This window comes from Brevibacillus sp. FSL K6-0770, assembly GCF_038000275.1.
In the GTDB taxonomy this organism is placed as follows: Bacteria; Bacillota; Bacilli; order Brevibacillales; family Brevibacillaceae; genus Brevibacillus; species Brevibacillus parabrevis.
Genome location: NZ_JBBOBQ010000001.1, coordinates 5,445,506 through 5,503,176 on the forward strand (window position 1 = coordinate 5,445,506; position 57,671 = coordinate 5,503,176).

A 57,671-nucleotide genomic window follows, 5' to 3' on the forward strand; every position below is an offset into this window, starting at 1 on the left:
TCCAGCATGCTCTACCCTTTAATGATTGCTTCGCGCTACGTCAGTATTGCCGATTTTTTCGAAAATCTGGAGTCTGTGGTGATGGCAGTCTGGGTGCTGGGCGCTTTTGTCAAAATATCGGTATTTTTCTACGTCATCGTCCTCGGCAGTGCACAGCTGATGGAAGTAACTGACTATCGACCGCTCGTATGGCCAATCGGCTTTTTGATCGTGCTGTTCAGTTTTTGGGGTATCCCCAACATGATTGTTTTTAACTATCTCGACGAAACTTCGCTTCCTTACTACGGCTTTTTCATGCAAATTCTGTTGCCGCTGCTTCTCTTGCTGATTGCCAAACTGCGAAACAAGCCGCAACGAATGAAGTCAGCCGCATAACAACAGAGCGCGACTTTGAGCAAAAGCCAGCCTCAGGTTATGCGGCTCGGTTTGTATAGTTTTATTATTCAGTCAATTAATAACAGGTTTATCCACAGGTTGTGGATAATTTTTTGCTCATTTATGTGTGTAACTGGAGGCATTTTTGGTATTTGACGATATACTCATCCAATTTTTGCGACATATCGATCACAGTCGGATGCAGAAAGCTTCCTTTTTCCAAAACAAGTTCGGATAACTCTTTACGCATGCTCTCGATACGATGCAACAGATCAGTTGGTTGATCCATGCTAATTCCTCCAGAAACAGTTAGATCATAAGTCCTAGGATTATTATATCATTCGATAGACAGGAAATATAAGGGAAATTATATATTCTTATATAGGCAGCCGCTCATCCGCTGTCAGTCTGACAAGCTCAAGCAAATGAGTCAGATCGCGAATCTCGTACGTAGGCTCGATGTCCAACCGATTTTCCTTGCCTTGCGGATTGAACCAGCATGTATCGATCCCGTAGTTGTGTCCGCCTCGAATATCGGAAGTAAGCGAATCTCCTACGATCAAAGCTTTCGACTTGTCTGTCACTTGCAGTTTGGAAAATGCATAGTCAAAAATTCGCGCATCCGGTTTCTGAAACCCGGCCTCTTGGGAAATAATCAACTGTTCGAAAGCATGGCGAAGAGGCGATGCTGCGATTCTCGCTTTCTGCACTTCGGCAAAGCCGTTTGAAATGATAGCCAGGCGGCATCCCGCCAAACTGCTGCATACTTCCTGCGCTCCTTGAATCAGCGGCGTTTCCTGTGCCAGATTGGCCAAAAACTCTTCGTTGAAAGCAACAGCATCATAGGACAGCTCATGCGCTGAAAACAGACGGCTGAACCGCTCCACTCCAAGCTCGTCCAGTGACACGATTCCTTGTTCCAGCTCCAGCCACAGTCTTTTGTTGATTTCACTGTACGTTGCTTGGTAGGCAAGCCAGCCTTCGGGCATTCCAAAACGGTGGAAAGCTTTATCCATCGCATTTTTTTCCGAAATGCCAAAATCGATCAACGTATCGTCCACATCAAAGAAAATCACTTCGTATTTCACAGTTCTCTCCACCCGTCTCTTCCGGCTCGGCACCAGTCGTTTCTTTTTTCATCAATCAATCTATCATCTTATTATAACAGATTTGACATAAGGAACTGCCTATCATCTGGAAGAGTACGGAAGAAAAGTAAAAGAGTCTCCTCTTGCACAGCCCATCAGGTAAAGCGTTGCGTCTTGTACCATCTTCTCTTTCTTTTTGTCACTTTATCAGCCAGCAGTCCCCAAAATGCTTGCACCGAGATGACGATGAACAGCTGCGCATACGTAAATTTGATGAAAAAATAAACGGCGGCGCGTGTGATCTGCCAGAGGTGATCATCTATGCTTGAAAAAGGCAAAATATCGGCTTTCCAGATGGGCGTCATGATGTACCCCACGATTATCGCCACAGCCATCCTGTCCTTGCCGGCAACGATGGCTACCTACGCCCATAACGATCTGTGGCTGTCTCCCATTTGGGCATCGTTCGCCGGTTTTCTGACGGTTTACGTCTCCCATCGGCTTCATCAGTATTACCCGCAGCAAACGCTGATCGAGTACAGCTGCCAAATCGTCGGGTTGATTCCCGGAAAACTGATCGGCTTGCTCTACTGCTTCCTCTACTTGATGTGGACGGGGCAAATCGTCAGAAACTACGCCGAGTTTGTCGTCGGCGCTTTTCTGTTCAACACTCCGATCGTCGTCGTCATCGCAAGCATGATTTTGGTCTGTGTCTTTGCTGTTCGCGGCGGCATTGAAGTAATTGGCCGGGCAGCCCTGTTGTTCATGCCGCTGTTCGTACTTCCCTTATGCCTCATGGTCCTTTTGCTGCTGCCTGATCTGGATTGGCAAAACTTTTTTCCGGTACTGGAAAACGGCATTGTCCCTTCGCTGAAAGGAGCTGTTGTTCCGCACATCTGGCTTGGCGAGTTTTGGCTGACGGCTTTTCTCTTTCCGTTGTTAGCCGACAGCAGCAAAGGCCGAAAGTGGGGAATGCTTTCCGTGCTGGCTGTAACCATCACGATGATTGCCACCAATTTGTTTTCCCTGTTCTTGTTTGGCAGCGATGTTTCCAGCATGCTCTACCCTTTAATGATTGCTTCGCGCTACGTCAGTATTGCCGATTTTTTCGAAAATCTGGAGTCTGTGGTGATGGCAGTCTGGGTGCTGGGCGCTTTTGTCAAAATATCGGTATTTTTCTACGTCATCGTCCTCGGCAGTGCACAGCTGATGGAAGTAACTGACTATCGACCGCTCGTATGGCCAATCGGCTTTTTGATCGTGCTGTTCAGTTTTTGGGGTATCCCCAACATGATTGTTTTTAACTATCTCGACGAAACTTCGCTTCCTTACTACGGCTTTTTCATGCAAATTCTGTTGCCGCTGCTTCTCTTGCTGATTGCCAAACTGCGAAACAAGCCGCAACGAATGAAGTCAGCCGCATAACAACAGAGCGCGACTTTGAGCAAAAGCCAGCCTCAGGTTATGCGGCTCGGTTTGTATAGTTTTATTATTCAGTCAATTAATAACAGGTTTATCCACAGGTTGTGGATAATTTTTTGCTCATTTATGTGTGTAACTGGAGGCATTTTTGGTATTTGACGATATACTCATCCAATTTTTGCGACATATCGATCACAGTCGGATGCAGAAAGCTTCCTTTTTCCAAAACAAGTTCGGATAACTCTTTACGCATGCTCTCGATACGATGCAACAGATCAGTTGGTTGATCCATGCTAATTCCTCCAGAAACAGTTAGATCATAAGTCCTAGGATTATTATATCATTCGATAGACAGGAAATATAAGGGAAATTATATATTCTTATATAGGCAGCCGCTCATCCGCTGTCAGTCTGACAAGCTCAAGCAAATGAGTCAGATCGCGAATCTCGTACGTAGGCTCGATGTCCAACCGATTTTCCTTGCCTTGCGGATTGAACCAGCATGTATCGATCCCGTAGTTGTGTCCGCCTCGAATATCGGAAGTAAGCGAATCTCCTACGATCAAAGCTTTCGACTTGTCTGTCACTTGCAGTTTGGAAAATGCATAGTCAAAAATTCGCGCATCCGGTTTCTGAAACCCGGCCTCTTGGGAAATAATCAACTGTTCGAAAGCATGGCGAAGAGGCGATGCTGCGATTCTCGCTTTCTGCACTTCGGCAAAGCCGTTTGAAATGATAGCCAGGCGGCATCCCGCCAAACTGCTGCATACTTCCTGCGCTCCTTGAATCAGCGGCGTTTCCTGTGCCAGATTGGCCAAAAACTCTTCGTTGAAAGCAACAGCATCATAGGACAGCTCATGCGCTGAAAACAGACGGCTGAACCGCTCCACTCCAAGCTCGTCCAGTGACACGATTCCTTGTTCCAGCTCCAGCCACAGTCTTTTGTTGATTTCACTGTACGTTGCTTGGTAGGCAAGCCAGCCTTCGGGCATTCCAAAACGGTGGAAAGCTTTATCCATCGCATTTTTTTCCGAAATGCCAAAATCGATCAACGTATCGTCCACATCAAAGAAAATCACTTCGTATTTCACAGTTCTCTCCACCCGTCTCTTCCGGCTCGGCACCAGTCGTTTCTTTTTTCATCAATCAATCTATCATCTTATTATAACAGATTTGACATAAGGAACTGCCTATCATCTGGAAGAGTACGGAAGAAAAGTAAAAGAGTCTCCTCTTGCACAGCCCATCAGGTAAAGCGTTGCGTCTTGTACCATCTTCTCTTTCTTTTTGTCACTTTATCAGCCAGCAGTCCCCAAAATGCTTGCACCGAGATGACGATGAACAGCTGCGCATACGTAAAATACGAGAGGCAAGACAAGACGAAGTTTCTCGTCGTGCTTTGACCGATATCGGTAGCCAGAGCCAGATTGATTTGCAGCACATACATGGAGTACATCAGCGCCCAAGCCACGACCAAGTAGACGTAGATATCCTCGGAAAACTGGAAGGGAGACACGACCTCGGGATGAAACCAGGAGATCACCTTGTATACGAGGTTCGTCACAAAAATGATGTCGGAAACAACAATCGCCACCATAAACCAAAAGTAGCTCGCTGCATAATACAGCACCTTCAGCTTGATGCGCCAGCTCGTGCTGTCAAATAAATGCGAGATGTTCCCGATAACTGTGTGGTAGTTCCCCATCGCCCAGCGTTGACGCTGCTTCATGTAGACGTCAAGCTTTTCCGGCTCCTGCTGGTACGCCTCCGCCTGCGGTGCGAGAGCAATCAGCTGGCCCCGCTTTAATATTTCAAAAGAAATCGCCGTATCCTCCGTAAGGGACTGCTCGTCCCATCCGCCCAACTCCGCGATCAGCGAGCTTTTGACGATAAAGTTCGTTCCCGGAATAGACCCCAACTGAAACAGCTCCCATAGCCCCGTATGATAAACACGATGCATGGTCACCAGTTCCAGATTGATGAATTGGGTGAGTAGAGTTTGGTCGCGATTCCGAGCCTTGTTCCGTCCAAAAACCGCCCCGTACCGCTCCGGCTGCTCCAGCGCTTTTTGGATCAGAAAAGCCAGCGCGTTTTTCTCTGGTGCGGCGTCGGCATCATACACGCAAATCCATTCCCCGGTAGCGAGTTTGAAAGCGTCATTCAACGCTCCCGATTTCCCTCCCTTCCCGGTTCGTTCCAGAACAGTCAGGTTGCGCTGCGAGAACTCTGGTTTGCCATGTACCGCCCGCACGATTTGCGCCGTTTGGTCTGTGCAATTGTCGGCAATGACGATCACTTGCAGCTTGTCCGCCGGATAGTTCAGCCGTAAAATGTGCTCGACTGTCGCGGCGATGACCAGCTCCTCATTGTGGGCCGGAACGAGTATCGTCACGGCTGGAAAAGCGTCCATCTCCGTCGGAATCACCAATTCCTCTTTGCTCTGTCTGGACACAAAGCGTATGGCTCCAGCCATAATCAACGCAGATTCAAACACCGCGACCCAAATACTGATAATTGCGAGCAACAAGAGCCACTCAGCCACTGATTTTCCTCCGATCGTATTTTTTGCTCACTCTGTCACGAAAAACCAACGTGGCGATCGTCAGAAAAACAATCGTAACGGCGAAGATCATACTGATCGCAATGCACAAGGGGATAAACCAGCTGGTGTATGACATAAGAAGCCCCCTCCCTTTTCCAGGCCATATCGGCTTACACGTACTCTCCGATCAGATCAAGTTCCGCATTTCGTTCAAGCGCCGCTATGACGCTGTCGATTTGCTCATATTGATTGAATTGTTCCTTTTGAAAAACAAGCGCTCCCGAGCGAATGACCAGCTTCAACTGTCGTCCTTTTTTGTCCGGAAAATCCTTGTCCATCATGGCGTGTTTAATTCGTTCCGTCAGTTGCCGCAAATAATCCTTGTCCGTCATCGGCAGCAGCACGACAAACCGTCCTTCATCGAGCGAAAACTTGTAATCTTCGAAGCGGAGTTGCTTTTGAATCGTCTGGGACAATTCCAGCAAAAGCCGCGAATACCCCTCTGAGCCAAGAGATTCTTGTACGAACGGCAAAAACTCGATTTTGAACATCGCCAGGCAAAAGCTGTATTTCCCCTCATAACGTTTTGCCAGATTTGACTGTCTGAGCATCGTTTCCGCAAAGGCCATTTTGTTGCCCAGTGCCGTATCGAGATCAATGACCGGGTTGATTTCTTTCAGTTCTTCCAACCGTTCCACGAGTCGCTTGCTGCGCAGCAAGTACGTTTTGATAAACCCTGCAATCAGCACGTTCGCGGGCATGACCAGCAACCAGGCGTACACAATAACACTCGTATTGGCATACGTAGCCAGCCAAACAACATAGCTGACCAAGTAAACAAACACCAAAACGACCGATACCCCCATCGGCAGCACATAACCGAGCAGGAGCGCCAGCAAAATAGCCATGCTCAAAACAAACTCAACCATCGCAAACGACTGATCTATGTAGACATGGACATAAACCAGCGCTTCCTGAAGCACCGTAAGCAGGAGCAAGATGCCGTACCCTATCTCCATCTTGCGTGTCGGAGAATTGTTGTTCATAATTCAGCTCCTCTCATTGCTTATTCGGTTTTCTCATCAGTCCTTATACGTTCGCAGCGCCTCCTCGGCCAAAAGCGGCACCAAATTATCGAAGGCATGCGTATCTTCCTGAAAAACATAGCCGCCCAAAAAGCGGGAGTCATTACTGCGCAGCTGCACCATTCTGGCTTGCAGTTGATTTGCCCATTGCGGATCATCCAGCTTCAGAGCCAGCAAGATTGCCAATCCGTAAACGGCAGGAGATTCATAGGACACAGCTGCTGTGCGACTAGCCCGGTCGTAGCGCCCCGGCAATTGGTGCTGCTGCGCGAACTCCTTTTTCAAAAAAACAACCAGCTCCCGAGGCGTACGCCCGGCCTCTGCCAGATTTATCGCTACAATCAGTTGATCAATGAGATTCACCGAGTCAGCATAGCTGTACATTTGATTCTCGATGTGGAATATTTTAGGGTAAAATATTCCGTCGTTCGGCATGTTCATTAACAGATCACGGTAGCGCTGGTACACATTCGCATCTATTTTGTTGTGATCCGCCATCCTTTTCAGGGCGGACATGTCGACGTAAACGAGGCTGAGTGTCTGCGGAGACTCCTTTTTTGCGAAGTCATAAAAGTCGACGAGACATCCATGTTGTATGGACGAAGCGAATAACGATTGTGTTACCGCTTCTGCCGCTTTTGCGTATTCCTCATTTTCCCAACTGTCAGCCGCCTTCCAGAGCGCATCGACAATTCGCAGATCATCCCCGAGAGCATTTGTCGTCACATGCGGCTGCCCGTCCGGCGACAGCTTCCAGTAAATTCGGTTTTGTGGAGTCAGAAAAAAGGTCCGTAACAACCGAAAACTGTCGGCAAACAATTGCCGGTCACCTTTCACCCACGCATATTGCATCCATATGCCGAGGGACTCAGACAGCGCTTCTCTGCCTGCCGCTATGTCTTCATTCGTGGAACGGGCTTCCTGCAAATAAGTAGCCAACGTGCCATTCGGATTCGTCATGTATTGCCGGATAAACGTCTCTGTCGGGGAAACAGGCGAAAGCCGCTCTGCAAACACGGCCAAATAAGTAAGGGAAGACACCGTCAGAATGGACAAGCCGGTAACTAACAGCTTTTTCTTGTTCGTAAGCAAAGCATTGTGCAAGCTGGCATCATTCCTGTCCAATAGAAAGGATTATTTCGTTTAATTTACTTTTATTTACTAATTATGTTATTTGTTATTCAGTATAGTATATTGGTTTTTGGCCGTCTATTTATATTGTAAAAAGTAATATAGAAGATGTTTCCATTTGAAATAATCATGGCCATTTGATTGGTCAAAAGCAGTCACATCCCTGCTCATGAACAACCTCGAAACGTTTTTTACGGAAAAAAAGCCTGTCAGCTTTCCGACAGACTTGCCTATTGAGCGTGAGCAGCCATTACTCTCGCTTCTGTTGCGCCTTCACGCGCTGTTTCTCCCAGTCGATCAGCCGCTTGCTTTTTTTCGAATAAGAGGATGCCCCGACGACTTTGTCCCATTCCTTGCTTCCACACATCGGACACCGATATCGTTGTCGCCTCACTTCGATCTCGATAACCTGACCATCAATCATGTCTTTGAACATCTGGTCTTTATGATCGGTTTTATGCAGCTTTTCATGTCCGCACCCATTGCATTTGATAACAGGGATAATAAAGAAATTCCATACAGGTTTCATCACACTCACCTCCCAGAACTTTGGACATGTCCTGTGGCAGGTACGGCTTTTTTATTGTATCAGGGGCAACTGAACAAATTCTAAACAGGCATCTGCCTTTTGCCTAAAATGTAACGCCATACAAAAAAACCGTTCTATAAAACGAACGGTCTTCTGCTTTGTGTGTGAGTCTATAATTTGATCCATCTGTTGCCCGTCTTCCATCGGCCTTGGCATTCAACCGCTCACTAACATACAGTTCGTCCGAAACGGTGAGCATTAACGCGCTTTTGCCGCTAGAAGAACCAAACTCACTCTTCGTGCAACCCATGCCGGAAAATGCTTGCCGAGCCCATTTCTTGCTTTGCTGAATGCTGCCATCATCAAAAATAACCGTAACGCTTCCGTCGTTCATCGCACTCGTTTTGGCAAAATCCAGCTTGTTCATTTCAGTCCTGCCACCAGCCTTAACCTCACCTGCCACCACTTGTCTTGCATTCCACTCCATTTCTTTCACGCTATTCTCGCCTTATCCCTGCAACTCTTCGGATTATAGCGAGCCTACACCGCACAGGCGACTTTCATCGCATACGGCGTGTCATCAACAAATAAAGAAGGTGAAAATGTACAACGGGCATGTTCAGTATATTTATTTGCACTGAACAAACACTGAACAAATCGCCTATACAGTCCCTCCTAACGAAAAATCCCCATATCGAGTGTCTTTCAGCGGCTCGGCCACTAACTGCTGCACTCGCTTTTTACATAACAAAAAGCCCTGCATCTCCGATAGAGAGACAGAGCTAGATTTGGTGCTGCCACCGTTTTTGATTTTTACAACCTTCTTTAAACCATCCTGTTTTACTTCCACTTTCGTTCCTGATTTACATAACAGACGAAACAAACTTGAGCATGTGATTGAAAAATCCAGCCTACAAAATGCTCTTCTTAAACGAAATGAGCTTCTTTCGCCGAATGATAAAAGGAGTAAAATGCTTTCTGACCATTTGCAGCATCGCCGCATTGTCTTTTTCCACAACAAACATCGCGTATCGTATCTCCTGATTCTCCAATACTTTTTTCAAGCCTTCGACGAGAACCACGCCAGCTCGGCCCAGTCTGGTAAATTCCTCTCGAACAAACAGACTTTTAAAGAGAGCCATGTTGCTGGCTGCCCGCTTGACCATCAGCCAACCGATTATCTCTCCTTTGTATTGGAGAGCGACACTAAGTTGATGGTCAATGTCGTAGCCTTCCTGCCAAGGGGAGAATTTCTCCGGATACCACCGATTACACCCTTCTTGAATGGAAACCAGCTTTTCTTCAGTCAGTTCCGCCCAACTGAATGTACGAAAATGCAGGGGAGCACGTATCGTATTCATCCATTTGGCAGATTTCAATTCCTCCATGTCTGCGATATACACGGTAGATAAAACTTGCCCGCTATCCCAGCCATCCTCCGGCTGCAAAAACTCCCTGGCAGCATTCTCTGATTCCTGTACAACGATGTCGTAAGTGAGATAATGGTAGCTTTGCTCTTTAAGCTTGCCCTCCAGAAATTGCAGCAAAATTGTCTCAAGCCCGTACCCACTGTAACTTTTCTCTACCTCTAGAGCGATAATCGAAGCCTGAGACTGTTCACGCGATATTCGAACCACCATATACGCAATGGGGGTGGATGACTCCCGGACACCTATGCCAATGTGTTCACCTTGCGTTTGGCTTACCAGGTATACATGCTCCGGCCGCATCAATCTCCCGTACAGCTCCAAATCGTTTCTTATGTCGTCCAGGGTAAATTTCATCCACGCCCTCCATTTCAAGCTTCCTCATTAAATCATAAGAAAGAGCCAGACTACTTCCAGTCTGGCCATTGGATTTTAAGGTATCAAAAAGCAATTAACGTCTACAGTGACATTTCCTACTTCTACATCTTGAGCATCTTTCAGTGTTGCTTTGAGATGACCAACTGAACCATTAGTCATCGATGCCTGAGGGTCGATGAAAGCACCTTCGCTGAAGTCAAACATCCCATCTACTTTGGTGAATGTGACACTGCCAACTTCTGTTCCGGATTGTTTTACTTTGAAGCTATCGGTTACAGGGTCATATTCATATTGTACAGCATTGGAGTTGTTCGTAACGGTGATGAGATTGCTAACATTTTTTCCAGTTCCTGAGCTGCTTGGATTATTGTTCGAGTCTCTCAATACAACCAAATCCGTGTTGTCAGACTTCACCGTATTAACTTCAACATGAAAAGAACCATTAACAATGTTTAAGCTCGAGCTATTCTTGACTATCCTTTCAGATCAAGGATTTCGTCAAGCCTACACCGTGCAAGCAACTTTCATCGCACACGGCGTACTATCAACGGTAAGGGTATGTACTATTTTACAATGGGCAATTTAAATTGTTGCATAAAACCCGGTTATTTTCAATAAAATTGTGACAATTTAACTATTGAAAAAAATGGATTATCCTCGAAGGGAATCTCGATAAGGAATACCGCTAATTTCCTGTAAAAAAGATGCCTCTACATAAGGAAAGGTGTCACTTTGTTTAACGTTTCCTTGGGCTGAAGGAACTTTTTCTTTTGTTATGGCACATTTCTGTACTCGTTAAAGAATAAAGTCGTGCTTGCTTTTGCTCCGTCAGACTTGTTACCGAGTTGGTCAACAGCGTGTACAGTGATATGCACCGTATTCCCATCTGCAGCATTTAGCTTGTCTATAGCTTGTCTAAAATCTTTGCTTTACCTCTCAGCAAATTGTTGCCTTTATAAGTTTTGAGGCAAATGTTCGCGTGACCCAATGTTGTTGAGGATGCTTCGAACCTTTATTAAGGTACACTTCAAAGTTGTCTACATCACTTTCACTTGACTGCTCATTTCAAGCATGCGTCATCGTGTCGGAATCCGGATTATCCACTAGAGGAAAACTTGTTGGTTGATTTGGTGGGGTTAAGTCCCATGTAACCGCTGTGCTGCCATCTCCACTTGAAGTAGAAGCGTTATTGGGGCGGCATCATAAGCAATGTACACTGTGCCCATCAACAGGCGTAACTCCGCCATTCATTAGGTTGGGCAGGCCGATGTCTTGTTCTTCTGGAGGGATTGCTTTTTGATACTTATCTGGCGAAGAATTTGTGCCTAGAGGGGTATCTACATTGACAAATGCTTTGTAATGATTGATTCCTCGACTAACCGCGCAACGCTGTCGGCAATCGTCAGCATTGCCACTGTTGTTAGCTTTTGAACGGCGGCGGTTAAAGCTGCACTCTAAGATCATTCGGTGGTACTGTGTCGCTATTCTTGTCTTATACCCGCATGGATTTTCAAATCGAGCCTACACGGTGTAGGCGTTTTTCATTGTTCGCGGCGTTCCCTCAATCAATTAGGACCCTGAAAAAAACAAATAGGACTGCAGCTATAACTCTATCCGCAATCCCTTTGGTTGGTTTTCAATTGTCATCGGTTTTGTGAAAACATTACAATGCCCGTTGTAAGTTTTCCATCCTTCTTATCCGCTGACTGGGTTCCTTCGCTCCGGTCAGTTTTCTCCTCCTCGCCTGTGTTACCACTACGAGTTCAAACGGCAGACCATCGACGCTACTACAAACCCGCCGCCATCTTCCCGGCCTCTTAGGTGCCAACCCACCTCTTCCGGCAAGACTTCAAACGTTCCACCTTGTCTATCCCTTGTTTTGCTGACCTTAGGTCTCCACTATACAATCCGAGAAAAACAGGTTTAACAGCCCAAATTGTTCCTGTCTCGTCTGCACGATCACACGTACAGCGACTGTTGCCAAACCCCTAGCGCTTGTTTTACCTAGCAACAGCTATCTCGTATTGGGTCACCATGGATTCGTCACCTGACCATAGCCAACTTTTAAGGAGCCCCGCCTTGCGCAGTTATCGCAAGTACGACTTCACCTGACTTCATAGGTATTAACGGGTTAGGTTAATCACCTTTGCAGGAGGATTAGGCACATGAGAGTTTTGGCTGTTTCTCATGGATTGGAATTGCACCAATCAATTGAATAAGGCAGTTAGAGTTGTTCTCGCCGTCAAACGAGAGCCAATCCACTTCTTTCACTCTCATTTGAGAGCTTATGAAGTAACGTTTCGTAATTTTTTTAAGGGGTTACTGCAAGTGTTTCTGCACTTTTTACTGCTTGACCAGTTAGCGTGCCTGTCAGTGCTACTGGAGTGACTTCAAAGCGAATTTTTTTGTTTAGCTCGCCAGGAGTCAATGTGTAAGCAATTGCTGTAGCACCTGGAATTACAACATCATCTGCGTACCATTTGAAGGTAGATACACCTTCAGGGTCAGCGTTGACATCATTGTATGTGTAGCCGCCTGTCAAAGTTTGACCAACTTGTGGGGTGCCTGTAATCTTTACATCAGTCACTGTAGGTGCATTATTTGGATTGACGATAACAGAGCTTGATGTACTATTCACAGGTGTTCCATTGCGAATTCCAGTCAATGCTACTGGTGTTACCTCAAATTGTATTGTTTTACCTAACTCACTTGAAGTTAAAACAATACTTTTCCCATCTGCACTGGGAATTGCTGCACCATCCGCATACCATTTGAAAATAGAAGTTCCCTCAGGATCATTGTTCGCATCAGAATATTCGTAATTTCCAAAGAGTGTCTTACCAACCTCTGTAATGCCTGAAACAAAGACGTTAGTCGCGACTGGTGGAACGTTTATTGGAGGCATCGTACCTCCGCCACCTGTACCAGTAACGCTATTCCTACCTAACCACTTTCAAAAATGTGGTTTTCGGCTAGGCCTACACCGTGCGGGCGACTTTCATCGCACACGGCGTTCCATCGATTACAAGAGAAACATGATGAAAAGGCAGACAGAGCAGAATGTAGAAACAACTCTTTGCTCTGTCTACACTGACTTAGGTGTTCTTACCACTTATAACCGACTGAGTTCCTTCGCTCCGGCTAGTTTTATCCTCCTCGCTTGTGTTACCACTACGAGTTCAACCGGCAAGCCATCAACACTACTACGAACCCGCCGCCATCCCATATGGCTCACTGATGCTACCTCATCTCCCCATATGAAACTTCAAGCGTTCCATCTCATCTATCCCTATTTTTAATGACCTTAGGCCCCCACTACATATTAGAAAGTTCAATCGGTTTAACAGCCCGAATTATTCCGATTGCCACTGCATTATTACAGATGCAGGGAACAGAGCCGAACTGCTAGCTTATTGACAGCCATGTTCTCCTTCTAATCTCTCGCCATGGGTTCGTCTCCTAGCCATAGTCATCTTTTATGGAACCCCGCCTCTTTCGAGTACGACTTCACCTGACTTCATCCCTTCAGCTATGGTAGAGCCTCACTGGATGCAGGAGGATTAGGTACATGATTACTGAGCTGTTAGCATGAATAGGAGTTTCACCTATCAAATTGATGAGATAGTTAGAAAAACCCCCTATATACACTTTTGTATTAGGGGGTTTTTTCCACTTCTTTCACTCTAGTATAAAGAGCTTATAAAGTAACGCTTCGATTACTTCGCAACAGTTACAGTTACATCGCCTTTTTGGCCGTTGGTGGCCAAATCTTTAACGTCCACTCCAGTAGATGGAGCTACAGTTTTAATGCTGAGGTCTTTTGAGAGATCCAGAACCACAGGAGTTCCAGGAACCGCTGCAGTTGCAGTAAAGCTAAATGTATCCGTTGCTGCGTTGGTACCAGTAATAGTGAACGTTACACCATTACCAACTGACATTCCTGGAGTGTAAGCTACAGGAGCACCGTAATTAGTTCCACCATCAGTAGATACTTCTACAGTAAGTGGAGCTCCAGCCCCATCTACAGTAGCAACTCTAACAACAAAGTTTGTATCCGTACCTCCGTTAAAGGTTCCACTAGTAGCACCAGTTCCTGAGCCAGATGGAGATACATTGCCGATGTTCGCTCCGGTAGCACCAGAAGTTTTGTTAATAGTAACATTAAGTTTTTTAGCAAAGCCGCTTACATTGTTGGCTTGCAATTCACCAGTTGCCAAAACCTTAGCTGTTGTACCTTCGTAGATAACAAACTCATCTCCAACTTGAGCATTGGTTACAGTTGCCAACGCTTCGTTGAAAGTAAGCTCAATTGTCTTGTTATCAAGAACACGAGCAGACTCCAACACAGGAGCAGCATTATCAATTACGTTCAATGTTTGTACGAATGGAGTGATTGTTACACCACTAGTATCTTGAACGCCAGCGATGCGGAGAACAGCAGCTGTATCACTAGTAGGGATAGAACCAGCTGGAAGTGTGATGTAGGCTTCTGTTTTGTCAGCCTTCAATGTAATTGTAGCATTGTTCAATGCCACACCATTCAAGGTGTAGTTGTTGCCGTCTGTGGCAGAACCAGCAACTGCGCCACCTTTAACTGCACGACCATATTGAATGGTAATTACACCCGTTGCAGCATTATAGCTAGCTGGAGTACCAGTCAATACGAAGTCACCAGCCGGTTGCGCACCAAAGTCAATCACTTTAGTGTAAGCAGCACTATCGTTACCAGTTTCAGCAGCATCTTTCACAAGACCTGCTTTGAATGTGAATGTGTACTGATTAAAGAATTTTGCAGGGGTAGCAGCAGCTTTCATGTTAAACACAAGTTTTTTGCCACCAGCAGTTACAGTTGCAGGGTCCAGGTAAGCAACAAAGGTGCTAGTTACATCTACGCCATCTTTGTCAATTACGGACAAATTAGCAGCGGCCAACGTATAGGTACCAGCCTTCAATGCCTCATTAAATTCTACAGTCAAAGAAGCGAGGTTTCCAGAAGCATCATTCAGGAAGCTAACTGCAGAAACTGAAGGTGCTGTAACATCTTTGTTCAGAGTAACAGGTTTAGTTGTAGTTGCAAGCTTGTTACCCAATGCATCCGCAACAGCATCAGTTACCAAGACAGTCAGGTTACGGCTAGTTTTAGATGCAGAGTAAAGTGTTTCAGTTGGAGCGATTGGAAGAACAAATTTTGTACCAGTAGTGTCACCTGGCAATGCACCAATTGCAGTTGTTTGAACGTCAGCAAGCAATTCATCTTTGAGCTTGATGTTAGTAATATTAACAGTGGTAGCATCCATCTTCTTGCTGAAAGTCAACAAGATCGCTTTATCGCCCAATGCTTCTACAGTAGAAACTGCAGGCAATGTAGCATCTACAGAAACTGTGAACGATTTAGTGTATGGATTTGGATTGGTGTTGTTATCAGCTGTATCCAACAAGCCGATAATTTCCAATGTGTGCGACTTAGTTGCGTCAAGAGTCAGCCCGCTAAATGTAGCTGTCTTGTTTCCATTGGTGTATTGAATGGAAGGGTTAGGAACTACAACTCCATCAATTTTGAAAGTTGCACCAACTTTTACAGGCTCAGAGAAGTTAACTGTTACTGTAGAAGCTGTAGAACCATTTGTTTTAGATACAACTTCAGTTACTGTTGGAGGTGTCTTGTCTTCTACTACTACAGTAGTTGTATAAAGTTCTGTTTTCTTAGTAGAATCGGACGCATCAGCAATTTGTTTCACAGTGACAGCAACAGAAGTTTTAGAAGTCAATGGTGTAATGTTCAATGTTGCAGTTTTACCGTCTTCAGAAAGATCAATGCTTGTAAGGTTAGCACCAGTCAACTGGTAGTTAGCTGGGTTTTTTGCACCAAATCCAGTTGCACTATCAGATACTGGTTTGCCAAATTTAACTTCGATTTGGCTTGCGTTAATAGCACTCACAGACTCAACTTTCAGATCTCCAGTTGGAGTCGTAGGATCTACATGTTTACCTGGCTCTTCAGTACCAGAAACAGTACCGTCGTTTTGTACTACACCGTAGGAATCAAGGAAATCGCTTTGTTTCAAAGGATCAGCCAGAGCTACTTTAGTGCCCAGGTCGATCATTTCTTTGATGGTAGCGCCTTGACCTTTGATGTTTACGAAAACGAGGTTTTGGAAACCTGCAGTTTTCAGCTCGTTTTTGTAAGCAGTGCGAGCATCTTTGGTCATGTTCAGCAAAGTGCTAGTAGAGTAGAACTTCTTAACATTTCCACCGATGTACAGACCTTGTTTTGGTGCGGCAAATGCGGAAGCAGCCATGCTAGCTACTACAGCGGTCGCGAGAACAGAAAGAACAACTTTTTTATTCACGTACTACCCCTCCGTATTTTTGATAGGAAGTTCTCTGTATATAGGGTATGTAGAGCATAGAGGGGGCTAATCCCCTCTATGCCCAGCAAAAATCCCTACATGATTGTTAGAGGTAATCTTATTCAGCTTCTTTGAAAGTTACTTTAGCCTTGTCAGATTTACCATCTTTGTTGAATACTACGATTTCGCTGGAAGTTACTTTCTCGTCAGTAGTGTACTCAAGTACTTTTACTTGATTGTCTTTTACTTCGAGAACGTATTCGCTAGCTGCAACTTTGTTGCCATTGATGTAGAATTCAACTTTGTCAACATCAGCGGATTTAACATCTTTGTTCAGGTCAGCAACTACTTGGTAACCGTTAACGCCACCACCGATGGAAACGAATTTGCCAGTTACTGTGGAAGGAAGAGCATCCCACTCAGGCGTACCTGTATCAATACCACCAATTCCTTGAGCCAAGAACTTCTTGATAGCATCTTCGTTGATGTCGTTCTTATCTGCCCAATCTTCGCTACCTACGATCAGGACATAGTCATAACGATCGCCATCGATGTCTTTGCTGTCCATCAGAACGATGTAGTCGCCTTCTTCTACACCATCTTCACCTGCCATGTCATCGTAAGTGTCGATGAATGCAGTGGAAGCTTTCGTGTACAGTTTTTGTACGCGATCTTTTCCATCTTCATCTTTGAATTCGTAAGTGATGGTGTTGCCATCTACTTTGTCAACGCGAGCAACTGTCATTTTCTCGATGTTTGCTTCGGACCATTGAGATTGTTTCAGCAATTTTACTGTTTTGTCGTCTTTGTTGCTGAGAGCTTTGTTGTTTACTACTTCAACAACATCCTCAACAATCACTTCATCATCGGAGTTCAGTTGGAACGCGATGAAATCGCCACGAACGATGCCTGCATCTTGCATATCTTCACGATCATCGTTGAGTTTGAACTCTTTGGAAACAACGTTGCCGCTGTCTTTGTCTTTAGTCAGCACTTTGACAGTATCTTGCTTGTTGGAAGTGTTGTAGTCTTGAACTACACCATAGATAGTGTCGCCTTCAAAACCTTCACCTTCTACTACGAAGATCGCTTCTACTTCATCTTTGTCTTCATCGATGGAGTAGTAAACTTTCAGGTCGCTTTCATCCGCAACGTCTTTGAACTTCGCGATACCAGCATTTTTCAGTTCAGCGCGTTTTCCGGAATCATCCAGTTTGCCAGTCATTTTGAAGATGGCAGTTTTGTCAGTTACTTCGTAGTCGCCGACAACGTCATCCTTCTCATCTGCAAGCTTATCCCAAGCAGTGCCGGAAGAAGCAATCAGTTTAGAGCCAGTGATTTTAACTTTGTCAACTTCACCCTTGGAATCGAAAGTTACTTCCAACAATACGATAGAATCGTCTTTGCTTGGTTGAAGGATTCCTTCGAGTTCGTCTGCATCTTTGTCATTCTTGTTATAGCTTTTGCCAAACTCATCATAGATGTCTTTTTTCTCCAAAGAAATAGCTTTGGATTTGCCTTTTTGAGTCATCACAGTGAAGTCATAAGTGTCTTTGGAAGAGTTGTAAACTACACCTTTTGTGATGATTGCTTTTTGTTTGCGATCGTCGATTGGATCTTTTGTTTCAACGTGACGAACGCGACCGGAAGCATCCAGGACCAATTTCACTGTTTCGCTATCCAGGTTGGTGATCAGATCCCAGTTGGAATCGTCGAGTTTCTTAACGTCTTTGTTACCGTTGTCGGAGTAAGTAGCTCCTTTGTAGATACGGTAAGTTTTGTCACCAACAGTCAGACGTACGTCTGTGCTGCTACGTGTAACAACTTTGTCAACTTTACCTTCTACTACTTGGCGGTTAGCGAATACCAACAGTTTGTCATCATCGCCATCCGCATAGTAAACGGAGTATACGTCTCCTTCTTTCAGGTCGCTCAATTTAGCTGGTTTGCCATCGAGGAATACCAAGAAGTCTTTACCTTCTTCTTTGTCATCCAGCTCGTTGTATTTACCAGTATCGAGGTTGGTGATTTTCTTTTTCTCAACATCGATTTTACCGATAACTTCAGAACCGTATTTCACTTTGGAATTCTGGTCCATTTGAGTGTCATCGATTACGTGCATGTAAGAAATTTCGTTGTTGTCATCCAATACAACTTTCACACCGAAAGAATCGTTAGCAGCGATGATGTCTTTCAGAGCATCAACTGGATCGTTGTAACGAGTGAAGTTGTAAGTGATTTTTGTGTTTTTGTTTACGCGGTAAGTTTTGCCACTAGCATCCAGTTCGATTTTCAGATCGGACAGGGAAGAAGTGCTCAGGTCTTTACCGTCGGAAATGGATTTGCCTTTCAGGATGAAGTCGCTCAGACGATCCAATACTACTTCTTCGTCTTCGGAACCTTCCATCCAAACGATTACGTTTTCACGGTCTTCTTTGATCCACACTTGTACGCGTTGACCATCGAAATCGTTAGGGTTGATGCCATCAGCTACTTTGTAAGTAGTGTTGCCCAGACCAGCATCTTTACCGTTCAAAGTAACTTCGTTAGCTTTCAATTTGCCCAGACCGATAGCTGGTACGTTAGTCACGAGTGGCAGATCTTCGGAATCACGATCTTTCTTGTGAGCCCACTCCATGTCAACAACGTTAACTTTCAGGTATTTCGTCAGGAGAGTTTTGTCAGTTACTTCGTAACGAATGTCCGTTCCGAATTCAACTTGCTCCATCAGGTCTACGCGAAGAGCGTTGTCGAGCATTTTGAAGATGTCGCCGCGAGTTGCTGCATTGTTAGGAGTAGTGATGCTCTTAGCAATGTTCAGCTCGGAAGCTTTGGAGATCATGTTGTTAGGCCATCCGCTGGAGTTAACAGCTGGACCATATCCCAGAGCGCGAACGATCATAGTTACTGCTTCAGCGTAAGTAACTTGGTTTTGTGGTTTGAAAGTTTTGTCCGGGAAACCTTTTACGATTTCTTCACCGGATGCTACGTTTACGAAACCAGCGAACCAGTCAGTAGAACGAACGTCTGTGTAAGTAGTGTTGAACTGTGCCAGTTTCGCACCTTGCTCCAGTCCGCGAGCGCGAACGATCAGAGTAGCGAACTCTGCACGAGTGATAGTTTTGTCTACACCGTATTCGCCGTTGCCATAACCTGCTACCAGGCCAAGAGCTTCCAAGCGCTTAACGGTTTTTTCCATAGCTGCATCCATTTTTGGAGCTGCTGTAGTAGTTGCATCTTCTGCTGCGAAAGCCATTGGAGCAACGGAAAGTGCGAGTGCACTAGCCAATACACTGTTAACGACCTTTTTCATAACCTTGTGTTCTCCTCCTCTAGTATAAACAAATTGTTCTTGGGGAATATTTGTTGTCAATCTATCTTTCTTTTTAAAGCCCGAATCCTGCAAGCGCGTGTCACCTCCTTTCGCAGGTCAGCTTCGCTTTTTTGCGTTAAAAATCTCTAGTATATTCAGTATTGTGTAAAATGCAACAATCATTAGTGTAACATAACTGCTAGTATTCGTGAATCTTTTTTACACAATTCCCCGTATTTCGTGTGACATCCTATTAAACGCCTGAGCTAATCAAAAGTTGCGGCGCCTTCGAAAAAAATTTAAAGATTTTTTCGTGGGTTCTTATTCACCTGTCAATTATGTACGAAGTGACATCCGCCACAATTCGTATTATAGGGTACGCAGGGCGGACTGTCACGACTGAACCTTTTTCCAATTCCATTCAAAACCTTACAAATCTTTCTTCCCTAACTCAACTTAGTTTCCAAGCGCTGTTTCAAAGTTCACAACCGCCAGATTGTAGTTGAGAATTGCCTTTTGGTACTGGTTCTCACGATCGGACAATTCTTCTTCTGCCTGAATCACTTCGAGCGTGGTTGCAAGTCCATTTTCAAAGCGCAGATTCGTCAAACGATAGCTTTCAGCAGCGGAATCCTTCGCTTTTTTCTGGAATTCAATAGCCTGCTTGGCTGCGTTCAGGTTCAGATAGGCTTGAGCAACTTCCTTGGAAATCGTGCGTTTTTGCTCTTCGATCGCCAATTTTGCCTTTTCCACGTTATTGCGAGCTTGTCGGCCTGGCAATGTGGAAAGCGCGGAATATTCCTCGATCAGCTTCACATTCAGCTCGGCAAGCTTCAGCTCTTCCTGAACTCTTGTCATTTCAATTCGTTTGGAGAGTGCTTGTTTTTGTGCTTCTTCCATTGTCAATGTAATCGGAGCTGTCTGTTTATTTGCAGCTACAATCTTCCACTTTTTCTGCAAATCGACACCAAGGAAATCATTCAAATCCATACGTGCTACTTCCACGCTGTTTGCGGCACTTGTCAAAGCTGCCTGTGCCCCAGACAAGCCCATTTCTGCCTGCAAAACATCTGTTTTTGCTTTGGTTCCGACATCAAAAGCAGCCTTGGCAACTTTCAGTTGAGTTTCGGCGCGGGACAGACTTTGTTTTTTCAAGTCGTAGTCATCCTGAGCAAAAATCATGTTGTAATAAGCTTGTTGCGCACCCAGCTTAATTTTGCTTTCTGTAGCTGTTACCGCAAGGGCATTCAGCTTCTTGTTCATTTCACCTTGGGCATTTCCGACGTGTTTCGCTTTAGCAAGCTCAAGCGATTCGATCATCTCGGCTGGCATATCTGCAGATGTTTTATAAGAAAGCGACTCGTTAATATCTGCATTTTTGGCATCCAGGCGAGCGTTGTTCAAAGTAACATTTGTTTGCAGCGCTTGCTGTACTGCTTTTTCCAAAGTCAACTCTTCTTCGGCCGTTGCAGGTGCAGTTGTGGTTCCTGTTTCCGCCGCTACTTTGTCAGTGGAAGCCTGAGCAGCCACAGGTGCTTGTGTCGCCGCCTCTGTTGCTGTATTCGCAGACGCTGTCAAAGCCCCTGCTCCCAGTGTCGTTGTGAGTACAGCTGCCAAACTGATGCTCATCCATTTTTTGCTTGAGTATGGAAAATTCACGTAATTCCACTCCTTTATTTTGTATTGATCATAAAATTTTTCATCACTTGAAATATTACAGTTTGTCCCAAGATCACTATATCACAGAGTAATGTTTCGTACACGAAAAATTAGTGTCGTACCAGCATTTTCATAAGGGATTATACGCACTCTACCATGTATAGATCATCCCTTTCTGATTTAGTCCTTCATTTCCACATAGATTACTACGATTATGTGTCAAAAACATTTCAGGATTCGCCAACATTATTTTGACATGATATCCTTTTCTTGAGGTGATTGTACGATGTTAACGGAATACAAAACTGTCGCTGGTTATGGAGAGGACTATATCGTCATCGAGCGCTCCCGCTTCATCGGCTATGCGCAAAGGGTTACAACGGAAGAAGAAGCCGTTGCCTTTATCGCCATGATCAAAAAGAAACACTGGGATGCGACGCATAACTGCTCGGCTTTTGTCATCGGCGAAAACGATCAAATTCAACGTTCGAGCGATGACGGCGAACCGAGCGGTACCGCGGGCAAACCGATCCTGGAATGCATCAAGAAAAATGGCGTAAAGGACACGGCTGTGGTCGTCACTCGTTACTTCGGCGGAATCAAGCTGGGAGCTGGCGGATTGGTTCGGGCTTATACAGCAGGAACCGTCACTGCTTTGAAGGCCGCCAAAATTGTCATCCATACTTTGCATCAAACGATCTCTGTGAGCGTGGACTATACGTGGTGGGGAAAAGTCGAAAACGAACTGCGCGTTGGCGAGTACCGGGTGAGTGGCACTGACTTTACAGACAAAGTTACCGCGCATGTCCTCATACCTGAAGGTGAGCAAGATGCGTTTGTGGCTCGCTTTACGGATTTGACGAATGGACAGGCTCAAATTTCTTTGGGTGAAAAAGAGTATGTCGAGGTTCCTGTAGAAGCTGTGGGAGATGAGCAAGAAGAAGCCTGATTTTATTGAGGGAGATAACAAAGAAAAGCTGAAGGGGCAGACGCCGTCTTCAGCTTTTCTTCTATTATATATGCGTAAGTTTGGAACTACTGCTTAGGCAGTTTTTTGAGTTGGACCATCACACGAACAGTGATAACGGCCATCTCGGCACGAGTCAGGTTATTTGTAGGTTTGAAACTGTAAGTTGGCTTTTTCACATTGGCTTCATTCGGCTCGCCGTTCATCAACTTGGCTTTGTTCACAACGAGAACAGAAGGTGCTGCGTAGTAACCAATATCTTTTGCATCTGTAAACAATTTGTTCAGAGCAACTTTGGAAGCATCAAGCGTTCCTACTTTCAAGTTCAAAGCACGTGCAATCATGATAGCAGCCTCTTCGCGAGTCAGTGAGTCGTCTGGTCGGAAGTAGCCTGGCTGCTTTCCACGAATAATACCTGCTCTCGCAGCAGTCTCGATGTACTTGTACTGATAATCCCATGTATCACGATTTGGACGTACATCCGAGAATGTCGGCTCAGATGGATCACGTTCATTGCTATCGCGATAAGGACCAGCATTGATTGGCAAAGCCAGAGCTTTTACAAGCATCGTTGCAAACTCACCACGAGTCATGTCCCGGTTTGCTCCGAAGCTGCTGCCGCTGTATGCAGGCATGATTCCTTTTGCATACAGTGTTTCGATGGCATCTCGGGCAAAGTCATGGCTCACTACGTCATCATAGGACTCTCTAGTTTTCATGACCATGTAGAAACCAAATCCGGCAAATGGCACTTGTACTGTTTTGGAGCCAGTATTCACAACTCCACCGATGTTTTTCCATTCATTCCCGTTATGGTAGTAAATCGTGAGGATGTTGTTTGCTGCATTTACGATAGAAGAATCGTACTTAATCGTAAGCGTTCCTCTGCGGCTTGGAACCAAATTGTCTTGCCAACGGCTCTTGAAATCTTCCGCATCGCCTTCATCATAATAAGGATCTCGACCGAATGGCGCTTCCGTATCCCCTGCGTCTACATAGTAGAGTGGGCTTGCGTAGTTGAAGTTGGATTCAAGTACGAGCCTATCTTCCATGTTGTCATCAGCAATGTTTACTTGGCCGGTAGTACGGTCGGCAATACCGAAGTACAGCGGGATATCAACGAAGATATCTCCATTCGGGTTCTTGACCTCTTGACCTGCTCGTCCATCATCTGGCGACAAGAGAACAGTACCTGCCGGGAACTTCAATTCAAACTGCTTTTCAAACACGCTGAATGCTACTTTCTTGCCTAACACATCGCGATACTCAGCACCGTTTACAGACGAGTTTGCGTTGTAAATCTTGATCTCGTCATTGTACGTACTGTCTCCCACCACTACGGAAAACTTCACCGTATTCAGACCCTTTTTCAGCGGGACAGTGGATGTAAATACATAGTATGTCTCTGGAATGGTTTTTCCTTGTTCATCATCGTAGTAGAAGTCAGGGTTTGTTGTATTCGTTACTTTCGCTTCTGTTTTGCCAAACAATACTTTGTTTGCATTCTCAGCGAAGACTTTTACAACAGCGCTGTTGCTGTTTACAATGATGTACTGGTCTGTTTCTTTTGCCTTGACTGGGGAAAGAACTTCCCAGCTGGAATATTTTTGCTCGATATTGATGTCGTAACGGATCACAGTACCGTTGTCATCTTCTGCGACGATCGTGTAAACTGTCGTTCCGCCTTTTTTCAGGGTCAGCGGGAAGAGTGCCAGTTTCTTTTCCTGTTCTTTTGCATCCGTCACCGCATCCTGAACTTCCTCAACCAAATCCCCGTACTTCTTCGAGCTCATCTTCCCTTCGAACTTGGAGCGAGACAAAGAGTCGATATTGTGGTCATCGAACAGATCTCTCAAATCATTGTTCAGGGCTGCTTCCAAGCGAGTATTCACATACTCCTGGTTCGTTGCATCCTGATCCCAGTCTCCGCTCTTGTAACGGAAGTCGTTGATGCGTTTACCGTTTTTCTCGATGTAAACATGCGTAGCGTCGTTAACGGTAAAGCTCAAGTTGCTCAAGAAGTTTGCTCCCGTACGGTAAGACGGATCAGCAGCTTTCTTCGTCAATTCTTCTGTATCACCGTTGGAGATAATCTCCAGCTTCACATCCTCAATAGATGGTGTCTTGGATGTGTTATAAGAAACATTGTAAGTAAACACGGTTTTAGGGTCGTCCGTCAAAGTAATTTTCAAGACGTTGTTCCCTTTTTTGTAAGGCAATTGATCTTTAAGGATCGAAAACGTTCCCTTATTCGTATTCACGTCAGAAATAGTAACGGGAGTGCCATTCAGAGTGGCTTCAATATTCGCGGATTTCAACACATAATTGTATACTTTCCCATCCAAGTTCCGGATATCATTTTCACTTTTCACTTGATATCCATCTTCAAAGCTTCGAACTTGTCCAGATGCGTCAACATAAGTCAGTTGTGCATACGGTGTAATTCGAATATCAAGTGTATAGGCCGTTGACGTCGGTGTACCTCCCGTATAGTCAATGGTCAACTTCCCAATACCTTGTGGAAGCTTTTTCAAGGTAAGTGTAAATTGATTAGAACCTGTTGTAATCACATAGTCTTCGCTCGCTGTTAATGTTTGATTGTTATACTTGATTGTAATGTTGCCAGTAATATTTTGCGTCTCTACCTTCAATTCCAAAGGCGAGGACACAATGGTGTTTGCTGCTGTTTGGGACAGGACTTGACCATTCGCCAGGTTTGTTACTCGTTCAAAGCTTGGTTTTGTGCTGTCCAGATATTTAAACTCATACTCGTAGTTTGCAATCCCGATATAGCCCGACGGGGATGTAACCGAACCGCTGGAGTCTTTGGACAAATACTGATAGCTCAGTGCAACTTTATAAGTTTTCCCGTCCTGGAATGCTCCTGCTGGTACATTAAGGTTAATCGCATATTCTGTAAATCCGCTTTGTGGATTGCCGATAGGAGTGAACGTTACTCCTTCAGCTGTTTTGTATTCTGTTTTATTTGTTCCTTCGTAAATCGTCACCTTAAATTCCTGGAACAACTGCTGTCCTGCAATGTCCACGTACTTCAACAATGCCGAACCATTCAAGTTCATCGCAGTAGATGTAGAAGCTCCTTTAAGCACCGCCTGCTGATTTGGCTGCAATGCCACTCCACCCAAGCTTACCTTGTAAAATTGATCGGAGCTTCCTGCTGAAGTAGTCGTGACGAGCAATTTCCGCACAAACGTTCCTACTTCTTTGTTTTGGTTAAACACGCGAATTTCCAATGTGTTTTCACCAATCTGCGATGGGATGCTCAGTCCAAATGAACCTGTTCGGTTGACCTGAGTCTTTACTACGTCTCCTGTGCGAACGTTTTTCACTTCAACAGTATCAGCATTGAGCGCTTTCCCGTCCATGTTCAGGTTCAGACGATTTAAAGATGGTACCGTGATATAAGTTGGGTTGCTTGTAACATTCGGATCGTTCAGCACCGTATCGTTAACTCTCAAGTCACTCACGAGCGGTGTATTGTTGTATTGCACGAAAAATTGATAGTGCTCTTTCGTGACATTACCTACTTTTTCGTAAAAAGAAATCTGATTCAGCCCTGGCTTCAGGCCGATATTGCTGAATGTAAATGTACTGCCGCTAACAGATGGTGCTGTATTGCTCAAATCTTGAATGGTCTGTCCATTGTTGGTTAAAATTTTCAAGCGTAGGCTGCTGCCAGTCACACCGCTTCCAAACGTACCTACGATATTAATCGTAGAATCACCGTAAACAACCGGATTGTAGGCGGTTGTTCCGCCAGAGAAGTTCGTGATCGTGATCGGACTGTTCAGCGAGTTGTACTCGTAATAAATAACATCTCGCTCGCCTGTATTGGAAGCAAACAGTTGAACTGCGTTTAGACCAGGGGACAAATCAAAATCTGGCAGTGTTCCTGCGCCCCCATATACAGTTCGAACTGTAGTGCCGTTTACTTGTACTTCAACAGCCTGTGTTTTATCAACGGTCGCTGCAACCCCGTATGTGTATTTCAGACCAGATACGGTTCGGTTCGTTACTTTTAATGGATCACTAGCATACTTACCTTGACCAGAACTGTTATCAATCTTCAGGGGCCCTGTTCCAGATGCAGCTGGATTGGGGGCATACTGGATGTAAAACTCAGCTGTATCATTCGTTGGATCTGTCGTTACTTTAGGTCTAACTGTAACCCTTGTAACTGCTCCACTGCTGTTTAGATTAAAATCTGGCAAGGTGATGATGTCGTTAGCAAACACTGTATTATTGATGAGCGGAACCCCATCTACCGTGATGTCAACACCTTGCCCATTTTTGGAGGTATCCTTATAGGCCAGTTGGATTCCATATACCAGTTTTGAAATCGTCTTGAAAGGCGCAGCATATGTTTGCCCATTACCACTGCCTGATGCGCTATATGCTGCCGGCACAACAACACCCGTCGTCGTATTCCAATTAGAACCCAGTGCCGCAGACGCAGGCAATGCCGGCAACACTCCCGTAACAACAAGCATCATCGTCAAGCACATTACCAGCCAGCGACGAAATTGTTGAATTGGCTTATTCATTTTTTCACCTCTCCATTTTATTCATAATCTAATATTTGTCCCATTCTCTGTTGAAGTTGAGATGGGCTCGGACCTTCCCCTTTCCTTTATCGGCTAATTTCCTCCCTCAGTTAAGTGCTTCCCCCTAAAAATTGGCGAAAAAAGACCACTGCATAAACCATGCAGTGGTTCCGTTTAACTCATATCCTAATTCGTCCGTCTCTCCTGCTCCGTCTGCTTGATCTTCAACCGTCTGTACGCATTGATCAGCGGACGGTGGCGGCGGCTGACGAGGCCGACGATTTCCGTTCCCAGGTGGATGGCAATCAGGAGTACGACCATGACGATGATGGTCGTCCACTTCGTCGTCTTGGTGAGTAGGATCGCCATCGTACCGAAGAAGATGCTGATCGAGTAGATGGTGAGCACGGTTGAGCGGTGGGACAGGCCCATGTTCAACAAACAGTGATGCAAGTGTCCTTTGTCCGGACTGGAAATCGGCTTTTTGTTGACGATTCGGCGCACGATAGCGAAGAACGTGTCCCAAAGCGGAACGCCGAGCACGACGATCGGGATGATGAAGGAAACGAAGAGCGCTTCCTTAAAGCCCATAATCGACAGCGCGGCCAGGTTAAAACCGAGGAATAGCGAGCCGGTGTCGCCCATGAACAGGCGGGCCGGGTGAAAGTTGAAGTAAAGAAATCCAAGAATAGCTCCGAGAAGCACGAAACAGTAGGCAGAAACTTTGTAATCGCCCATCAGAAGAGCCATGACGCCCATCGTCGCTGCTGCAATTGCCGATACGCCGGCAGACAGACCGTCCAGGCCGTCAATCAGATTGACCGCATTTGTCACACCGACGATCCAGAACATGGTGATCGGAACAGCCAGCCAGAAAAGCCAGCCACTGCTAAAGTCGATACTGCCCGAGTAGGGCAGGTTGACGACTCCGATCTTGAGACCGAACGGAATGACGACGATTGCGGTTGCCACCAGTTGACCGAGCAGCTTCCATTTTGGCGAGAGCTGGTACTTGTCGTCCAGCATGCCTACGGTCATGACGATCGTGCTTCCAATGAATATTCCAAGCATTTCCGACATGCTGGAGTAGGGCACGAACAAGAAAAAGGCGACGAGATAACCCAGGTAAATAGCAAGTCCACCCATGCGCGGCATGATTCGCGTATGTACCTTGCGCTGGTTGGGAGCATCTACTGCCCCGACCTTTTCAGCCAATTTCTTTACATACGGTGTTGCAATAAACGATATGATCAGCGAAGTCAGAAATCCGAGGATTAATGTAGACATCGACTGTTCTCCTCTCTACGGATGCATCTAGGAACGGCTACTCCATTTTTCTTTTAATACGGTCAAAACAAACCGGGGAATAGCCAGCTGACGCTTCCAGCGAGAAGGCTGCGAAGCTAGTCGGTAAAACCATTCCAAATGCAATTTTTGCCAAATTTCTGGCGCTCGTTTTACTTTTCCGGAGATGACATCAAAGCTGCCGCCTACCCCCATCATCATCGAGGCATTCAGCCGATCGCGATATTTTACCATCCACTCGTCCTGCCGTGGCGCGCCGAGCGCAACGAACAGCAACTCCGGCTTGGCTTCTGCGATCTCCTGTACAATCTTTTCCTCGTCCTCTGCCCGGAAAAATCCGTCCCGATACCCAACGAGGCGTGCGTTCGGGTAGCGAGCAGCCAGCTTTTCCGCAGCCAGACTGATGACATCCGGCTTGGCTCCCAGCAGGTAGACGCCCCACTGGTGCTTGTTCGCTTCCGTCATCAATGCTTCCAGCAGCTCCACGCCCGTAACGCGCTCACGAATGGGTTGATTCGTCCATTTCGCAGCGTAGACGATCCCGATTCCATCCGGAACGACATAGGCTTGTTCCACAATCGACTGAAACGCGCGATTTTCCCGCGCCAACATGACGATCTCGGGATTGGCGGTTACGACATGGGTCTTTTGGCCGTTTTCAATACGCTCTGCGATATATGTGACTGTCTCGTGGAAACCACGAGTTGAAAATGGCACACCTAATATGGTTGCGACCTGTTTGGCCAATGTTTTCACCTTCATTATATAAGTTGCCCACTAGCCATTTTACCCGAAAAGAAAAGCACATTCAAGATGATCATGAATGTGCTTTATTTCCTGCAGTCAGCGCAAACATCAATTCGCCTTCTGCGACTACTTTCCCATTAACGATCGCTTTCCCGTATCCTTTGCCTACCGTACCGCGCACGCGTGTAAGCTCAACGTCGAGTGTCAGCGTGTCGCCAGGCTTCACCTGATCTTTGAAACGAAACCCGTCAATCCCGGCAAAAAGTCCGATTTTGCCTTGATGTTCTTCCATGCTGAGCATCGCTACAGCCCCAACTTGCGCCAGTGCTTCCACAATCAGGACGCCAGGCATGACTGGATAACCAGGGAAATGTCCTTGGAAAAACGGCTCGTTGACAGTGACGTTTTTGATTCCGACTGCCCGTTTTCCTTGCTCCAGCTCTTCAATCTTGTCCACCAGCAAAAAAGGATAGCGATGAGGAATGATTTCCTGAATTTGCATGATATCAAGCGGTGCTTTGATTTCCATATGTAATCGCTCCATTTCCATACTTATCTAGACTTGTCCGTGCATGAAGACCAGTTGGCAAACTGAGAATAAACATAACTCCCGCCTCCGACATATCGGCACAGCGGGGTTAAAATAACAAGGGCACTTCCTCCCCAAACGGGAAGTGCTCTTTTATCCATCCCTTACGTGCGGTTTAACAGACGAAACTTCCCCAAGTAGATCGCGCTCGTAATGAACGAGAACGCGATTACCGTCCACAAAATCGCTTCGCTGTATGGGAATCGGTACATAGCAAGCGGGATGACCACATACAAAAGAACCGTTGTCAACTTGCCAAACGCGTTTGCCGGCACCGTTTTTTTGCCCCGGAAGTGATAAACAGCTCCTGTAATAATCATAGCCAAATCACGCAAAAAGAAAAACAGGGCGGCCCAAACGCTGATCCGCTCTGTCAAAAACAATGAGGCGATCACCGCCAACATCATTAACTTGTCTGCCAGAGGATCCAACATCATACCGATTGTGGTTACAAGCTTATGTTTCCGCGCGATGTACCCATCTGCAATGTCCGTGACTCCCGCCAAAATCAGGATAGCCAGAGCGATTTCAACGTGGTACGGAATCCCGGAAAAAAAGACATACAGGTACAAAGGGATGAGCACGATGCGAAAGATCGTAAGCAAATTAGGAAGATTCACGGACATCCCTCCGTAGTAAGAATCGTCGCTTCCTTTTTCAACCACTCGATCTATTATACTCTGTGGACAAACTGTGCAACAAGTCCCTCTAAAAAACAGGCAGCCCCAACCATCAGGTTCGGGCTTGTCCACCTTGCTTTTTCTCTTGGATGCTTACGTGTTTGCAAACAGCAAGTCCCACATGTGTTTGTACGTGCCAAGATCAAATACTTCCGCTGTCGGCTTGTGTCCCACAACTCCGTACCCGATTGCCAAACCGATGACGAGAGAGAAAAACAACAGGATCGGGACCAGCACAATTTTGGCAATCGTCACTCGCCAGTTTCTGCCGCTCCGTTCCCGCTCTCTCGGCTTCGTCCTAACCTCTTCGGTATCACGCGGGAACCTTCTGCCCTTCCCTTGTTCCATGCTCCTCTCCTCCGTCATCACTGATTATCTGCTGCGCAACGAGTTGGCAATGCCCATCATTTGGTCGCTGATGCCAATCGCCCGTGAGTTCAACTGATAGGCACGCTGAATGTTCACCAGTTGCGACATCTCTTCTGTCATCGTTACATTGGAGCCTTCGAGCGCTCCTTGACGCAACGTGGCAATTCCTTCATCAATCGCGTTAGCATACTTGGTCGCAGGATTTTCTCCGGAAGCAAGCTCTGCGTCGAACAAGTTTTGCCCCACCTGTTTCAGTTGATCGGGATTATCCACTTTCCAGATTCCGATGTTGCCATAGGCGACTCCGTTTGCTGTCAGCGCGCCCTCTGGCGTAATCTCGATATTTTGCACTGGCTCAGGCAGCACGATGTTCACTCCGTTGTTGTCGGTGAGAATGTGTCCCGACGGCGTGTGCAACACGTAGCCGCCTTCGTCATCGTCAAACTGCACCTTGAAGGAGCCATCTCGTGTCAGCCGGCTTTCTTCCTGGATAACCGCACCGTTCGCATCTTTGATTTTATGCGTGACCAAAAAATAACCTTGCCCTTCAATGGCTACGTCTGTCGGCACATCTGTCATCTTGACGTTGCCTTGTCCGAGATCCAGCTTCGACAAGCCGAGACGTGCACCACTGCCAACACGCAAGCCTACTGGCGTATTGCGGTTTTGATTATCCGCTGCCGGCTGCTCGGTCATCGAATCGGAGAGAAGCTCGGAAAACGATGCCACCCTGCGCTTGTATCCGTTTGTATCGATATTCGCCAGATTGTTGGCCGTATTGTCCAACGCCTGTTGAATACCGCGCATGGCCGATGTGGAAATATTAAGCGACTGCATCCTTCCTACCCCCTATTATCCGTTCACTCGTCCGATTTCATTAGCAGCCTTGTCCAGCGTACCGTCAATCGTCGTAATGACTCGCTGGTTTGCCTCGTATGCACGCAGTACGCTCATCATGCTTGTCATAGTTTGAGCCGGGTCAACATTGGACCGCTCTCTCCATCCTTGCTGCGTACCGTATCTGCCTGCAACAGTCGGCGTATCGTACTCTCCGGCAGCCAATGCAGCCTGGTCTTCCGCTTCCGCGATGTCGATCGCTTTTACCTCTGCGTCTCCTTCATAGCGGAAAATGTTCGTTCCCTCACGAACCAGCTTCTGAGGGTCTGTCACGACGCTCAGGCCGAGCCTCTGGTGGTTGGCCAACACCTGGTAGTCCTTGCTGACCGAATCCCGGTACAACAGCTCGCCAGCCTGATTGATCTTCAAGTCCTGCCCGACATTGACCCCTGTAAGCGGATCATTGTTCAGCCGAATCGCCTGATTTTGATTGTCGAGAACGTAATATCCGTCTGGCGTCACCAGGTACCCTTCCGCATTGACGCTCCAGTTTCCGTTCCGCGTGTAGCGAATATCTTCTTCTTGGGCTGGCTGGGTCAAATCTTCAATCCGTGCCACGCTGTAAAACAGACGGCGCTCATTTCCGTCCTGATCAGGCTGGAGGTTGTCCAAAAGCGCCACATCGTACGGATTGCGCGTCTCTTCAATATCTCCTTGCGTAAAGGCAGGGATCGCTTCCGACATGTACACCCCTGAGTTCAGCCGTCCGATGATCGCAGGCTGGCCAGGCATGGTCGGAACGCCCGGGAAATCAGGTCCTTCGGAATCGCGCATGCGCGAAAGGAGCTGCTCCGGGAAAGCGCGCATGACACCAACATCCTGTTTGTATCCAGGCGTGTTGATGTTAGCCAGGTTGTTCGCCAGCGAATCTTGCCTGTTTTGCAAGGCAAGCATGCCAGATGCAGACGTATACAAGCCTCTGATCACGTAATCTTACCCCCTGAATAATCGCTTATTCGAGTGAGCCGGCACCTTGTCCAGATAGTCCAGCATCATTCCGGTTCCTTTGGCTACACACATCATCGGCTCGTCCGCTACCAGCACAGGAACCTTCAGCTCCTCTGCCAAAATCTCGTCGATGCCATGCAAAAGTGCGCCGCCGCCAGTCAGGAAAACACCCTTATCAATTATATCGGCAGAAAGCTCGGGAGGTGTTCGTTCCAAAACAGATTTCGAGGCTTGTACAATCGCACTCACCGACTCGGCCAGGGCTTCTTGGACTTCGCCGGATTGAATGGTAATGGTTTGCGGCAATCCGCTTACCATGTCCCGACCACGAATGTCCATTTCGTCCTGGCGCCCGCCGGATACGGTTCCGATTTGAACCTTGATATCTTCAGCTGTACGCTCTCCGATCAGCAGTTTGTATTTATTTTTTATGTACCGCATAATAGCCACATCGAATGTGTCCCCAGCTATTTTGATGGAGGAAGACGTGACAATATCGCCCATCGACAGCACCGCTACATCGGTCGTACCCCCACCGATATCCACTACCATATTGCCGGACGGCTGAAAAATGTCCATACCTGCCCCAACTGCGGCAACTTTCGGTTCTTCTTCGATAAACACCTGTCTTGCGCCTCCACTGCGCTCGGCTGCTTCGCGAATCGCCTTTTGCTCTACCGAGGTAATGTTCGTTGGGCAGCAAATCAGGATGCGTGGACGTGCAAACATGCTTTTTCCACCGATTTTGTTCAAAAAGTGCTTCAGCATCGCTTCTGTAATCTCAAAATCGGCAATAACACCTTCGCGCAAAGGTCGGATCGCCACGATATTTCCTGGGGTTCGGCCCACCATGCGATGCGCTTCGTGCCCCACGGCCAATACTTTTCTAGAATTGCTATCTATTGCCACGACAGATGGTTCGTCTAGGACAACACCCTTGCCTTTTACATACACCAAGACATTGGCCGTCCCCAAGTCGATTCCGATATCTTTGCCAAACATGAAAGGTCCTCCCTGTTACCAGTTACATTTCTACCTAATATCATAGGCTCTTCTACGTGAGAGGACAAGGAAATTCTTTATTGCACGCTCTCCTCCTGTTCAACTCGGACTTTTTTACTACGCCGCTTGTATTTGATTTTAGTCGCTTCGCCTCCCCGCAGATGTCTGATAGCTTTGTGATATTCCAAAATTTCCTTAACTTGGTTAGCCAACTCCGGATTTATTTCAGGCAGCCTTTCCGTCAAGTCCTTGTGCACTGTACTTTTGGAAACTCCGAATTCTTTGGCGATCATCCGAACCGTATTTCGCGTCTCTACAATATATCGGCCAATCTTGATGGTCCGCTCTTTGATGTAGTCGTGCACATTACTCGCCTCCTTGTATCTACATTGTCTGATACAATATATGGGTGGGCAGGGACACATATTCTACGTTTCCAAGCCTGACAAGCCAGCACGGCCGCATCTTTTTTCAACAGTTTGTACCAACAGCAAAAAAACACCCGCAAATCGCTTGATTTTACGGGTGTTTTCCATCATTTCGCTAATTATTGATTTTTCGCTTCCGCTTGAATCAAATATTGTTGTGGATTCACTGGCTTGTCGTCGACACGTACTTCGAAGTGGAGATGCACTCCGAAATCTTTCTCGAACTCGTTGCGGCCTGCTGAACCGATCACTTGGCCCTGGGTCACTTCATCACCTGGTTTGACTGTCGTGTTTTCCAGGCTTTGATAGACCGTCACCATTTTGTCAGCGTGCTCCACTTCAACGGTTTTGCCGACGAGCGGATCGTTTTCCACCTTCACGACTTTTCCGGCGAGGGCAGCCACGACATCAAAGCTCTTGCCATCAGTTGCTTTCAAATCAATTCCGGTGTGCGGGTAAAAAGAGTTGCTGTACTTGACCAGCGCCTTTTGCTGCTCGTCTTTGGACGCTTGTTCGTCGTAGTAGCTCATTCCCATTTCATACTGGACATTTTTCCCTACAGGCCATGCCAACGGTTGAACGCCACTTGTCACAGGTACCGCTTCATCGTTTTGCTTCGGTGTCTCAGGAGTCGCTGGAGTTGTCACTGCCACGTTATCCCCGACATTTGCCACTTTGGATACCGTGTCCATGACGCTGCCCTGATACCACATCACAAAAGCGAGAATGATTGCTGCGGTTCCGATGTAGATTGCGGGGAACGCCCACTTCTTACCCAAAACTTTTTTCCAGGAGCTTGCCTTCTTGAATGGAATCGGTTGATTTTGATTCTTTTGATCTTCCATTTTATTCATCACCTCATCCCTCAGTATCGCCAGAATTTTGGCGTATAAACCTGAGAGAGTAGGGAAAAGTAAAAATTTGCGTTCTTTTTCGCTAGGCGCGCACGATTTGAGAGTAATCCTGGAGGTTGATTCCCTGGTAGAAGTGCTTCACGATCTGCTCGGCATTTTTTCCGCTCTTGGCCATGCCGTTTGCTCCCCATTGGCTCATGCCGACTCCGTGGCCGTATCCTTTGGTTGTAATAAACACCTGGTTGCCTCTCAGCTCCAACGTAAAAGAAGACGAGTTCAAGTTCAGCTTTTCGCGAAATTCCCGCCCGCTAAACTCCTTGCCGCCAATGCTGATTTTCCCCACGCGATTTCCCGTCGTGCGCGACTCAATCCGATACCAGGCTCCGTTGGAGGAAGCCTCCTGCACAAGCTTCACGCCCAATTCCTTTTCCAGCTCAGCCGTGGACTTGACCACTGTTTCCTCGTAGCGCGGGGATTCGATATCCCATGGACTTGCCACACTTTTCAGGTACGGAATCGGCTTTTCCCAATATTCGTTCGAGTTCTCGGTAAAGCCGTTGCTGGTGGAAAAGAACGTGGCGTCAATCGGCTCTCCCTGATAAGTCAGCACGACGCCCGCTGTTGCTTGCACAGCCTGCTCTATGCGCTTGCTTTTCCATTCGTACTGGTCTCCCCAGCGTGCACGGCGCTGCGCTTCATCCATATACACCTGATGAGCGACCGTATCCAGCACCTGTCCTCCCGCGGGCACATCATCGAACTTCCCTTGCTTCAGTCTGCGTACGATATACGTCCTCGCTGCCATCGCCTGGGCCTTCAACGCTTCCAGTTCGAACTCGGCCGGCATCTCAGCCGCTACTACCCCTTCGATGTACGTCTCCAGCGGCAATGTTTCCACAACCTTTTTTTCGGTACGGTACACCTTGATGGGAAGCGATTGGGCAGCTCCTGCTGTCGCCGGTTTGTTCTGCTGCTGAACGGCTTCATGTGGGGATGCTGCGGACTCGTGCGAAGGTGCAAACAGATAAACCAGAGCAGCCGGCATCAGGACGAGCAAGATCGGCAAAGTGATAAACCCTATGAGCAAGTAGCGTTTCATCCAAGTGATCCTCCCCGTTAAGTGCTAGACACTTTCAGTCTATGTATGGCAAAAGACCGATAGAACGAGAGAGTAAGAGAGTAGCGAGGGCGACAACAGCTGCAAGCAGACCTCTGCCGGAGCCGTATTGGAAGGGGAAGCAGCTTGGCTTGGGTCTTCGCGCTGACCATTTTCACAAACGAAAAAAAAGATCCCCTGCTTTCGCAGAGAATCTTCGTGTTTGTCATATAGCTGACACATTCGTTACGCAAAATTAGGAGAGAAGCTTACCTTGATCGTATCTGGCAAAACCGCTTCCCGCTTTTTCTCCTCAGGAGTTACGCGCTCCACATCCGCTCCGAGTGCCAACAGCTTTTCCGTGAAGTTCACATACCCGCGGTCGATATGGTGAAGAGCCGTTACCTCTGTCTCTCCTTCCGATACCAACCCAGCCAGCACCAGAGCTGCACCTGCGCGCAGATCGGTTGCCGCCACTTTGCTTCCGGTCAGCTTGGAGCCGCCTTCCACAATGGCACTGCGTCCTTCGATTTTGATATTGGCATTCATGCGGCGGAACTCTTCCACGTGCATAAAACGATTTTCAAAAACCGTCTCGGTCACGATGCTCGTGCCTTCGGAAACAAGCAAAAGCGCCATCATTTGCGACTGCATGTCAGTCGGGAAGCCCGGATATGGCAGCGTCTTGAGATCGACAGCTTTCAGAGCACCTGTGCGGCGAACGCGGATGCCGTTTTCCTGCTCGTCTACCTCTACGCCCATTTCACGCAGCTTGGCTGTTACGGATTTCAGGTGATCGCAAATCGCGCCTTCTACGAATACATCTCCACCCGTGATCGCTGCTGCCACCATGAAGGTTCCAGCTTCAATCCGGTCAGGAATGACGCAATGCGTGCAGCCCTTCATCTTTTCCACGCCTTCGATGCGGATAGAGCCTGTTCCCGCACCGCGGATTTTTGCTCCCATCCGGTTCAGGAAGTTGGCCAGATCGACAATCTCCGGCTCCTCCGCTGCGTTTTCAATCACGGTCGTGCCTTCTGCCAAAGCGGCAGCCATCATGATATTTTCCGTTGCGCCGACGCTTGCGATATCGAGGTAAATCTTTGCCCCTTTCAATCGCCCGTCTGCTTTTGCTTCAATAAACCCTTGTCCGATCTCGATTTTGGCTCCCATAGCCTCAAACCCTTTAAGGTGTTGGTCGATCGGGCGGGTACCAATGGCACAACCACCTGGAAGAGCGACACGAGCCTGTCCTTTTCTAGCCAAAAGCGGCCCCATTACCAGGAAAGAAGCACGCATTTTGCGGACCAGTTCATAAGATGCTTCGACGCTGGTAAGCTCAGAAGCATTGATTGTCAGCACTTCATGATCATATGTAAGGGAGATTCCCATCGATTTCAAGAGGTCGCATATCGTCCTGACATCGTCAAGAGCAGGTACATCCGAAATAACGCATGTGCCTTCTTCTGCCAGGATAGATGCTGCAATAATAGGGAGTACGGCATTTTTGGCGCCAGATACTTTCACATTACCCGCCAATGCCTTACCACCACGGACAATAATTTTATCCAATGTGTACCCCTCCGCGTGCTAATATTCCACTGTGATGATTGGTGTACCTACAGTAACCCATGTGCCAGCATTGCCGCTGTCACGGTGAGTCGCTACCTGCAGATTCATCTTTTGCCCGTTTAACGCAATGAATGGTTCCCACATAGGGGTATGTCCAGAAATACTGACGACCGTCTCATCTTGTAAACGTTCCAATTCTGTTGCCTGGAGGGTAGCAAAAATCGACATAATTTTACCCCCCTGTTGGTCAACACTCATCTTAACATTGTACAATCCGCGAATACAAGTGCTAATTTGCGGAATAAAGTCGGCATTTTTCAGGGCTTTCGCGAAGGTTTCCTGTATCTGCTCTATATATAGTAGGGATTCACGGCTTCCCGATAACTGCAGCACTAGATATGTGTCAAATGAACCATTTTCAGGAACACTTGTCATCTCGTAGCGCACGGAGACGCCGTTTTGCTTGTATGTCGTTCGATACATAAGAACATCGTGGTTCCGCGATTCTTCGATGAGCGAAAGCGGAATCTCTAGCTGTTTTGCCCACATCTTTGCCAACTCAGTGACTTCTTCCTGCCGCTGTACTTCCCCCAGCGCCACTCTCGCACGAACCTGAATGGACACGCCCGTCGCTCCCGAATCCTCAAGCGTTTGCAAGAGCTTGCTCGCAACAGGTTTTGCTTCCGACGCCTGCGCAGGCATCCAATAAACAGCGCCAGTGACCAGCAACAAAGCAAGTACAAGAAGGCCAGACCATTTCCCCATTTTATATCCTCTCCCCATGTTTCACGTACATCTCTTTGTACTTCCCATTTTGCACATGAAACTGGGTGGATATACCAGCAAACTGAATGAAGTTTGGGCGATTAGGAAAACAGATTGCCGAATGTCATGGACCAGCCGAGATAATCGAGGAAAAATCGCGATACTTCGTAGCCGATTACGATCGACAGTAAAATTTGCAGCAGCTTCGCTTGCGCTCCCGCCGGATGCTTCAAGATTTTTTCAAAACGAAATGATTGCAGAGCCCACCATGCGAGTGCAATGAATACAATCGACAAGACGATGCTCAATACGCCGTATACTTCTTGCGGCATGCTTGTTCCTCCTCATGCAAATCAGTCAGCCATCTTCGTCAAAAGAAAAAGGGACAGCCCGAAAAGCGAGCTATCCCTTCTATTGTACATGATGTAGCCATTCGTTACGAGTGTCACTGAAAGTTGGGAGGAAGCATATTCCCAAAGTCAAAAGACGGATTGAAATGAACTTGCACATAATCGGTGACCAGACCAGGGAATGCCCCGAACACGACTGTCAGGATGGCCAGCACGAGGACCAGAGTCCAAATGCCTTTTGGCACGGCAAGCGGAGCTTCGCTCGTTCCCTGACGCATGTACATCTGTCTGATAATCCCGAAGTAATAATAGTAGGAAATGACGCTTGTGACGATCATGATTGCCGCCAGCCAGTAATTTTCCTGGGCCAGCGCACCCATGAACAGATAGAATTTCCCGAAGAATCCTGCGGTGACAGGAATCCCTGCCAGCGACAGAAGGAAAATGCTCATCGCAATCGCCATGACAGGAGAACGGTGATACAAACCGGCAAAACCTTTCAGATCTTCTGTTCCCTGCTCACGTGTCACCACCATGATGACGGCAAAAGCACCAAAGCTGACGAGCATGTACCCGAACAGGTAGAAGATCACTTCACCGAAAAACAAAGTCGTCGGCGGCACAAACGGAACGAGTATATACCCCGCCTGCGCAATTCCCGAGTAGGCCATCATGCGCTTGACGTTTGTTTGCCTGAGCGCCATCGTGTTCCCGATAATCATGGAAGCAGCCGCCATGATGCCGAGATAGAGACTCGCCTCCTGGAAAAAGAAGCGATCCGTTCCGTTCGAAACGTTGAAAAACGAGATCAGCAAGACTCTGAATACGAGCGAGAAGCCTGCCGCTTTTGATACGACGGCCAGAAAAGCCGTTACGGGAGTCGGAGCGCCCTGGTATACATCCGGAGCCCACATGTGGTTAGGCGCCGCGGATATTTTAAAAGCAAGCCCGACCGCCAGAAACGCAAATGCCATGTACACGAGGAACTGATAGCCCGCCATTCCCGCTTCTGCGAGACGGAACGAAATCTCGTAAATATGTGTCGTACCCGTCAAGCCGTACACGTACGACATCCCAAACAAGATGACGGCCGTGGCGATTCCGCCCGATACCACGTATTTAAAAGCTGATTCATTCGATTGCAGCGACTTTTTTCTCAATCCCACAAGCACGTAGGATGACAGGGACAACAGCTCAAGTCCGACAAACAGCGTGATCAGGTCTGCCGAAGACGCCATGACCATGGCCCCCAAAAGTCCTGTCAGCATCAAATAGTAATACTCTCCTGTGTGGGTGACCTCCCCCTTTTTCAGATACGAAAGAGAGAGCAAAATCGCAAATGCCGTCCCGGCCAGGAATAGCAGCTTGAAAGCATTGCCGTAGTCATCGATGCGGATCATGTCCGCCATGTAGCTGTACGGCTTGTCGAGCACATTCACATTGACGAAGACAAAGACCGCTGCCAACACTACCCCTGCAAGCGACAGCCAACCGATCACCTGTCTACCGAGACGCTTGCCCGCAAACAAATCCAGCAGCGACAGAAACGTCGCAAATCCGAGAATGATAAATTCGGGCAGAAGGTAGCTCCAGTCATATGAGAATATATCTTTTACGTCCATGGATTACCCTCCTATTCCCGTTACAATCGGTACGATCGTCTTCAGAGCCTGCTGCATCGGATTTCCCAGGACAGCTGGATAGACGCCGATGAGGATAATAAACCCGAGAAGCACGACCATCGGAATCACTTCCATCGGCTGTGCATCCGCAAGACCTGTGAAGCGGCTTGGTGTCGGCCCAAATGTCGTTCGCATGATCGCTCGCAACAAATAGACGGCTGTAAGCACGATCCCAAGCGCCCCGATCGCAGCCAGTACAGGCATTCGACCGAACAGTCCCAGGAAAGCAAAGAACTCACTGATAAATCCGGACATGCCAGGCAGTCCGAGCGATGCCATACCGCCAGCCAAAAAGACGCCGCTGACAAATGGCATGGATTTGGACAAGCCGCCAAGGTCGTCGATCATCGAAGTTTGCGTCCGGTCCCAAATGACGCCGATCAGGAAGAACAACAGCGCCGAAATAAAACCGTGAGAGACAACCTGGAACATCGCTCCTTGAAAGCCGATCGAGTTCATGGCCGCAAAACCAAGGAGAACGATCCCCATATGGCTGATACTGGAGTACGCCAGAACCATTTTCAAATCTTTTTGCACAAAAGCGAGCACCGCGCCATACAGCACGTTGATGATTCCCAGGATCGCCAGCCATGTAGAGAACTGGTACGCCTGTTCCGGGAAAAATCCGATGCCCATCCGCAAAAGTCCGTATGCCCCCATCTTCAGCAAAATGCCGGAGTGGATCATAACGATGGACGGCGGAGCCTGTACGTGCACTTTCAGCATCCACGTATGGAACGGAAACACCGGAAGCTTGATCGCGAAGGCAACGAACAGGGCCATGAACAAGGCGAAGCGAACTGTTGGCGTCAGCGCTGCTGTGACCGGATGGTCCGGTGTCGTCAAAATCGCGGCAATCTGATCGATATTCAGTGTTCGCATGACGACGAAAATAGCGATGAAGGCCAGCAGCATGATGCCGGAACCGATTCCGTTGTACAACAGGAACTTGTTGGCCGCATGCTCGCGTTCGCCATAGCCCCATATTCCGACCAGGAAGTACATCGGCACCAGTGTCAGCTCGAAGAAAATGAAGAACAGGAACAGGTTGTCGGCTGCGAAAACTCCGAGCATCCCGATCAGCAGCAGATGGAACAAGATGAAAAATTCCTTCAGCCGCTTTTTGATCTGCCAGGAAGCGACCGCAGCGAGAGTTCCGATGATCGCTGTCAGCAAAATCAACGGCATGGAAATCCCGTCCACACCAAGCTCATAGTTGATTTCAAAAGCGAATACCGTACCTGTCTGAGCAAGTCCGATCGGAATGGAAATCCAGTCATGACGCTCGACAAACTGCAGATTGGATGTATCGTAATTGAACAAACCGAACATCCAAAATGCCAGGATCAACGGCAACAAGGTTCCCAGTATCCCGACCTGCTTGATTGCCGCGAATCGACGACCAGGGATGCAAGCGATCACGAGAATCGCCAGAAGTGGAGAGAACACCAGCGACGACAAAAGGATATTAGCGCCCGAAACCAAAGAGTCCACCTCCCTCGACCGTCAAACTGATGGCAAGGATCAACAGCAGCAGGCCAAACAGAACCATCGCCCCGTAAGACTGGATCTGGCCGCTTTGCACACGTGCATGTAAAGCGCCAATTCCCTGCGTAATCTTGGCTGTCAGCCCAACCAGGCCATCCACCACGTATTTGTCAAACCCGTTCAAAATGATTCCCAGCCAGCCAAGTGGCCGCACAATCACATTCTGGTACAGTTCATCCACATAGTATTTTCGGTAAGAGAGTCGATAGAGCCACGGCATCGCTTCGGGAATACTGTTTGGCGATACCGACTTTTTGCCGTACATCAGGTAGGCTAAAATGACGCCCAGCACCGAGATGAGCAAAGCGACGATTTGCAGCCAGGAAGCGGCATGCTCTGTTCCTTCGCCAAACACGTTGACAATTGCCGTACCTGTTCCTGTTGACAAAATCCAGTCAGTCAGCAAAGGTGCGTAAGGCGTGTTCACAAATCCGGCGACTACAGCAAGCAGCGCCAAAATTAGCAAAGGCCCAGTCATGACGCCAGGTGACTCGTGTGCTTCGTGCTTGCCCCGAGCTTTTCCCGTGAACGTGAGGAAAAACAATCGGAACATATAGAATGCGGTAAAGAAAGCCGCAACCAGCGCAATAACCAGCAGATCGTAGCGATGCGCTCCATATACAGCGCCCAAAATCGCTTCTTTCGACCAGAATCCGGCGAAAGGAAAGATTCCCGCAATAGCCAGACAGCCGATCAAAAACGTTAGTGCTGTGACAGGCATCTTTTTCCACAGGCCGCCCATTTCAAACACATCTTGCGTATGTACGGCGTGGATTACGCTGCCCGCTCCGAGAAAGAGCAACGCTTTGAAAAAGGCGTGCGTCATCAGGTGAAACGATCCCGCCACATAGCCGGCAGCACCGGCAACCCCCAGCGCCATCATCATGTACCCGAGCTGACTGACTGTGGAATACGCAAGCACACGTTTGATGTCGCGCTGTGTCAAACCGATGGAAGCGGCAAAAATCGCCGTGATGCCACCTACATAAGCCACTACAGTCAAAGCCGTATCAGAAGCGATGAACAGCGGATAAGTCGCAGCCACCAGGTACACACCGGCAGCAACCATCGTCGCTGCGTGAATCAAGGCAGATACAGGCGTAGGACCTTCCATCGCATCAGGCAACCACGTATGCAGCGGGAATTGGCCTGATTTCCCCATCGCACCGATAAAAATCAAAATCGCTGCGACTGTAATCATCCACGGCTCCAGTCGTCCGAGAGCTACGCTTTCGAAGATCGGCCCGTACTCAAAACTTCCGGTCCACCAGAACAGCAAGCATATCCCAATGAACAATCCCAGGTCGCCAATCCGCGTAACGATAAATGCCTTTTTCGCAGCCGCTTTGGCTTCCGGTTTGAAATAGTAATAACCGACGAGCAGGAAGGAACAGACACCAACCAGCTCCCAGAAAATGTACACTTGCAAAAGGTTCGGAGAAATGACCAGCCCGAGCATGGAAAACGTGAACAGGGCGAGATATTGGTAAAACACCGGAAAGCGCTCGTCGCCATGCATGTAGCCTTTGGAATAAATCTGAACGAGCAAGCTGACCAGCGTGACGATAACCAGCATCATCGCATTGAGCGGAGTTACCTCAAAGCCCATATTGATCACGATGTCACCGACATGAAGCCAATCTACCACATAGTTGTAGTCTACTCCCCCATCCCGGAATCTCTGCCAAAAAGCGAGGACGGCGATTCCGAAAGAAACAGCTGTCAGCCCGATGCCGACTATGGCCGCTCCTTCTTTCAACTGGCGACCAAACGAAACGATCACGATGAAAGCAAGAAGCGGAAACAGAGGGATGAGCCAGGCGTAGTGCAAAAAAGTATCCATCTTTGTCCTCCTTATCAGGTCTCCATCTATCGTTTCATTTGGTCTATTTCATCTACATTGACTGTTTCCTTGTTGCGGTAGAGCGCGATCAAGATCGCCAGACCCACTGCGACCTCGGCAGCAGCAACCGTCATGGTGAACAAGGTGAAAATTTGCCCGGCTACAGCGGGGTACAAGCCGTATTTGGAAAACGCGACCAGATTGATATTCACCGCATTCAGCATCAATTCGATCGAGATTAAAACGACAACCGCATTTCGCTTTGTCAGTGCTCCGTACAAACCGACACAGAACAAAATCAATGCGACCATTAAGTAGGAGGTAATGCTCACTGTCATTCGTTATCCCCCTCCTTTTTTGCCATGATGATCGCACCGACCAACGCGACCAAGAGCAGTACGGACAACAGTTCAAATGGAATGACGTACTTCGTGAATACTTCCAGTCCGATTTCTTTGGCGTTGCTCACAGGAGAAGCCACTGGCGGCGGTGGTGCAGGCCACGGTGTGTTTTGGATTCCCCAGAACAACAGGCCGAACAAACCAGCGACAAACAACAGAATGAAGCGGTTTTTCCACTTGCGCCCTGTTCCTTCGTCCTGGGCATCGTGCTTGGTGAGCATGATTCCAAACAGCATCAGAATGGAAATCGCACCAGAGTAGACCAGCACTTGCGCCACGCCTACAAACTCTGCTCCGAGCAAAACAAACAGTCCTGCGATGCTGATAAATGTGACCCCGAGCGAGATTACCATGTGTACAACACGAGTAAAACTGATCATGAAGACTGCGCCGCCAATCGTCAGGAGAGACAGGATAAAAAAGGCTGCAAATTCGCCAGTCATGCTAGTTCTCCTCCCTGACGTTTGTATTGTTGTCATCCAGCCATTTCAAGTTTTTGTACAGTTCGTCCCTGCTGTAAGCTGCCAGCTCGAAGTTGTTGGTCATCACAATCGCTTCGGTAGGGCAAACCTCCGTACAGAGATCGCACAAGATGCACAGCTCGAAGTTGATATCGTACGTATCGATGATCTTTCCCTTTTTATCCGGATCAGGATGGGGCTTCCCTGTCAATTGAATGCACTCGGTCGGACAAATGCGGGCGCATTGGTTGCAAACGATGCATTTTTCCGGGGAAAAGTGTTGGATGCCGCGAAAGCGTGGCGGCATGGGAAAGGGCACATCCGGATAAAAATGGGTAACTTTTTTCTCCGTGAGTTTTTTAAAGGTATACCCAAGGCCTTTAGCCAGTCCAAGCATGTGTGTCACCCCTCAGAATTTGAGTTACTTGACTATCGCCTTGCCAATGGCGAAGCCTGCGCGTAGAAACCCGTAACGCCTAGCAGTTGCTTTCTGCCGCCAAAATCAGAACATCCCGTTTTGATAGGAGACGACGACAGCGGTAAGCAGTATGTTGAACAGCGCGATTGGCAGAAGCACTTTCCAGGCAAACGACATCAGTTGGTCTACTCGCAAGCGCGGCATGGTAGCCCGAATCCAAAACTGAAGGAAGATGTACAGCGAGAACTTGAGCACAAACCAGACGATTCCCGGAATAAAGCCCAAAGCCGGATGAATCGGCAGCCATCCACCAAGGAACAAAATCGTAATCAGCGTCCCCATCCCGAACATGTACACGTACTCTGCCAGCATGAACATGGCAAAACGGAATCCGGAGTATTCGACGTGATATCCGGCTACCAGCTCCGATTCGGCTTCAGGCAGGTCAAACGGCGTACGGTTCAGCTCTGCCTGAGCAGCAATGATAAATACGGCAAATCCGATAAACTGCGGAACAATATTCCAGACATCCCGCTGCGCCTCGACAATTTCCCTGAGATTCATGCTGCCCGTCAACAGAACGACACCAACCACGGACATGACCAGCGGCACTTCATAGCTGATCATCTGCGCAGCAGAGCGGAGACCCCCGATCAGCGAATACTTGTTGTTCGAAGCCCAGCCAGCCGTAATCACCCCGAGCACCGTAATGCCGGAAAGCGCGATATAGTACAGCAGGCCGATTCCCAAATCGGCAAACTGGATGCTTTCCGTAAACGGCATGACTGCCAGGACAGCGAAGGCGGGCGCATAAGCCAAAATCGGCGCCAATGTGAACAAAGCTTTGTCAGCGTGCTTGGGACGCGTATCTTCTTTCAACAGCAGCTTGGTAACGTCAGCAACGGTTTGCAAAAGTCCCAAAGGCCCGACGCGATTGGGCCCAATGCGCAGCTGCATCCAACCGATGACTTTGCGCTCGAAGTAGATAGCGTATGTGACGAATCCCAGCAAAACGGCCAGCAGGATCACCGCCGCCAAAATAAACCAGAGAGTGTTTCCCCATGAGGGGGCTTGCTGCAAAAGCGCATTCATCAACAGTCAACCTCCCCGAGCACGATGTCGATGCTGCCCAGGATGACGATCATGTTGGCAAGGCTTTCTCCCTGCAACAATGTGGGCAGAATTTGCAGATTGGTAAAGGACGGCCGTCTGAATTTCAATCTCCAAGGCTTATCCTTACCCTGGCTTGCGATGTAGCAGCCGATTTCCCCACGCGGAGACTCGATCCGCACATAAGTCTCGCCAGCTGGTGGCCGAATGACACGAGGCACTTTGCCGATCACTTCCCCTTCGCTCGGGAACTGCTCCAGGGCTTGCTCCAAAATGCGCAACGACTGTTCAATCTCTGCCATGCGCACTTGATAGCGCGCCATGCAATCGCCCTCTGTCGCAGTCGGAACATCAAAATCGAAGCGATCATAGATGCAATATGGCTCATCTTTGCGCAAATCCCACTTCACGCCAGTGGCTCGCAGCATAACGCCAGACAGCGAGTAATCCAATGCCGTACTGGTGTCGAATTTTCCGATGCCTTTGATCCTGCTGATAAAAATTTCGTTTCCGGATACGAGCTGGTGGTAGTTGTTCAGTTCCTTCTTCATGTATTGGACAAATTCCTTTGCCTTGTCTACCCAGCCTGGAGGCGCATCCCACTTCACGCCACCGATCCGCATGTAGTTGAAAGTCATTCGCGCTCCACACAGCTCGTTAAACAGGTCAAGGATCATTTCCCGATCGCGGAACGCATACAGAAACGGTCCCATTGCACCGATGTCGAGCAAATAAGTTCCCCACCAGACCAGGTGACTTGCCACCCTGTTCAATTCCATGGCAATCAGGCGCAAGAACTGGGCACGCTCGGGTATTTCCAGACCCATCATCGTCTCTACCGCGTGACAGAGCACATAGTTGTTGGTCATGGCAGATACGTAGTCCATCCTGTCGGTGTAAGGAATAATCTGCGTATAGTTCAGATTTTCCGCCAGCTTTTCGGTGCCGCGATGGAGATAGCCCATGACCGGAATAGCTTCCTTGATCGTTTCGCCATCAATTTTGACGACCAAGCGAAATACTCCGTGTGTACTTGGATGCTGCGGGCCGACATTCAGAAGCATCTCTTCCGTGCGAATGCCGTTTTCTGAAGAGGTATCGACACTTGTTGTGAGGATGTTCTGGTTCATCAGTTAAACCTCCTCGTCGTATTGCACATAATCTTTTCGCAGCGGATAGCCTACCCAATCATCCGGCAGCAAAATTCGACGCAAATCCTTATGTCCCGGGAAATGAATCCCCAACAAGTCAAAAGTCTCTCTTTCATTCCAATTGGCGCCGTTCCATACGTCCATGACAGACGGCACAGACGACTGTTCCCGACTGGTTTTGACTTTTACCGCCAGGCTTTGCCGATTTTTGTAGGAGTACAGATGGTAGTAAACTTCCATCCTGTCCTCATAATCGACGCCATGCAAATCTGACAAATATTCAAAGGCCAATTGCCCGTCTTCTTTCAGAAACTGGGCAATCTCGTGCCACCGTTCGTTCTGAATAACCAATGTCGGGACTTCCTTGGCCAATTCGTTAATATAACTGGCTTCCAGCACTTCTTTGCCGAACTTCTCTGTAATACGCAGCACGTACTTGTCGAGATACGGTTGGTTTTTGGAAGGAGCTTTTGGCGTTTCTGCTGCTTCCGCTCCATCGCCAGTCGCTTGAGCAGCTTTTGCCTTTGCAGCGGCTGCGGCGGCAGCCTTGGCTTTTGCTGCTGCGGCGGCTTTCGCTTTGGCGTCATCATCCCCGCCATCTGCTGGCGAGCCACCCGCTTCTCTCTCGGCCTTCGCCTTAGCTGCAGCGGCGGCAGCTGCTTTTGCTTTGGCCGCTGCGGCGGCTTTTGCCTTCGCTTCCGCATCTGCCCCCTCTGCTGACGAAGCGCCATCTCCCTGCTGGGCAGATTCTTTCGCTTCCTTGGCAGCTTTCGCTTTTGCCAGCGCTTCTGCGGCGGCAGCTTTTTTCGCCGCTGCTTTTTCTTCCGGCGTCATTTCCGAGACTGGCTTCGTTGCTGGTGCTGCTGCTTCGCTTGGCGCATCTGTTCCGGCTTCCTTCGCAGCTTTGGCTTTGGCAATCGCTTCTGCCGCTGCCGCTTTTTTCGCCGCTGCTTTTTCTTCCGGCGTCATTTCCGAAACTGGCTTCGTTGCTGGTGCTGCTGCCTCGCTTGGCGTATCTGCTCCGGCTTCCTTCGCAGCTTTGGCTTTGGCAATCGCTTCTGCGGCGGCAGCCTTTTTCGCTGCTGCTTTTTCTTCCGGCGTCATTTCCGAGACTGGCTTCGCTGCTGGTGCGGCTGCTTCGCTTGGCGTATCAGCCCCGGCTTCCTTTGCAGCTTTCGCTTTGGCAATCGCTTCTGCGGCCGCCGCCTTTTTCGCTGCTGCTTTTTCTTCCGGTGTCATTTCCGAGACTAGCTTCGCTGCTGATGCTTCCTCTTGCGAATCTGCGGCTTGTGCCTGAGCTTCTTCTTGAGCTGGTGGAGCTGCCTCTGCGCCCTGCTCTTCCTGTTCTCTTAATTTTCGCAAAGCTTCAGCTTTGGCGCGCGCCTCGGCTGCTGCCTGCGCCTTTTCTTCCGGCGTTGGCCTGCGTTTTTCTTCACTCATGGACTGGTCACCCGCTTCCCAGTCTTCGCTTCATAGCGAATTTTTTCCTGAAGTTTGTTGATTCCGTAAATCAGGGCGGCAGGGTTAGGTGGACACCCTGGAATGTATACATCGACGGGAACGATCTGATCGACACCTTTTACGACACTGTACGAGCGCACATATGGTCCGCCCGCCGTCGCACAGGACCCCATCGCAATCACCCACTTCGGTTCAGGCATCTGGTCGTACAAGCGGCGCAGCAATGGAGCCATTTTTTTCGTAACCGTTCCGGCTACGATCATGACATCGGATTGGCGCGGCGAAGCCCGGAAAATTACCCCGAACCTGTCCAGATCGTATCGCGCTCCCCCGGTTCCCATCATCTCAATCGCGCAACAGGCAAGGCCAAAAGTCAAAGGCCAGAGCGAATTGCTTCGCACCCATCCTTTTACCGTTTCCAAAGTCGTAAACATGACGTTTCGATTCAGTTCTTCTTGCAATTCAGGCGCAATGCTTGTCAGATCTAGTTCCATTCCAGCACCTTCTTTCTCCACGCGTAAATCAGCCCTACCACAAGCAAGGATATAAAGATGACCATCTCGACCAGGGCGAACAGCCCCAACTCTTTGTAAGCGACGGCCCACGGGTACAGAAAGAGTGTTTCTACATCGAAAATGACAAACATAAGGGCAAAGATGTAATACTTCACGTTGAAACGTACCCAGCTGTCACCAACAGGAATGTTACCGCTTTCATAAGTGGTTTGCTTCTCCCGTGTCGGTTTCTTTGGACGCAGTAGTGGACCAACGAAGCTGACAGTAGCTACGGGCAACAACACACCGAGAAACAAAAAGATCGCGACAATAACATAATTGTTGGTATAGATGTCAATCACCCACGTTCCCTCCGCTCGTAAGAAAGATATGAATCTGTCTTGCGCTGCCCTCCAGATGAAGTATGAACATCATCAAAAGGGTACTCCTTGCAGCATCGCAGATGAAGGTATGAACGTAGTCGCAGACCGATACTGCTAGAAAAAAATACCTTTATCATTATATCAAATTGCCAATTGGGTGTCTAACGAAAGCCTTCCTGTAGTCCCATATAAAGGGAAAAACTTAGAGATTTTTCCCTAAGTTTTTCCAGCATCATATAATAGCCAAACGAATATGTCCGTCAGGCGTATTTATTTTGTGCATTATTGAACATTGCTTGAAAACTGCTGACCGAGGAAGTCTTCGTAAATGCGCTCCCATACAATGGTGAAATTCAGTTTCTCATCATCCGGAAGTTCCAGTACGTTCTCGATCGCCTCTTCCATATACGGAGTCAGCTTGATCAAAACTTCAGTAAGCATCTGGTCATTCGTATTCAGCATTTCTTTCATTTCTGCCTTGGAGATGCTAAACGTGTTTTCATCGCGTTCATGCAGCATCATGACCAGACGGCTGAAAATAGGGTGTACCAGCGCTTCCAGCTTTACATGCGCCAGGGCGAGCGATTCCGCTTCACTCAGATTAAACAACTGAGGTACATCCGGGAACGGGTGGACAGGAATATCCCACGCGTCTTCGTTGTCGATCACAAGACCCCATTTTACGAAAAGCTCAATCGCTTCCACACGGGATGCAGGATAAGCGTAATCGGAACGCTTCAGGAATGCCTTGAAGCGGTTCAGCAGGTCTACATAGCCTTCATAGTCTTCTTCCGATTTAAATGCTTCCTTGGCAGGTACAGAAAAGGCGCCTTTCAACGCTTCGATTTCATCCAGTCCTTTTTCCATCTCCGCTTTTGTCTCGTACTCTGTTACGACAAAACACAGAGCCTGAAACAGGACATTCATCTCATGAGACAGCACGTTCGACCAGCCATTGGCCGCGAAGCCGCTCGGAATCACTACGCCATCCTGATTGTGGCGAATATCGCGAATGGTTTGCATCAGTACACTCTCCTTTAATTCCACTAGCCAGTGCCGCACATTATGCTGTCGCAAAAAATCATGTCAGACGGCAGGGCATTAGGTCTATTATACACAGAAACGATAGGCGATTACCAACTGGAAATATCATGCCCAGCATGCATGTATCGCCATACGCGCTCGTAACCGAAAAATCCCCGCAGCCACATGGGCGCGGGGATATCAAGCTTACGCTTACTTCGTTACGTCGAGACGTGCCATCGCACGTTGCAGCGCACGCTCGGCACGCTGGACGTCGAGCTCGGCATATTTCTCAGCCAAACGCTTCTCGGCGCGAGCCTTCGCTGCCTTCGCGCGTTCAACATCGATGTCTCCCGGCAATTCAGCCGTTTCAGCAAGGATGGTTACTTTATCGCCGCGCACTTCCATGAAGCCGCCGCTTACAGCCATCTTTACTTCTTTCTCGCCTTCTGTCTTGATCCGAACAGGCGCTATTTTCAGCGGGCTCACCAGTGGCATATGGTTCGGCAAAATACCGAGATCCCCTTGAACACCGCGAGCAATGACCATTTCAGCCTGACCGCTATAGACAACCCGTTCAGGAGTTACGACTTCAACTGTCATCTTACTCATTTAATCGTCTCCCCTTTCCAGGGTGTCTTACGCCATTTTCTTCGCTTTTTCTACCGCTTCTTCAATCGTTCCTACATACAGGAACGCGCCCTCTGGCAGGTGGTCGTGCTTGCCTTCGAGGATTTCTTTAAAGCTGCGAACCGTTTCTTTCAATGGCACGTATTGGCCTGGGTTACCAGTAAATTGCTCGGCAACGTGGAAGGACTGGGACAGGAAGCGTTGGATGCGGCGCGCGCGGCCAACCACTTGTTTGTCATCGTCGCTCAGCTCGTCCATACCAAGGATCGCGATGATATCTTGCAATTCTTTGTAACGTTGCAGGATTTTTTGCACGCCACGAGCCACATCGTAGTGTTCTTGACCAACTACGTCAGGAGTCAGAGCACGGGAAGTGGATGCGAGTGGGTCTACCGCAGGGAAGATACCCAACTCAGCGATGGAGCGCTCCAGGTTGGTAGTAGCGTCCAAGTGAGCAAACGTAGTCGCAGGCGCCGGGTCAGTATAGTCATCCGCTGGTACGTAGATCGCTTGAATAGACGTTACGGAACCTTTTTTCGTAGAAGTAATGCGCTCTTGCAGCTGACCCATTTCGGTAGCCAGTGTTGGCTGGTAACCTACCGCGGATGGCATACGGCCCAAGAGAGCGGATACCTCGGAACCCGCTTGGGTAAAGCGGAAGATGTTGTCGATAAACAGAAGAACGTCGCGGCCTTCTTCATCACGGAAATACTCCGCCATTGTCAGACCGGTCAACGCTACGCGAAGACGCGCACCAGGCGGTTCGTTCATTTGACCGAATACCATCGCGGTTTTCGGCAGAACGCCTGCATCTTTCATCTCGTGGTACAGGTCGTTACCTTCACGGGTACGCTCACCTACACCAGCGAATACGGAAATACCACCGTGCTCTTGCGCGATGTTGTTGATCAGCTCTTGGATCGTAACGGTTTTACCTACACCCGCACCACCAAACAGACCGATCTTACCACCCTTGATGTACGGAGCCAAGAGGTCAATTACTTTGATACCTGTTTCCAGGATTTCAACAGTAGTTGCTTGGTCTACGAACTCAGGAGCTTTACGGTGAATTGGGTCGCGACGATCTACTTGACCCAGCTCTTGCAGGTCGATCGGCTCTCCCAATACGTTAAATACGCGTCCGAGGGTAACTGCACCCACTGGAACGGAGATAGCTGCACCTGTATCAACGGCTTCCATACCGCGAACCAAACCGTCAGTGGAAGACATCGCAACGGTACGAACCAGGTTATCACCCAGGTGAGTTGCAACCTCAACTGTCAAGTCGATGTCGCGCTCGCCAGCGCTTTGTGCTTTATGTTGAATCTTGATCGCATTGTAAATGGCAGGCAGGTGTCCGCGGTCGAACTCGACGTCAACAACCGGACCCATTACCTGAACCACGCGTCCATTCGCCATCTTACTTCTTCCCTCCTGTAAAGCTAAATTGGGAGCTATTCGCTGCCACTAAGCCTGTGCGTTTGCACCTGCAACGATCTCGGAAATCTCTTGAGTAATGGCTGCCTGACGGGCACGGTTGTAGATCAACGTGTAACGGTTAATCATATCCGTTGCGTTGTCTGTCGCGTTGCCCATCGCTGTCATACGGGAACCTTCTTCGGAAGCCTTCGCTTCGAGAAGCGCACTGTACACCAGTGTTTCCGCGTATTTAGGCAACAGATCGGCCAGAACTTCTTCCGAGGACGGCTCATACTCGTAATTGATTGTGCGCACCGTGTTGCTCTCGGGAGCTTCCAGTGGCAGCAATTGTTTTACGGTAGGTATTTGCGAAATTGCACTTTGGAACTTGTTGTAGCACAGGTACAGTTCGTCAATTTGTTCGTTCGCGAACATCTGGACTGCCGCACCGGCAATTTTCTTGATATCAGCAAAGGCCGGGCTGGCTGGCAGACCTGTTACCTCTTCCAGAAGCGGATAGTTCCGTTTGCTGAAGAAGTCACGACCTTTGCGACCGATCACAAAAATACCGTACTCATCCTTGGATTTGTGCTTTTCGCTGATGGTGGTAACCACTTTGCGAAGCATGTTGGCGTTGTATCCGCCAGCAAGTCCACGGTCGGAAGTGATGACAATGTAACCAGTCTTTTTCACCGGACGATTTTGCAGCATCGGATGTTTGGAACCAGTTGTTCCGCTCGCAATGCTTGCAATCACTTCCTGGATTTTGTCAGCGTAAGGACGTGCTGCCTCAGCCTTCTCCTGGTTGCGGCGGAGTTTCGCTGCCGCCACCATTTTCATCGCTTTCGTGATTTGGCGCGTATTTTTGGTACTTTTAATACTGCGTCGAATCTCACGTATTCCTTTTGCCACTCGTTTTCACCACCTTGAGAACGCATGCCCGGGCTTTCTTGCCCGGCATGCATCTGATGTCTATCAGGTTAACGATTAGCGAGTTACCGAAAAGCCTTTTTTGAACTCTTCGATCGCTGCGTTCAGTTCTTTTTCATCTGGAAGGTCTTTCGTAGTGCGGATGTGCTCCAACAGTTGTGGTTTGTTGGAATCCAGGAAAGACAGCAGCTCTTTCTCAAAGCGGCGTACATCTGCTACTGGAATGTCATCCAGGTAGCCGCGTGTAGCGCTGTAGATAGAAGCAACTTGCTTCTCAACAGGCATTGGATCGAACTGGCCTTGTTTCATGATTTCCATCAAGCGCTCACCGCGGGTCAGACGAGCTTGGGTAGCTTTGTCCAGGTCGGAACCGAACTGAGCAAACGCTGCAAGCTCACGGTATTGAGCCAACTCAAGCTTGAGCGGACCTGCTACCTTTTTCATCGCCTTGATTTGCGCGGAACCACCTACACGAGATACGGAAAGACCGGTGTTAACCGCTGGACGTTGACCTGCGTTGAACAAGTCTGTCTCCAGGAAGATCTGACCATCCGTGATGGAGATCACGTTAGTAGGAATGTATGCGGAAATGTCACCCGCTTGGGTTTCGATGAACGGCAGAGCAGTAATGGAACCTGCGCCCAGTTCATCAGACAGTTTCGCAGCGCGCTCCAGCAAGCGGGAGTGCAAGTAGAATACGTCACCAGGATATGCTTCGCGACCTGGAGGACGACGGAGCAACAGGGACATTTCGCGGTATGCAGCAGCCTGTTTGGACAGGTCATCGTATACGCACAGAACGTGTCCGCCTTTGTACATGAAGTACTCAGCCATAGTAACACCAGCATAAGGAGCCAGGTACAGCATTGGCGCTGGGTCGGAAGCTGTAGCGGAAACGATGATGGTGTAATCCAGAGCGCCTGCTTTACGCAGGGTTTCTACGATGTTCGCAACGGTCGATTGCTTCTGACCGATCGCCACGTAGATACAAATCATGTCTTTGCCTTTTTGGTTGATGATGGTGTCGAGCGCCACTGCTGTTTTACCAGTTTGGCGGTCACCAATGATCAACTCACGCTGTCCGCGGCCAACCGGGATCATCGCGTCAATCGCTTTGATACCTGTTTGGAGCGGTTCGTGTACGGATTTACGCGCCATTACGCCAGGAGCCGGGCTCTCGATCGGGCGGTAGCCGTCATTTGCGATAGGTCCTTGACCATCGAGTGGTTGACCCAGTGGGTTTACTACGCGGCCGAGCAGCGCTTCCCCTACTGGAACTTCCATAACGCGGCCGGTACGTTTTACAGTATCGCCTTCCTTAATGTCGCGGAAAGGTCCCATAATAACGACACCCACGTTATCTTCTTCCAAGTTGAGTACCATACCCATTACGCCATTTTGGAACTCAAGAAGCTCCCCTTGCATGGCCTTTTCCAAACCGTGAACGCGAGCAATACCGTCACCAACCTGGATGACTGTGCCTACGTCTACAACTTCGATTTCAGATTTAAAATTAGCGATCCGCTCTTTGATGAGGGAGCTAATTTCTTCTGGTCTGATTGCACTCACTTAATTCACCCCATTCATCCAACTTCGTTAAGACCGAGCTTTACGCTTTTTGCGCAAAGGTTTCCAACTTTGTTTTCAGGCTGCCATCGTACAGACGGTCGCCAATTTTGATAACGATGCCGCCGAGGATTGCAGGGTCTACGACCGCTGTCAACCGCAGCTTTTTATTCAAAGTTTGACCGAACTTCTCAGCCAACTCTGCCTGTTCTTCATCAGAAAGCGGCTTTGCGCTCGTGACGACAGCATCTGCGTAGCCACGCGCTTCATTTGCCAGTTGCACAAAGGAGCTGTAGATGTCAGACAGTTGAACTTCCCGTCCGTTTTCAATCAGGACGTTCAGGAAGTTGAAGCTCTCTTCCCCTACATGGCTTTTGAAAAGCTCATCAACCAGCTTGCCCTTTGCATCTGCAGCGATGTGCGGGTGCTGCATGATCTTTTGCAGATCTTCGTTGCCTTCCACAGCCTGCACGATCGCACCAAGGTCAGCTTCCACCTGATCGATCTTGCCACGCTCGCTCGCTACCTCAAACAGAGCGCGAGCATAACGCTTTCCTACTGCGCTACTCATAGGCGATCTCCTACTTGAGCCAGGAATTTGTCAACAGTGGACTTTTGAGCTGCTTCGTCCAGTTCTTTCTCGATAATCTTGGAAGCCAAGAGTACGGAGAGGCTGGTCATTTGTTCACGCAGCTCGGATTTTGCTTTTTCTACTTCACGTGCCAGTTCAGCGCTTGCGTCCGCTTTCATACGCTCGGATGCAGCTTGAGCTTCTGCCACGATTTTCGCCGCTTCATCAGACGCTTGCTTGCTAGCGCGGTCGATGATTGCTTTGGATTCAGCGCGAGCTTCATCCAGTACGCGACGTTGTTCAGCCAAGAGTTTTTCCGCTTCTGCGCGGTTGCGCTCAGCAGATGAAATTTGGGTTTCGATATGCTGACGACGTTTCTCCATGATCCCAACGATCGGGCCCATAGCCAATTTACGAACCAAGAGCAGCAACAACAAGAACACAATTGCTTGGGTTAAAAGCGTTCCCCACTCCAGGGACACCGCTCCAAAGTCGAGCATTCGTTTCACTCCTTCCTGCGAAAAGAAAGATGTATCATCACGGTATATACCGTTTGTTTCAGACACTCTGGCTTCGTACTATGACGAAGTTTTCTTGCTTGCGTCGAATGGCAGCTTCATAGACTTCCACTCGATCAAAAATAGAGGCGGGTATCAAGCGCCCGCCTATTGTTACCAATTGCTCGCTGACTACATACGACCGAAGAGAATGAAACCGATCGCTACAGCGATGATCGGAACCGCCTCTACCAGACCGAGACCCAGGAACATGAGACCCATCAGGTTACCACGTGCTTCTGGTTGACGAGCTACGCCTTCAATTGTACGGGAGATTACCAGGGAGTTACCGATTGCTGCGCCAAGAGCAGCGAGACCAAATACGATACCAATTGCAAGAGCCAAACCTTCCATTGTTTAAAAACCTCCTTAGTTTGTAAAAGCGAGTATAAAATCGGGGAAATGCTGATTAGTGATCTTCATTCACCTGCTGAGACAGGTAAACCATCGCCAGCGTAGTGAAAATGAATGCCTGTACAGAGCCGACAAACACCGAGTAGCCCAGCCACAGGAACAACGGAATACTTCCGAAGATCCCTACACCCAACAGGAAGGCGATCAAAACCTCACCCGCAAAGATGTTACCGAATAGACGCAGAGGAAGCGTCAATGGTTTGATGATGAACTCCTCCAGAATGTGAATCGGATTCAGGAATGTATGTTTCAACCATCCACCGAAACTCTTCTTAATGCCCAGGTAGTGAGCGTACAGCAAAACGATGAACGCGAGAGCGAAAGTTACGCTCGGTGTCGCGGTTGGAGATTTCCACCAGCCGATGACAACACCGTGAGAATGCGGATCGTTTGAGTTAAGCTCTTCCTCAAGCTTGGCCATCTTTTGTTGTTTTGCCTCAGGAGTCGTGGAAGCCGTCAACAGGTCTTTAACCTTTTCGCTTACTTGATGGTCAGGACCGTTGTGGTGTGCTGTATTTACGTTAAATACGAGACCCAGTTGGTTTCCAAGGAAAATGTAGAGGAACAAAGTCAGCGCCAGCGAGACAAAACCCGCAGCTTTTTTCGGTGAGATATAGCTTTTTGTAATGCCAGTAACGAAATCCACAATCCATTCCATCACGTTTTGCGCGCCGCTTGGTGTAGCGGAGGTCAAGTTGCGGGTCATCCCGATACAGAGCAAAAGCACCACCAGAGAGGTTACCAAAATCATGAGAACAGTGGAGATGTCAAATACCATGCCCAACCATTCAAATCGCAGAGAATAATGCATGTATTTCACCCCTTTCTTCCGCGCGAGTATGTTACTTACGTACATGAAAAAAAGTATTCTGCTATCTATTTAAAGGAGCGATACACAAAAAGGAAACTGAGAACCTGGAAAAGGAACAAGCCGATCAACACTCCGGCAAGCCCAAACAAGTGAGGAAAACGCATAGTCAAAAAGACAGCAAAACCTGCCACGACCAAGCGTTGCAGCATACCTGTCCCTTTCGGACGCACGCCCGGATCGACAGCCATCTGGCCAATTCGCCATGTTTTGCTGAAGAGGACCGTGCCATTCACTAGACTGCCAGCCATCCCGAGCAGGAGGCTTTGCAAAAAGAAACGCGATGATGGCAACAGCGCCCAGAGTAT

The 57,671-nt window shown here is 48.3% G+C and carries 55 protein-coding genes (2 of these 55 running past the window's edge); 3 read left to right on the top strand and 52 right to left on the bottom strand.

Annotated features, from left to right (window positions below):
* Nucleotides 1-375, top strand: partial view of a GerAB/ArcD/ProY family transporter gene (locus tag NST23_RS25925; protein ID WP_340964904.1) — the 3' end only. Its footprint begins 687 nt before the window's first position; only the last 375 of its 1,062 coding nucleotides appear in the window; its start codon lies beyond the left edge, outside the window; its stop codon occupies nt 373-375.
* Between the two features lie 121 nt (nt 376-496).
* Here the strand turns inward: NST23_RS25925 and NST23_RS25930 are convergent, their stop codons facing one another.
* The 3 genes from NST23_RS25930 to NST23_RS25940 all read right to left on the bottom strand — a co-directional run bounded on the left by NST23_RS25930 (nt 497) and on the right by NST23_RS25940 (nt 1,828).
* Nucleotides 497-664 (bottom strand): aspartyl-phosphate phosphatase Spo0E family protein, encoded by a 168-nt coding sequence (locus NST23_RS25930; protein ID WP_063230709.1) that lies wholly within the window; start codon nt 662-664, stop codon nt 497-499.
* Between the two features lie 88 nt (nt 665-752).
* On the bottom strand, nt 753-1,463 hold the full coding sequence (locus tag NST23_RS25935) for a YjjG family noncanonical pyrimidine nucleotidase (RefSeq protein ID WP_173596389.1): 711 nt from the start codon (nt 1,461-1,463) through the stop codon (nt 753-755).
* Between the two features lie 155 nt (nt 1,464-1,618).
* Nucleotides 1,619-1,828, bottom strand: a complete 210-nt coding sequence (locus NST23_RS25940) for a hypothetical protein (RefSeq protein WP_340964902.1) — start codon at nt 1,826-1,828, stop codon at nt 1,619-1,621.
* On the opposite strand from NST23_RS25940, the gene NST23_RS25945 reads away from it, so the two are divergent.
* Entirely contained in the window at nt 1,827-2,888 is a 1,062-nt protein-coding gene (locus NST23_RS25945) for a GerAB/ArcD/ProY family transporter (RefSeq protein WP_340964904.1), read from the top strand. The genes NST23_RS25940 and NST23_RS25945 overlap by 2 nt on opposite strands.
* A 121-nt stretch (nt 2,889-3,009) precedes the next feature.
* Here NST23_RS25945 and NST23_RS25950 read toward each other — a convergent pair whose 3' ends face one another.
* From NST23_RS25950 to NST23_RS26010, 13 genes are all read right to left on the bottom strand, one after another.
* Entirely contained in the window at nt 3,010-3,177 is a 168-nt protein-coding gene (locus NST23_RS25950; RefSeq protein WP_063230709.1) for an aspartyl-phosphate phosphatase Spo0E family protein, read from the bottom strand.
* A gap of 88 nt (nt 3,178-3,265) precedes the next feature.
* Nucleotides 3,266-3,976 carry a YjjG family noncanonical pyrimidine nucleotidase gene (locus NST23_RS25955; RefSeq protein WP_173596389.1) on the bottom strand — a complete coding sequence of 237 codons (711 nt, stop codon included), beginning with the start codon at nt 3,974-3,976 and terminating at the stop codon, nt 3,266-3,268.
* A 155-nt stretch (nt 3,977-4,131) separates the two neighbouring features.
* Complete coding sequence (locus tag NST23_RS25960; RefSeq protein WP_340964908.1) at nt 4,132-5,427, bottom strand: glycosyltransferase family 2 protein; 1,296 nt, start codon at nt 5,425-5,427, stop codon at nt 4,132-4,134.
* 170 nt (nt 5,428-5,597) lie between these two features.
* Complete coding sequence (locus tag NST23_RS25965; RefSeq protein WP_340964909.1) at nt 5,598-6,473, bottom strand: GGDEF domain-containing protein; 876 nt, start codon at nt 6,471-6,473, stop codon at nt 5,598-5,600.
* 36 nt (nt 6,474-6,509) lie between these two features.
* Nucleotides 6,510-7,616, bottom strand: a complete 1,107-nt coding sequence (locus NST23_RS25970) for a glycosyl hydrolase family 8 (RefSeq protein WP_340964910.1) — start codon at nt 7,614-7,616, stop codon at nt 6,510-6,512.
* Nucleotides 7,617-7,893: 277 nt separating this feature from the next.
* On the bottom strand, nt 7,894-8,172 hold the full coding sequence (locus NST23_RS25975) for a transposase family protein (protein WP_173596385.1): 279 nt from the start codon (nt 8,170-8,172) through the stop codon (nt 7,894-7,896).
* A gap of 103 nt (nt 8,173-8,275) precedes the next feature.
* Nucleotides 8,276-8,668, bottom strand: a complete 393-nt coding sequence (locus tag NST23_RS25980) for a hypothetical protein (protein ID WP_340964912.1) — start codon at nt 8,666-8,668, stop codon at nt 8,276-8,278.
* A gap of 415 nt (nt 8,669-9,083) precedes the next feature.
* Nucleotides 9,084-9,956 (bottom strand): GNAT family N-acetyltransferase, encoded by an 873-nt coding sequence (locus NST23_RS25985; protein WP_340964914.1) that lies wholly within the window; start codon nt 9,954-9,956, stop codon nt 9,084-9,086.
* A 75-nt stretch (nt 9,957-10,031) separates the two neighbouring features.
* Entirely contained in the window at nt 10,032-10,391 is a 360-nt protein-coding gene (locus NST23_RS25990; RefSeq protein WP_340964917.1) for a hypothetical protein, read from the bottom strand.
* Between the two features lie 1,897 nt (nt 10,392-12,288).
* Nucleotides 12,289-12,882, bottom strand: a complete 594-nt coding sequence (locus tag NST23_RS25995) for a hypothetical protein (protein WP_173599018.1) — start codon at nt 12,880-12,882, stop codon at nt 12,289-12,291.
* A gap of 811 nt (nt 12,883-13,693) precedes the next feature.
* Nucleotides 13,694-16,327 (bottom strand): Ig-like domain-containing protein, encoded by a 2,634-nt coding sequence (locus NST23_RS26000; protein ID WP_173599019.1) that lies wholly within the window; start codon nt 16,325-16,327, stop codon nt 13,694-13,696.
* Between the two features lie 118 nt (nt 16,328-16,445).
* Nucleotides 16,446-19,640, bottom strand: a complete 3,195-nt coding sequence (locus NST23_RS26005) for an S-layer homology domain-containing protein (RefSeq protein ID WP_173596454.1) — start codon at nt 19,638-19,640, stop codon at nt 16,446-16,448.
* A 456-nt stretch (nt 19,641-20,096) separates the two neighbouring features.
* Nucleotides 20,097-21,299, bottom strand: a complete 1,203-nt coding sequence (locus tag NST23_RS26010; RefSeq protein ID WP_173596379.1) for a TolC family protein — start codon at nt 21,297-21,299, stop codon at nt 20,097-20,099.
* Nucleotides 21,300-21,585: 286 nt separating this feature from the next.
* Here NST23_RS26010 and NST23_RS26015 point away from each other — a divergent pair, with 286 nt between their 5' ends.
* On the top strand, nt 21,586-22,248 hold the full coding sequence (locus NST23_RS26015) for a YigZ family protein (RefSeq protein ID WP_340964918.1): 663 nt from the start codon (nt 21,586-21,588) through the stop codon (nt 22,246-22,248).
* 86 nt (nt 22,249-22,334) lie between these two features.
* On the opposite strand, the gene NST23_RS26020 is transcribed toward NST23_RS26015, so the two are convergent.
* The 36 genes from NST23_RS26020 to NST23_RS26195 form a co-directional block, all read right to left on the bottom strand.
* Nucleotides 22,335-26,831: an S-layer homology domain-containing protein gene (locus NST23_RS26020; RefSeq protein WP_122962613.1), complete on the bottom strand. Its 4,497-nt coding sequence runs from the start codon at nt 26,829-26,831 to the stop codon at nt 22,335-22,337.
* Between the two features lie 186 nt (nt 26,832-27,017).
* The gene (locus NST23_RS26025) at nt 27,018-28,118 is read right to left on the bottom strand and encodes a glycosyltransferase family 4 protein (protein ID WP_063229025.1); all 1,101 of its coding nucleotides are present in this window, start codon (nt 28,116-28,118) and stop codon (nt 27,018-27,020) included.
* 27 nt (nt 28,119-28,145) lie between these two features.
* Entirely contained in the window at nt 28,146-28,898 is a 753-nt protein-coding gene (locus tag NST23_RS26030) for a WecB/TagA/CpsF family glycosyltransferase (protein ID WP_122962612.1), read from the bottom strand.
* 55 nt (nt 28,899-28,953) lie between these two features.
* A complete protein-coding gene (gene fabZ, locus NST23_RS26035; RefSeq protein ID WP_063229023.1) occupies nt 28,954-29,412 on the bottom strand; it encodes a 3-hydroxyacyl-ACP dehydratase FabZ in 459 nt (152 codons plus the stop codon).
* A 164-nt stretch (nt 29,413-29,576) separates the two neighbouring features.
* Nucleotides 29,577-30,098: a CDP-alcohol phosphatidyltransferase family protein gene (locus tag NST23_RS26040; RefSeq protein ID WP_063229043.1), complete on the bottom strand. Its 522-nt coding sequence runs from the start codon at nt 30,096-30,098 to the stop codon at nt 29,577-29,579.
* A gap of 147 nt (nt 30,099-30,245) precedes the next feature.
* Nucleotides 30,246-30,500 carry a DNA-directed RNA polymerase subunit beta gene (locus NST23_RS26045; RefSeq protein ID WP_063229022.1) on the bottom strand — a complete coding sequence of 85 codons (255 nt, stop codon included), beginning with the start codon at nt 30,498-30,500 and terminating at the stop codon, nt 30,246-30,248.
* Between the two features lie 24 nt (nt 30,501-30,524).
* A complete protein-coding gene (locus NST23_RS26050; protein WP_122962610.1) occupies nt 30,525-31,358 on the bottom strand; it encodes a flagellar hook-basal body protein in 834 nt (277 codons plus the stop codon).
* A gap of 15 nt (nt 31,359-31,373) precedes the next feature.
* A complete protein-coding gene (locus NST23_RS26055) occupies nt 31,374-32,345 on the bottom strand; it encodes a flagellar hook-basal body protein (RefSeq protein ID WP_173599022.1) in 972 nt (323 codons plus the stop codon).
* 6 nt (nt 32,346-32,351) lie between these two features.
* Nucleotides 32,352-33,368: a rod shape-determining protein gene (locus tag NST23_RS26060; RefSeq protein ID WP_122962608.1), complete on the bottom strand. Its 1,017-nt coding sequence runs from the start codon at nt 33,366-33,368 to the stop codon at nt 32,352-32,354.
* Nucleotides 33,369-33,445: 77 nt separating this feature from the next.
* Nucleotides 33,446-33,733, bottom strand: a complete 288-nt coding sequence (spoIIID, locus tag NST23_RS26065) for a sporulation transcriptional regulator SpoIIID (RefSeq protein WP_005831806.1) — start codon at nt 33,731-33,733, stop codon at nt 33,446-33,448.
* Between the two features lie 182 nt (nt 33,734-33,915).
* Nucleotides 33,916-34,641, bottom strand: a complete 726-nt coding sequence (locus NST23_RS26070; protein ID WP_063229018.1) for a M23 family metallopeptidase — start codon at nt 34,639-34,641, stop codon at nt 33,916-33,918.
* Nucleotides 34,642-34,732: 91 nt separating this feature from the next.
* Nucleotides 34,733-35,749 (bottom strand): stage II sporulation protein D, encoded by a 1,017-nt coding sequence (gene spoIID / locus NST23_RS26075; RefSeq protein ID WP_122962607.1) that lies wholly within the window; start codon nt 35,747-35,749, stop codon nt 34,733-34,735.
* Between the two features lie 243 nt (nt 35,750-35,992).
* On the bottom strand, nt 35,993-37,318 hold the full coding sequence (gene murA / locus NST23_RS26080; protein WP_122962606.1) for a UDP-N-acetylglucosamine 1-carboxyvinyltransferase: 1,326 nt from the start codon (nt 37,316-37,318) through the stop codon (nt 35,993-35,995).
* An 18-nt stretch (nt 37,319-37,336) separates the two neighbouring features.
* Complete coding sequence (locus NST23_RS26085; RefSeq protein ID WP_122962605.1) at nt 37,337-38,083, bottom strand: YwmB family TATA-box binding protein; 747 nt, start codon at nt 38,081-38,083, stop codon at nt 37,337-37,339.
* Nucleotides 38,084-38,184: 101 nt separating this feature from the next.
* Complete coding sequence (locus NST23_RS26090) at nt 38,185-38,415, bottom strand: DUF1146 family protein (RefSeq protein ID WP_063229014.1); 231 nt, start codon at nt 38,413-38,415, stop codon at nt 38,185-38,187.
* A 113-nt stretch (nt 38,416-38,528) separates the two neighbouring features.
* Nucleotides 38,529-40,055: an NADH-quinone oxidoreductase subunit NuoN gene (gene nuoN, locus NST23_RS26095; RefSeq protein ID WP_122962604.1), complete on the bottom strand. Its 1,527-nt coding sequence runs from the start codon at nt 40,053-40,055 to the stop codon at nt 38,529-38,531.
* Between the two features lie 3 nt (nt 40,056-40,058).
* Nucleotides 40,059-41,600, bottom strand: a complete 1,542-nt coding sequence (locus NST23_RS26100; RefSeq protein WP_340964920.1) for a complex I subunit 4 family protein — start codon at nt 41,598-41,600, stop codon at nt 40,059-40,061.
* Nucleotides 41,584-43,506 carry an NADH-quinone oxidoreductase subunit L gene (gene nuoL, locus NST23_RS26105; protein WP_281868902.1) on the bottom strand — a complete coding sequence of 641 codons (1,923 nt, stop codon included), beginning with the start codon at nt 43,504-43,506 and terminating at the stop codon, nt 41,584-41,586. Before nuoL ends, NST23_RS26100 begins: the two co-directional genes overlap by 17 nt.
* 26 nt (nt 43,507-43,532) lie before the next feature.
* Complete coding sequence (gene nuoK / locus NST23_RS26110; RefSeq protein ID WP_122962601.1) at nt 43,533-43,844, bottom strand: NADH-quinone oxidoreductase subunit NuoK; 312 nt, start codon at nt 43,842-43,844, stop codon at nt 43,533-43,535.
* Nucleotides 43,841-44,350: an NADH-quinone oxidoreductase subunit J gene (locus tag NST23_RS26115; protein ID WP_063229009.1), complete on the bottom strand. Its 510-nt coding sequence runs from the start codon at nt 44,348-44,350 to the stop codon at nt 43,841-43,843. The genes nuoK and NST23_RS26115 overlap by 4 nt, the downstream gene beginning before the upstream one ends.
* Nucleotide 44,351: 1 nt before the next feature.
* Nucleotides 44,352-44,765 carry an NADH-quinone oxidoreductase subunit NuoI gene (nuoI, locus tag NST23_RS26120; RefSeq protein ID WP_063229008.1) on the bottom strand — a complete coding sequence of 138 codons (414 nt, stop codon included), beginning with the start codon at nt 44,763-44,765 and terminating at the stop codon, nt 44,352-44,354.
* Nucleotides 44,766-44,870: 105 nt separating this feature from the next.
* On the bottom strand, nt 44,871-45,881 hold the full coding sequence (gene nuoH / locus NST23_RS26125; RefSeq protein WP_173596373.1) for an NADH-quinone oxidoreductase subunit NuoH: 1,011 nt from the start codon (nt 45,879-45,881) through the stop codon (nt 44,871-44,873).
* Entirely contained in the window at nt 45,878-47,026 is a 1,149-nt protein-coding gene (locus tag NST23_RS26130; RefSeq protein WP_063229006.1) for an NADH-quinone oxidoreductase subunit D, read from the bottom strand. Before NST23_RS26130 ends, nuoH begins: the two co-directional genes overlap by 4 nt.
* Before the next feature lie 3 nt (nt 47,027-47,029).
* Nucleotides 47,030-48,487: an NADH-quinone oxidoreductase subunit C gene (locus NST23_RS26135; RefSeq protein WP_340964922.1), complete on the bottom strand. Its 1,458-nt coding sequence runs from the start codon at nt 48,485-48,487 to the stop codon at nt 47,030-47,032.
* On the bottom strand, nt 48,484-49,002 hold the full coding sequence (locus NST23_RS26140; RefSeq protein WP_063229004.1) for a NuoB/complex I 20 kDa subunit family protein: 519 nt from the start codon (nt 49,000-49,002) through the stop codon (nt 48,484-48,486). The genes NST23_RS26135 and NST23_RS26140 overlap by 4 nt, the downstream gene beginning before the upstream one ends.
* The gene (locus tag NST23_RS26145) at nt 48,993-49,364 is read right to left on the bottom strand and encodes an NADH-quinone oxidoreductase subunit A (RefSeq protein ID WP_063229003.1); all 372 of its coding nucleotides are present in this window, start codon (nt 49,362-49,364) and stop codon (nt 48,993-48,995) included. The genes NST23_RS26140 and NST23_RS26145 overlap by 10 nt, the downstream gene beginning before the upstream one ends.
* A 303-nt stretch (nt 49,365-49,667) precedes the next feature.
* Nucleotides 49,668-50,408, bottom strand: a complete 741-nt coding sequence (locus tag NST23_RS26150) for a DUF6042 family protein (protein ID WP_122962598.1) — start codon at nt 50,406-50,408, stop codon at nt 49,668-49,670.
* Nucleotides 50,409-50,621: 213 nt separating this feature from the next.
* Nucleotides 50,622-51,020, bottom strand: coding sequence for a F0F1 ATP synthase subunit epsilon (locus NST23_RS26155; RefSeq protein WP_122962597.1), 399 nt, complete (start codon nt 51,018-51,020; stop codon nt 50,622-50,624).
* 27 nt (nt 51,021-51,047) lie between these two features.
* Entirely contained in the window at nt 51,048-52,457 is a 1,410-nt protein-coding gene (gene atpD / locus NST23_RS26160; RefSeq protein ID WP_122962596.1) for a F0F1 ATP synthase subunit beta, read from the bottom strand.
* 48 nt (nt 52,458-52,505) lie between these two features.
* Nucleotides 52,506-53,369 (bottom strand): ATP synthase F1 subunit gamma, encoded by an 864-nt coding sequence (atpG, locus tag NST23_RS26165; protein WP_063228999.1) that lies wholly within the window; start codon nt 53,367-53,369, stop codon nt 52,506-52,508.
* A 75-nt stretch (nt 53,370-53,444) separates the two neighbouring features.
* Nucleotides 53,445-54,956, bottom strand: a complete 1,512-nt coding sequence (gene atpA / locus NST23_RS26170; protein WP_063228998.1) for a F0F1 ATP synthase subunit alpha — start codon at nt 54,954-54,956, stop codon at nt 53,445-53,447.
* A 40-nt stretch (nt 54,957-54,996) separates the two neighbouring features.
* On the bottom strand, nt 54,997-55,524 hold the full coding sequence (locus tag NST23_RS26175) for a F0F1 ATP synthase subunit delta (RefSeq protein ID WP_122962595.1): 528 nt from the start codon (nt 55,522-55,524) through the stop codon (nt 54,997-54,999).
* The gene (gene atpF, locus NST23_RS26180) at nt 55,521-56,024 is read right to left on the bottom strand and encodes a F0F1 ATP synthase subunit B (RefSeq protein WP_122962594.1); all 504 of its coding nucleotides are present in this window, start codon (nt 56,022-56,024) and stop codon (nt 55,521-55,523) included. The genes NST23_RS26175 and atpF overlap by 4 nt, the downstream gene beginning before the upstream one ends.
* Before the next feature lie 189 nt (nt 56,025-56,213).
* Nucleotides 56,214-56,435: a F0F1 ATP synthase subunit C gene (gene atpE, locus NST23_RS26185; RefSeq protein ID WP_005831752.1), complete on the bottom strand. Its 222-nt coding sequence runs from the start codon at nt 56,433-56,435 to the stop codon at nt 56,214-56,216.
* 55 nt (nt 56,436-56,490) lie between these two features.
* A complete protein-coding gene (atpB, locus tag NST23_RS26190) occupies nt 56,491-57,306 on the bottom strand; it encodes a F0F1 ATP synthase subunit A (protein ID WP_063228994.1) in 816 nt (271 codons plus the stop codon).
* A 65-nt stretch (nt 57,307-57,371) separates the two neighbouring features.
* Nucleotides 57,372-57,671, bottom strand: the 3' portion of a protein-coding gene (locus tag NST23_RS26195) for an ATP synthase subunit I (RefSeq protein WP_063228993.1). Its footprint extends 69 nt past the window's final position; only the last 300 of its 369 coding nucleotides appear in the window; its start codon lies off the right edge, out of view — the gene reads right to left on this strand; the stop codon is at nt 57,372-57,374.

Bases quoted from the DNA above. Each gene is read 5' to 3' on its own strand.
- NST23_RS25930 (WP_063230709.1), bottom strand. From the start codon at position 664: ATGGATCAACCAACTGATCTGTTGCATCGTATCGAGAGCATGCGTAAA.
- NST23_RS25945 (WP_340964904.1), top strand. From the start codon at position 1,827: ATGATGTACCCCACGATTATCGCCACAGCCATCCTGTCCTTGCCGGCA.
- NST23_RS25940 (WP_340964902.1), bottom strand. From the start codon at position 1,828: ATGACGCCCATCTGGAAAGCCGATATTTTGCCTTTTTCAAGCATAGAT.
- NST23_RS25950 (WP_063230709.1), bottom strand. From the start codon at position 3,177: ATGGATCAACCAACTGATCTGTTGCATCGTATCGAGAGCATGCGTAAA.
- NST23_RS25965 (WP_340964909.1), bottom strand. From the start codon at position 6,473: ATGAACAACAATTCTCCGACACGCAAGATGGAGATAGGGTACGGCATC.
- NST23_RS25975 (WP_173596385.1), bottom strand. From the start codon at position 8,172: ATGAAACCTGTATGGAATTTCTTTATTATCCCTGTTATCAAATGCAAT.
- NST23_RS25985 (WP_340964914.1), bottom strand. From the start codon at position 9,956: ATGAAATTTACCCTGGACGACATAAGAAACGATTTGGAGCTGTACGGG.
- NST23_RS25995 (WP_173599018.1), bottom strand. From the start codon at position 12,882: ATGCCTCCAATAAACGTTCCACCAGTCGCGACTAACGTCTTTGTTTCA.
- NST23_RS26005 (WP_173596454.1), bottom strand. From the start codon at position 19,640: ATGAAAAAGGTCGTTAACAGTGTATTGGCTAGTGCACTCGCACTTTCC.
- NST23_RS26015 (WP_340964918.1), top strand. From the start codon at position 21,586: ATGTTAACGGAATACAAAACTGTCGCTGGTTATGGAGAGGACTATATC.
- NST23_RS26020 (WP_122962613.1), bottom strand. From the start codon at position 26,831: ATGAATAAGCCAATTCAACAATTTCGTCGCTGGCTGGTAATGTGCTTG.
- NST23_RS26025 (WP_063229025.1), bottom strand. From the start codon at position 28,118: ATGTCTACATTAATCCTCGGATTTCTGACTTCGCTGATCATATCGTTT.
- NST23_RS26030 (WP_122962612.1), bottom strand. From the start codon at position 28,898: ATGAAGGTGAAAACATTGGCCAAACAGGTCGCAACCATATTAGGTGTG.
- fabZ (WP_063229023.1), bottom strand. From the start codon at position 29,412: ATGGAAATCAAAGCACCGCTTGATATCATGCAAATTCAGGAAATCATT.
- NST23_RS26040 (WP_063229043.1), bottom strand. From the start codon at position 30,098: ATGTCCGTGAATCTTCCTAATTTGCTTACGATCTTTCGCATCGTGCTC.
- NST23_RS26045 (WP_063229022.1), bottom strand. From the start codon at position 30,500: ATGGAACAAGGGAAGGGCAGAAGGTTCCCGCGTGATACCGAAGAGGTT.
- NST23_RS26050 (WP_122962610.1), bottom strand. From the start codon at position 31,358: ATGCAGTCGCTTAATATTTCCACATCGGCCATGCGCGGTATTCAACAG.
- NST23_RS26060 (WP_122962608.1), bottom strand. From the start codon at position 33,368: ATGTTTGGCAAAGATATCGGAATCGACTTGGGGACGGCCAATGTCTTG.
- NST23_RS26070 (WP_063229018.1), bottom strand. From the start codon at position 34,641: ATGGAAGATCAAAAGAATCAAAATCAACCGATTCCATTCAAGAAGGCA.
- spoIID (WP_122962607.1), bottom strand. From the start codon at position 35,749: ATGAAACGCTACTTGCTCATAGGGTTTATCACTTTGCCGATCTTGCTC.
- NST23_RS26085 (WP_122962605.1), bottom strand. From the start codon at position 38,083: ATGGGGAAATGGTCTGGCCTTCTTGTACTTGCTTTGTTGCTGGTCACT.
- NST23_RS26090 (WP_063229014.1), bottom strand. From the start codon at position 38,415: ATGCCGCAAGAAGTATACGGCGTATTGAGCATCGTCTTGTCGATTGTA.
- nuoN (WP_122962604.1), bottom strand. From the start codon at position 40,055: ATGGACGTAAAAGATATATTCTCATATGACTGGAGCTACCTTCTGCCC.
- nuoL (WP_281868902.1), bottom strand. From the start codon at position 43,506: ATGGATACTTTTTTGCACTACGCCTGGCTCATCCCTCTGTTTCCGCTT.
- nuoK (WP_122962601.1), bottom strand. From the start codon at position 43,844: ATGACAGTGAGCATTACCTCCTACTTAATGGTCGCATTGATTTTGTTC.
- NST23_RS26115 (WP_063229009.1), bottom strand. From the start codon at position 44,350: ATGACTGGCGAATTTGCAGCCTTTTTTATCCTGTCTCTCCTGACGATT.
- nuoI (WP_063229008.1), bottom strand. From the start codon at position 44,765: ATGCTTGGACTGGCTAAAGGCCTTGGGTATACCTTTAAAAAACTCACG.
- NST23_RS26130 (WP_063229006.1), bottom strand. From the start codon at position 47,026: ATGAACCAGAACATCCTCACAACAAGTGTCGATACCTCTTCAGAAAAC.
- NST23_RS26135 (WP_340964922.1), bottom strand. From the start codon at position 48,487: ATGAGTGAAGAAAAACGCAGGCCAACGCCGGAAGAAAAGGCGCAGGCA.
- NST23_RS26140 (WP_063229004.1), bottom strand. From the start codon at position 49,002: ATGGAACTAGATCTGACAAGCATTGCGCCTGAATTGCAAGAAGAACTG.
- NST23_RS26150 (WP_122962598.1), bottom strand. From the start codon at position 50,408: ATGCAAACCATTCGCGATATTCGCCACAATCAGGATGGCGTAGTGATT.
- NST23_RS26155 (WP_122962597.1), bottom strand. From the start codon at position 51,020: ATGAGTAAGATGACAGTTGAAGTCGTAACTCCTGAACGGGTTGTCTAT.
- atpD (WP_122962596.1), bottom strand. From the start codon at position 52,457: ATGGCGAATGGACGCGTGGTTCAGGTAATGGGTCCGGTTGTTGACGTC.
- NST23_RS26175 (WP_122962595.1), bottom strand. From the start codon at position 55,524: ATGAGTAGCGCAGTAGGAAAGCGTTATGCTCGCGCTCTGTTTGAGGTA.
- atpF (WP_122962594.1), bottom strand. From the start codon at position 56,024: ATGCTCGACTTTGGAGCGGTGTCCCTGGAGTGGGGAACGCTTTTAACC.
- atpE (WP_005831752.1), bottom strand. From the start codon at position 56,435: ATGGAAGGTTTGGCTCTTGCAATTGGTATCGTATTTGGTCTCGCTGCT.
- atpB (WP_063228994.1), bottom strand. From the start codon at position 57,306: ATGCATTATTCTCTGCGATTTGAATGGTTGGGCATGGTATTTGACATC.